Annotated in this window: 50 protein-coding genes and 1 riboswitch (2 of these 51 only partly in view); of the genes, 24 read left to right on the plus strand and 26 right to left on the minus strand. The window is 40.6% G+C overall.

All coding sequences use genetic code 11. The features are described from left to right. Both PSH48_RS03755 and PSH48_RS03760 read left to right on the plus strand, forming a co-directional pair. Positions 1–674: the 3' portion of a glycoside-pentoside-hexuronide (GPH):cation symporter gene (locus PSH48_RS03755; protein ID WP_273610926.1), read on the plus strand. The gene continues 655 nt to the left of window position 1, outside the view; 674 of the gene's 1,329 nt are visible here — the last part of the coding sequence; its start codon lies off the left edge, out of view; the stop codon is at positions 672–674. 63 nt (positions 675–737) lie between these two features. Beyond that, complete coding sequence (locus PSH48_RS03760; RefSeq protein WP_096739481.1) at positions 738–1,742, plus strand: LacI family DNA-binding transcriptional regulator; 1,005 nt, start codon at positions 738–740, stop codon at positions 1,740–1,742. 52 nt (positions 1,743–1,794) lie between these two features. On the opposite strand, the gene PSH48_RS03765 is transcribed toward PSH48_RS03760, so the two are convergent. Further along, a complete protein-coding gene (locus PSH48_RS03765) occupies positions 1,795–2,460 on the minus strand; it encodes a DUF2987 domain-containing protein (protein WP_031289865.1) in 666 nt (221 codons plus the stop codon). Further along, complete coding sequence (locus PSH48_RS03770; protein WP_029772709.1) at positions 2,453–3,262, minus strand: glucosaminidase domain-containing protein; 810 nt, start codon at positions 3,260–3,262, stop codon at positions 2,453–2,455. The genes PSH48_RS03765 and PSH48_RS03770 overlap by 8 nt, the downstream gene beginning before the upstream one ends. Before the next feature lie 265 nt (positions 3,263–3,527). Here PSH48_RS03770 and PSH48_RS03775 point away from each other — a divergent pair, with 265 nt between their 5' ends. From PSH48_RS03775 to PSH48_RS03785, 3 genes are all read left to right on the plus strand, one after another. Then, positions 3,528–4,820: an anti-phage deoxyguanosine triphosphatase gene (locus tag PSH48_RS03775; RefSeq protein ID WP_273610927.1), complete on the plus strand. Its 1,293-nt coding sequence runs from the start codon at positions 3,528–3,530 to the stop codon at positions 4,818–4,820. Between the two features lie 217 nt (positions 4,821–5,037). Next, positions 5,038–5,349 (plus strand): Mpo1-like protein, encoded by a 312-nt coding sequence (locus PSH48_RS03780; protein WP_138725016.1) that lies wholly within the window; start codon positions 5,038–5,040, stop codon positions 5,347–5,349. A gap of 445 nt (positions 5,350–5,794) precedes the next feature. Then, on the plus strand, positions 5,795–8,362 hold the full coding sequence (locus tag PSH48_RS03785; RefSeq protein ID WP_273610928.1) for a TonB-dependent receptor plug domain-containing protein: 2,568 nt from the start codon (positions 5,795–5,797) through the stop codon (positions 8,360–8,362). Positions 8,363–8,442: 80 nt separating this feature from the next. Here the strand turns inward: PSH48_RS03785 and PSH48_RS03790 are convergent, their stop codons facing one another. The 3 genes from PSH48_RS03790 to PSH48_RS03800 form a co-directional block, all read right to left on the minus strand. Next, positions 8,443–9,486, minus strand: coding sequence for a branched-chain amino acid aminotransferase (locus PSH48_RS03790; protein ID WP_083901793.1), 1,044 nt, complete (start codon positions 9,484–9,486; stop codon positions 8,443–8,445). Between the two features lie 150 nt (positions 9,487–9,636). Beyond that, entirely contained in the window at positions 9,637–10,689 is a 1,053-nt protein-coding gene (locus PSH48_RS03795; RefSeq protein WP_273610929.1) for a fatty acid desaturase family protein, read from the minus strand. Continuing rightward, complete coding sequence (locus tag PSH48_RS03800) at positions 10,686–11,729, minus strand: flavin reductase family protein (protein ID WP_273610930.1); 1,044 nt, start codon at positions 11,727–11,729, stop codon at positions 10,686–10,688. Before PSH48_RS03800 ends, PSH48_RS03795 begins: the two co-directional genes overlap by 4 nt. A 400-nt stretch (positions 11,730–12,129) precedes the next feature. Between PSH48_RS03800 and PSH48_RS03805 the strand changes: the two genes are divergently transcribed. The 5 genes from PSH48_RS03805 (at position 12,130) to PSH48_RS03825 (ending at position 16,078) form a co-directional block, all read left to right on the plus strand. Next, the gene (locus PSH48_RS03805) at positions 12,130–13,230 is read left to right on the plus strand and encodes a PQQ-dependent sugar dehydrogenase (protein ID WP_273610988.1); all 1,101 of its coding nucleotides are present in this window, start codon (positions 12,130–12,132) and stop codon (positions 13,228–13,230) included. Between the two features lie 501 nt (positions 13,231–13,731). Further along, positions 13,732–13,929: a DUF6435 family protein gene (locus PSH48_RS03810; protein WP_024033426.1), complete on the plus strand. Its 198-nt coding sequence runs from the start codon at positions 13,732–13,734 to the stop codon at positions 13,927–13,929. 582 nt (positions 13,930–14,511) lie between these two features. After that, entirely contained in the window at positions 14,512–14,829 is a 318-nt protein-coding gene (locus tag PSH48_RS03815) for a hypothetical protein (RefSeq protein ID WP_273605049.1), read from the plus strand. A 129-nt stretch (positions 14,830–14,958) separates the two neighbouring features. Continuing rightward, positions 14,959–15,579 carry a hypothetical protein gene (locus PSH48_RS03820; protein ID WP_096042554.1) on the plus strand — a complete coding sequence of 207 codons (621 nt, stop codon included), beginning with the start codon at positions 14,959–14,961 and terminating at the stop codon, positions 15,577–15,579. A 55-nt stretch (positions 15,580–15,634) separates the two neighbouring features. After that, positions 15,635–16,078 carry a hypothetical protein gene (locus PSH48_RS03825; RefSeq protein ID WP_248442105.1) on the plus strand — a complete coding sequence of 148 codons (444 nt, stop codon included), beginning with the start codon at positions 15,635–15,637 and terminating at the stop codon, positions 16,076–16,078. A 29-nt stretch (positions 16,079–16,107) separates the two neighbouring features. Here PSH48_RS03825 and PSH48_RS03830 read toward each other — a convergent pair whose 3' ends face one another. From PSH48_RS03830 to PSH48_RS03865, 8 genes are all read right to left on the minus strand, one after another. Next, complete coding sequence (locus tag PSH48_RS03830) at positions 16,108–16,560, minus strand: GNAT family N-acetyltransferase (RefSeq protein WP_096041545.1); 453 nt, start codon at positions 16,558–16,560, stop codon at positions 16,108–16,110. Between the two features lie 31 nt (positions 16,561–16,591). Beyond that, positions 16,592–17,182 (minus strand): DUF2238 domain-containing protein, encoded by a 591-nt coding sequence (locus PSH48_RS03835; RefSeq protein ID WP_054983966.1) that lies wholly within the window; start codon positions 17,180–17,182, stop codon positions 16,592–16,594. 61 nt (positions 17,183–17,243) lie between these two features. Beyond that, positions 17,244–18,035, minus strand: a complete 792-nt coding sequence (locus tag PSH48_RS03840) for an SDR family oxidoreductase (protein WP_273610931.1) — start codon at positions 18,033–18,035, stop codon at positions 17,244–17,246. A gap of 145 nt (positions 18,036–18,180) precedes the next feature. Then, positions 18,181–18,684: an Mpo1 family 2-hydroxy fatty acid dioxygenase gene (locus tag PSH48_RS03845; protein WP_064384970.1), complete on the minus strand. Its 504-nt coding sequence runs from the start codon at positions 18,682–18,684 to the stop codon at positions 18,181–18,183. Between the two features lie 73 nt (positions 18,685–18,757). After that, the gene (locus tag PSH48_RS03850; RefSeq protein WP_054983963.1) at positions 18,758–19,444 is read right to left on the minus strand and encodes a Crp/Fnr family transcriptional regulator; all 687 of its coding nucleotides are present in this window, start codon (positions 19,442–19,444) and stop codon (positions 18,758–18,760) included. Next, positions 19,441–20,097, minus strand: a complete 657-nt coding sequence (locus PSH48_RS03855) for a hypothetical protein (protein ID WP_029772248.1) — start codon at positions 20,095–20,097, stop codon at positions 19,441–19,443. Before PSH48_RS03855 ends, PSH48_RS03850 begins: the two co-directional genes overlap by 4 nt. Positions 20,098–20,595: 498 nt before the next feature. Next, complete coding sequence (locus PSH48_RS03860; protein WP_273610932.1) at positions 20,596–23,742, minus strand: pilus assembly protein; 3,147 nt, start codon at positions 23,740–23,742, stop codon at positions 20,596–20,598. Positions 23,743–24,219: 477 nt separating this feature from the next. Beyond that, positions 24,220–24,630, minus strand: coding sequence for a hypothetical protein (locus PSH48_RS03865; RefSeq protein ID WP_004587208.1), 411 nt, complete (start codon positions 24,628–24,630; stop codon positions 24,220–24,222). 272 nt (positions 24,631–24,902) lie between these two features. Here PSH48_RS03865 and PSH48_RS03870 point away from each other — a divergent pair, with 272 nt between their 5' ends. After that, on the plus strand, positions 24,903–26,216 hold the full coding sequence (locus PSH48_RS03870; protein WP_273610933.1) for a S41 family peptidase: 1,314 nt from the start codon (positions 24,903–24,905) through the stop codon (positions 26,214–26,216). A gap of 77 nt (positions 26,217–26,293) precedes the next feature. Here the strand turns inward: PSH48_RS03870 and PSH48_RS03875 are convergent, their stop codons facing one another. The 8 genes from PSH48_RS03875 to PSH48_RS03910 all read right to left on the minus strand — a co-directional run bounded on the left by PSH48_RS03875 (position 26,294) and on the right by PSH48_RS03910 (position 32,445). Further along, entirely contained in the window at positions 26,294–26,704 is a 411-nt protein-coding gene (locus PSH48_RS03875) for a hypothetical protein (RefSeq protein WP_273607923.1), read from the minus strand. Between the two features lie 238 nt (positions 26,705–26,942). Beyond that, the gene (locus PSH48_RS03880; RefSeq protein WP_443197866.1) at positions 26,943–27,458 is read right to left on the minus strand and encodes a M23 family metallopeptidase; all 516 of its coding nucleotides are present in this window, start codon (positions 27,456–27,458) and stop codon (positions 26,943–26,945) included. A gap of 55 nt (positions 27,459–27,513) precedes the next feature. Next, the gene (locus PSH48_RS03885; RefSeq protein WP_004587206.1) at positions 27,514–27,783 is read right to left on the minus strand and encodes a YrhK family protein; all 270 of its coding nucleotides are present in this window, start codon (positions 27,781–27,783) and stop codon (positions 27,514–27,516) included. Positions 27,784–28,008: 225 nt separating this feature from the next. Then, entirely contained in the window at positions 28,009–29,352 is a 1,344-nt protein-coding gene (locus tag PSH48_RS03890; RefSeq protein WP_004587205.1) for an SPFH domain-containing protein, read from the minus strand. Beyond that, positions 29,345–29,683 carry a hypothetical protein gene (locus PSH48_RS03895; RefSeq protein ID WP_039972209.1) on the minus strand — a complete coding sequence of 113 codons (339 nt, stop codon included), beginning with the start codon at positions 29,681–29,683 and terminating at the stop codon, positions 29,345–29,347. Before PSH48_RS03895 ends, PSH48_RS03890 begins: the two co-directional genes overlap by 8 nt. Before the next feature lie 267 nt (positions 29,684–29,950). After that, on the minus strand, positions 29,951–30,358 hold the full coding sequence (locus PSH48_RS03900; protein WP_004587203.1) for a hypothetical protein: 408 nt from the start codon (positions 30,356–30,358) through the stop codon (positions 29,951–29,953). A gap of 270 nt (positions 30,359–30,628) precedes the next feature. After that, complete coding sequence (locus tag PSH48_RS03905; protein ID WP_273610934.1) at positions 30,629–31,885, minus strand: cation:proton antiporter; 1,257 nt, start codon at positions 31,883–31,885, stop codon at positions 30,629–30,631. A gap of 152 nt (positions 31,886–32,037) precedes the next feature. After that, on the minus strand, positions 32,038–32,445 hold the full coding sequence (locus PSH48_RS03910; protein WP_004587201.1) for a hypothetical protein: 408 nt from the start codon (positions 32,443–32,445) through the stop codon (positions 32,038–32,040). Positions 32,446–33,020: 575 nt separating this feature from the next. On the opposite strand from PSH48_RS03910, the gene sbcB reads away from it, so the two are divergent. Beyond that, positions 33,021–34,466 carry an exodeoxyribonuclease I gene (gene sbcB, locus PSH48_RS03915; protein ID WP_273610935.1) on the plus strand — a complete coding sequence of 482 codons (1,446 nt, stop codon included), beginning with the start codon at positions 33,021–33,023 and terminating at the stop codon, positions 34,464–34,466. Positions 34,467–34,605: 139 nt separating this feature from the next. Here the strand turns inward: sbcB and PSH48_RS03920 are convergent, their stop codons facing one another. Next, complete coding sequence (locus PSH48_RS03920) at positions 34,606–35,487, minus strand: NAD(P)-dependent oxidoreductase (RefSeq protein ID WP_273610936.1); 882 nt, start codon at positions 35,485–35,487, stop codon at positions 34,606–34,608. Positions 35,488–35,603: 116 nt separating this feature from the next. Between PSH48_RS03920 and PSH48_RS03925 the strand changes: the two genes are divergently transcribed. Next, entirely contained in the window at positions 35,604–36,155 is a 552-nt protein-coding gene (locus PSH48_RS03925; protein ID WP_273610937.1) for a glutathione peroxidase, read from the plus strand. Positions 36,156–36,458: 303 nt separating this feature from the next. Then, positions 36,459–37,439, plus strand: a complete 981-nt coding sequence (locus PSH48_RS03930; protein ID WP_273610938.1) for a 2-hydroxyacid dehydrogenase — start codon at positions 36,459–36,461, stop codon at positions 37,437–37,439. A 67-nt stretch (positions 37,440–37,506) separates the two neighbouring features. Here PSH48_RS03930 and PSH48_RS03935 read toward each other — a convergent pair whose 3' ends face one another. After that, the gene (locus tag PSH48_RS03935) at positions 37,507–38,829 is read right to left on the minus strand and encodes a sodium-dependent transporter (protein WP_273604288.1); all 1,323 of its coding nucleotides are present in this window, start codon (positions 38,827–38,829) and stop codon (positions 37,507–37,509) included. 138 nt (positions 38,830–38,967) lie between these two features. On the opposite strand from PSH48_RS03935, the gene PSH48_RS03940 reads away from it, so the two are divergent. Beyond that, positions 38,968–39,711, plus strand: coding sequence for a 4'-phosphopantetheinyl transferase family protein (locus PSH48_RS03940; RefSeq protein WP_273610939.1), 744 nt, complete (start codon positions 38,968–38,970; stop codon positions 39,709–39,711). A gap of 18 nt (positions 39,712–39,729) precedes the next feature. On the opposite strand, the gene lysC is transcribed toward PSH48_RS03940, so the two are convergent. After that, complete coding sequence (gene lysC / locus PSH48_RS03945; RefSeq protein ID WP_055255752.1) at positions 39,730–41,115, minus strand: lysine-sensitive aspartokinase 3; 1,386 nt, start codon at positions 41,113–41,115, stop codon at positions 39,730–39,732. A 76-nt stretch (positions 41,116–41,191) separates the two neighbouring features. Then, positions 41,192–41,364: riboswitch (Lysine riboswitch) on the minus strand. Between the two features lie 290 nt (positions 41,365–41,654). On the opposite strand from lysC, the gene PSH48_RS03950 reads away from it, so the two are divergent. The 5 genes from PSH48_RS03950 to PSH48_RS03970 all read left to right on the plus strand — a co-directional run bounded on the left by PSH48_RS03950 (position 41,655) and on the right by PSH48_RS03970 (position 47,781). Then, on the plus strand, positions 41,655–42,926 hold the full coding sequence (locus PSH48_RS03950) for a hypothetical protein (protein WP_096739460.1): 1,272 nt from the start codon (positions 41,655–41,657) through the stop codon (positions 42,924–42,926). Between the two features lie 3 nt (positions 42,927–42,929). Next, positions 42,930–43,478, plus strand: coding sequence for a condensin complex protein MksE (locus PSH48_RS03955; RefSeq protein ID WP_024033404.1), 549 nt, complete (start codon positions 42,930–42,932; stop codon positions 43,476–43,478). Beyond that, entirely contained in the window at positions 43,475–46,252 is a 2,778-nt protein-coding gene (locus PSH48_RS03960; RefSeq protein WP_273610940.1) for an ATPase, read from the plus strand. The genes PSH48_RS03955 and PSH48_RS03960 overlap by 4 nt, the downstream gene beginning before the upstream one ends. Before the next feature lie 108 nt (positions 46,253–46,360). Continuing rightward, positions 46,361–46,912 carry a DUF4136 domain-containing protein gene (locus tag PSH48_RS03965; RefSeq protein WP_273610941.1) on the plus strand — a complete coding sequence of 184 codons (552 nt, stop codon included), beginning with the start codon at positions 46,361–46,363 and terminating at the stop codon, positions 46,910–46,912. 65 nt (positions 46,913–46,977) lie between these two features. After that, entirely contained in the window at positions 46,978–47,781 is an 804-nt protein-coding gene (locus PSH48_RS03970; RefSeq protein ID WP_273610942.1) for a methionine sulfoxide reductase, read from the plus strand. A 20-nt stretch (positions 47,782–47,801) separates the two neighbouring features. Here PSH48_RS03970 and PSH48_RS03975 read toward each other — a convergent pair whose 3' ends face one another. Continuing rightward, positions 47,802–48,293, minus strand: a complete 492-nt coding sequence (locus tag PSH48_RS03975) for a peptide-methionine (S)-S-oxide reductase (RefSeq protein WP_273610943.1) — start codon at positions 48,291–48,293, stop codon at positions 47,802–47,804. Between the two features lie 176 nt (positions 48,294–48,469). Between PSH48_RS03975 and PSH48_RS03980 the strand changes: the two genes are divergently transcribed. After that, positions 48,470–50,323, plus strand: a complete 1,854-nt coding sequence (locus PSH48_RS03980) for a TonB-dependent receptor plug domain-containing protein (protein WP_273610944.1) — start codon at positions 48,470–48,472, stop codon at positions 50,321–50,323. Positions 50,324–50,698: 375 nt separating this feature from the next. On the opposite strand, the gene PSH48_RS03985 is transcribed toward PSH48_RS03980, so the two are convergent. Next, on the minus strand, positions 50,699–50,962 hold the full coding sequence (locus tag PSH48_RS03985) for a YkgJ family cysteine cluster protein (RefSeq protein WP_029774574.1): 264 nt from the start codon (positions 50,960–50,962) through the stop codon (positions 50,699–50,701). A gap of 169 nt (positions 50,963–51,131) precedes the next feature. Between PSH48_RS03985 and PSH48_RS03990 the strand changes: the two genes are divergently transcribed. The 3 genes from PSH48_RS03990 to PSH48_RS04000 form a co-directional block, all read left to right on the plus strand. Then, the gene (locus PSH48_RS03990) at positions 51,132–52,313 is read left to right on the plus strand and encodes an efflux RND transporter periplasmic adaptor subunit (RefSeq protein ID WP_004588902.1); all 1,182 of its coding nucleotides are present in this window, start codon (positions 51,132–51,134) and stop codon (positions 52,311–52,313) included. Further along, positions 52,310–55,459: an efflux RND transporter permease subunit gene (locus PSH48_RS03995; protein WP_273588391.1), complete on the plus strand. Its 3,150-nt coding sequence runs from the start codon at positions 52,310–52,312 to the stop codon at positions 55,457–55,459. The genes PSH48_RS03990 and PSH48_RS03995 overlap by 4 nt, the downstream gene beginning before the upstream one ends. 712 nt (positions 55,460–56,171) lie before the next feature. Further along, a protein-coding gene (locus tag PSH48_RS04000; protein ID WP_273610945.1) for a SulP family inorganic anion transporter crosses the window boundary here: on the plus strand, positions 56,172–57,671 show its 5' portion. 294 nt of this gene lie beyond the right edge of the window; 1,500 of the gene's 1,794 nt are visible here — the first part of the coding sequence; its start codon is at positions 56,172–56,174; the stop codon falls past the right edge of the window.

Raw genomic sequence — 57,671 nt, forward strand, 5'->3', positions numbered from 1 at the left:
AAACCTTAATTAAAAACGATCAATGGCGAGTCCTGTGCGCTGCCGCGCTATTTTTACTCACTGGCCAAGTATTACGTTTAACCTTAGGGGTTTATTACGTTAAATACTATTTAGGGCAAGAAGATTTAATTACCTCCTTTATGACCCTAGGAGTGGTTGCCAGTATGGTTGGGTGTGCGTGTGCTCAGCCGTTGGCTAAGCGATTTTGTAAAATAAAAGCCTATATTAGTTTGCAGTTAATCGCTGCGGGCATATGTATTGTGAGCTATTTTATCTCCCCTGATAACATTACCTTGGCATTTGCTGCCTTTATTTTGTGGAAATTTTTTTTAGATATGGCCACCCCGCTACTATGGGCAAAAATGGCCGACACCATAGACTACGGGCACCACAAAACTGGGGTAAGAATTACTGGCCTTGTGTATTCGGGCATTATATTTTTTATAAAAATGGGTGTGGCGTTAGGCGGTGCAATTGCAGGCTGGCTGCTGTCTTTTTATAATTATCAGGCGCAAACAATGCAGAGCCTTGATACGCAGCAGGGTATTTTATTATCGTTTACTATTATACCGGCGTTTGGTTCTTTGTTTGTTGCATTTATCATGCGTAAATACACGCTCAATAACGCACAGTTAGCCTCTATACAGGCATCGCTAAAAACTAGTGCTAGTTAACATTTGGTGGGTACGGTATTATTTGCCCGCCAAAATAAAGGATATAAGTGAGTTAACAATAACATGGCCACAATTTATGAAGTGTCGGAGCTTGCTGGCGTATCGTTAGCTACAGTGTCACGGGTAATGAATAAAAACACCCGCGTAAGTGAAAAAACCACTAAAAAAGTACTCGATGCAATGCAGCAGCTGGGCTATAAGCCCAACTCTATTGCGCAATCGCTTGCCTCAAACAGAACCAACAGCGTGGGTATTTTGGTCTCAGAGCTTCATGGTCCTTTCTTTGCTCAAATGATGGCAGGCATAGAGTCAGCCCTGCGCGCCGCGGGTAAGCACGTTATTATTACCACCGGTCACAGTGAAGACGACAAAGAAAAAGACGGCATTGAATTTTTAATTAGCCGCAAATGCGATGCGCTAATTTTACATGTAGAGTCAGTCAGTGATGACTACCTAATTGAGCTAAGTAAAGGTAAAACCCCTATTTACCTTATTAACCGATACGTACATTCACTTGAAAGTAACTGCATTAGCCTAGATAACGAACTCGGCGGCTACTTAGCCAGTAAATCTATTGTTGAACAAGGCCACACAAATATAGCTTATATCGCGGGGCCGCAAGTTAAAGCCGATGCCAGAAACCGCTTAAAAGGCCATAAAAAAGCACTGCACGAAAAAAACATCCCTTTTAATGAGGCGCTGTTTTACGAAGGTGATTTTAACGAAATTGGCGGCAGTAAAGGCCTTGAAAAACTACTCAACACGCGTATTCCGTTTAGTGCTTTAGTGTGTGCCAACGATGAAATGGCATCAGGTGCTATGAAATACGCCCGTGAGCATGGCTTTAATTTACCAAACGATTTGTCGGTTATTGGCTTTGATAACGTTATATTTGCCAATTATCTTTACCCTACACTTACCACCATAGATAACCCCGTAGAAGAAATGGGTGAAATGGCTGCAAAAATGGTGCTACAAGATGTGTATCAGTATAAAAACTTACACATAAACCGCGTGTTTGAACCCACCCTTATAAAACGTGATTCAACACAAGCACTGCCAAAATAACGCATAAAAAAACGGCGCTATATTAAGCGCCGTTTTTATTAAACCCTGCAACTTATTTTGCTATCCAGGGAGTTACTTTAACTACGTTTTCTATATCACCAAGCAGATTTACGTCGTCTTCCCAGTTATCCTGTACTGCAAAGTAGCAGATTGATTTTTCGCACTGTATATGTGGGTTATTAAAGGTCACAGGCTCTTTAAATGTTACAGCAACGCCTTTTTGCTCAGGCAATAAAAACCACATGAGTTTACTAACAAAAAAGCCCGATAAATCTGTTAAAAGTTCATCTAACTCGTTATTAATTGTGTACAACGAATCTTTAGTTAAGCTAAGCCCTTCAAACTCGCTGGCCTCAATTTGCAATTTTAACTGACAATCGTGATCAGGATTTTGTGGCTCTACAACAATAACGGCTTTATCCGTATCGAGCTGCTTATCAAACGGTAAAAGTAACTGTGCTTTATCGGTAAAGTTGAGCGGGTATTCGTTATTTTCAGTTAAAATTGTACCGCTTTTAATAGCACATGCCTCGTTTGTGGCAATATCGCTAATGTAAAAGTTAACCCTTGCATACTGAAAGTCGCCCTTGTTAACCACTTTTAATCTATCGTAAAAGCCATCGTACGACATAACAAACTCTTTGGCATTGACGGTACTTGCCGCCAAACTTAATAAAATGAGTATGGCGTTAATATTTATGAGTCGTTTTTTATTCATCAAAGTAAGCTCTGTTTTGGTTAATCATGGTGTTTAGCTCTTCTATGTAGGCCTCGCCTCGCTCTGAGTACGACATTAAACCATGCGTTAGTGCCGTTGCCGCAATGGGCTTTTGCTGTTGTCGTAAATCTTCGCGTATCAGGCGTAAATCTTTGTAGGCATTATGCGTGTTTATATTTCTAAAATACGAGCTTACTGCCGCGCGTACCGACTTAAATGCAGCAACTTCGTGCGCCGCTCCACTATTGCGGCGTCTTGGCACCATACCGCAGCCTTTTGAATAGCACCATTGGCCAAAAAAGTTAAGCCCTATGCGTGCAAAGCGCGATGTACCCCACGCCGACTCATTCGCCGCTTGCATTAGCGCAAGCTCTTTAGGAATAATATCAACACGGCGCAGCGCTTGGCTTAAAATTAGAGTGTTTACTGTTTCAGGTAAGCCATAGGCTTTTAAAATATTAACGATGTCGCGCTGTTGTTTTTTCTCGAGCGGTTCGTTGTATTCAAGCATCATACGCGCAATTTCTAACTTAGCGCGTTGCTGTAATATTTTTTTATTTTCAGCCTCAACATGTGGGCGAATAAAATCAAAAAATGCCTGTTTTTTCTCTTTTACATCAGCAAATTCAGAAAATTTAGGTAAGGTAACATTGTGCAGGGGTTTTTCTTTTTTCTTTACTTTTTTAGGTTGTTCACCTGTGGTTTGTTCTTCAACCTCTTGCTCATTACTTTGCATAAACGGATATGCAAGCGCCCATAAAAAAAATACGCTTAGTAACAGCTTTAAAATGGTTTTTAGCATGTAGTCTCTCTTTCAAACAACAATTATGCATGGTTAATACACACACATACGAAACCCCATTATACCTAAGCCACTATATAAACGCGAATAACACCCAGTGTGTAACCATTTAAGGGCCACGCTTTGCTAAAAAATGCTAAAGTGGCTGCTTGCGATAAATATATTATCCACCAGCTAAGGTTATGTACTTGTTCATTCGCAATTTATTAGGGCATGGGTATACTGAGCTTATACCGTGTATAACAACGTTTTGTGAGTAAGCAGTATGGATAAGCAATGGCAAAGCCGAATAATAAAACAGTATAAAAATCGCCCTAACGATAATCGCTCCCCTTGGCAGGTAGACCGCTCTCGTATAATTCATGCCGCAGCTTTTAGGCGCTTACAAGCAAAAACCCAAATTATGGGAATAGGCTTAAACGACTTTTATCGCACTCGCTTAACGCATTCTTTGGAGGTATCGCAAATTGGTACCGGCATATTGCGGCATTTAAAAGCACAGCACAGCGATTTTGAACACTTCCCCTCTACCGGTTTATTAGAAACCTTATGTTTAGCCCACGATATAGGTCATCCCCCGTTTGGCCATGGCGGCGAAATTGCCTTAAATTATATGATGCGTGAGCACGGTGGATTTGAAGGCAACGCACAAACATTGCGTATAGTCGCTAAACTTGAGCCTTACTCTAACGGCCACGGCATGAACCTAACGCGCCGCACGTTGCTTGGCTTTATTAAATATCCCGCATTTATAGACGATTTATGGCACACCATTCCGAAAGTAAATAACACACGCTCATTTATAAAAGCAGGTGATTGGCGCCCCGCTAAAGGCTTATACAAAGACGATGCACAAATATTTAAATGGATCATTGCCCCTTTAAGCGACAACGACAAAGCGCTATTAACTAGCCATGCACCAATAGATCAGTACCGTGCAAAAACCCGTTATAAATCGTTAGATAGCGCCATAATGGAACATGCCGATGATATAGCATATGCAGTGCACGACCTAGAAGATGCCATAGCCACTAAAGTGCTCACACTAGATGATTGGCAAACACATGCATTACCCCACTTAAACGCGCTTAATTACGATTGGTTAAACACTAAATTAGACTCGCTTACCCAACGCTTATTTTCAAAAAACGATTTTGAGCGTAAAGACGCCATAGGCGAGCTGGTAAATATATTTATTATTCATATTCATTTAGATGTTCAGCATGGTGATTTTGAGTGCCCTATTTTAAAGTACACTGCAAAGCTAGACCCACAGTACGAGCGCGTTTTACAAATACTCAAACATTTTGTATTTAATCGCTTAATACGCGACCCTGAAATGCAGCAAATAGAGTTTAAAGGTCAAAACTTACTGATTGAATTATTTACCGCTTTTGCCAGTGACCCTCTGCGTTTATTACCCGAAACAACGCAAGCGCTTTATCTAGACGCTGAAAAACAAAACCAAGGGATGCGCATAATATGCGACTACCTAAGCGGCATGAGCGATGAGTACGCCTATAAAACCTATCAGCGTTTATTCTCACCAGTACAATAAAAAGCCAAGAGCACATCCTGCTAAGCGTTTGGTTAAACTAAGAGCCTGTGTAAGGGGTTATTGCAAATAAATAGGCGTGAGCAAAAGCCGTTATCGAGCCCACTCGGTTACAAACTTAGCGCCGCAGTTAAATAACCTCTTGTTTGCAACAATTTTTCCTGCAAAATCTAGCAGGCCCTTGTATATTTAATAAACTATAAAAATAAGAGCATTGACTATGAACACACCACACACTTTTAACTCCTTTAAAGCGTTTTATCCGTATTACTTAAAAGAGCACCGCAATGTAACCTGCAGAAGGCTTCACTTTATTGGCAGCACGCTGGTACTTGCTGTCATCTTTATTGCATTAATCAAGCAGCAATATAGCTTGCTGTGGTTATTACCGATTATTGGCTACGGATTTGCTTGGATTGGGCATTTCTTTTTTGAAAAAAACCGCCCCGCCACTTTTAAGCACCCCCTTTATAGCTTATGGGGAGATTGGGTCATGTTTAAAGATATACTTATCGGTAAAATAAAATTTTAATTTTTATATTATTTTATTATAAAAATCACTCGCAACCTTTTTAAACGCTATACAAATTTCAGCTTAAATAACCTGCTCTTTATATGTTAATTTATTTAACATATAAAAGGTGGATTATACACTTAATTTAAAAAAACACTGAGTAACAGCCATTATTAAAGGTGTGCGCACTGCTCTTACCTGTTAATTAAAAGTAAACGCCATATTTACCAATTATTTCAAGCTCCATCAAATACTTACAAACCCTAGCCTATTTATAGCTTTTACCTCATTTAGTCTTGTTAATTAAACCTTGTAACTATATACCCTTTAATTTTAATTGAATGTTATTCAATTGACTCATTTTGTTAATGCGGTTTATGTTCTCAAAGCAGCTCCATTAAAAAGTAGCAGCTATAAAAACAAAAATTTTAAATCAATGGGTGATCAAATGAGGATTAACAACATGAATAAAAGCCTACCGTTTAGGTTAAATAACTTAAAAGTGAGTACAGCAGTGGCTGTGGGCGCATCGCTTTCGCTATTTGGTGCGTTTACTGCCCACGCGGCACAGCAAACACCTCAAGCACAAGAAGATATAGAGCAAATAAGCGTTATTGGCTCACGCCGTTTAGGGCGCACAGTTGAAGACAGCGCCGTACCTATTGATATTATTGGCGCTGAGGCGCTTACCAGTTCAGGCCTTACGGAAACAAACGCGCTACTGAGCAATTTGTTACCTAGTTTTAACTTTCCACAGGCATCGCTTACCGATGGCAGTGATCATGTACGCCCTGCACAACTTCGTGGTTTAGCACCCGATCATACCTTAGTGCTGGTTAATGGGAAGCGTCGTCATAGTAGCGCACTGCTTAATTTAAATGGTTCAACGGGGCGTGGCTCATCTTCTGTAGATTTAAATGCAATACCAGCTAATGCTATTGAACGCATTGAAGTTTTACGCGATGGCGCTGCGGCGCAATACGGCTCTGATGCTATAGCGGGTGTGATTAATATTGTACTTAAAAGCGCAAGCAGTGGCGGCTCCCTTGCGGCTATTTATGGGGCTAATATCACCGAAATGGATGGTGTGCCTCAGCTTGAATCGGTATCTGAGGGTAGCGATGGCAACCTAGCATTTACCGAAGGCGGCGATCGCTCTTTAACCGATGGGCAAACGCTTACTTTGCAAGGTAATATTGGTTTAGAGCTTGGTGATAATGGCTTTTTAAACATTTCGACTGAATACCGCGACCGCCACTCAACTAACCGTGCCGATTACGATCAACGCGAAAACTACGACCGACTAGAAGATGGCTCACTCGACCCTCGCGAGTTTACAGTTAACCGCTATAACCATAACTTTGGTAATGGGGATGTAGAAGACCTATCGGTTTTTTATAATGCAGGTTATCAATTAACAAACGATATCGATTTATATTCGTTTGGCTCTTACAGCAAACGTGAAGGTGAAGGCGCTGGTTTTTATAGACGCGCAAGCGATAGCCGTAATATAGAAGAAATATACCCCGACGGATTTTTACCTGTGATCACCTCAGATATAAACGACTACTCACTCGCGTTAGGTGTTAAAGGCTTTATAAGTGATTGGAACTACGATGTATCGGCTGTGTATGGTGAAGATGCGTTCGAATTTGGTGTAACCAATAGTTTAAATACGTCATACGGCCCCACTAGCCAAACACGCTTTGATGCCGGTACGCTGACATACGATCAACTTACTTTAAATGTTGATTTAAGCCGCGAAGTTGACGTCAGCTTTTTAGAAAGCGCAGTAAGTGTTGCCATTGGGGCTGAGTACCGTACAGAAGGCTATCAAATAGAAGCTGGCGAAGAAGCCTCATACGCACAAGGCTCATTTGGCCCAGGTGGCGTAGTCACAGGCGAAGATGGCCCATTTGGTGCAGCAGGTGCGCAGGTATTTCCAGGCTTTACACCTGAATCAGAAGGTGACAACAGCCGCCACAATGTAAGCTTTTACATAGACTTAGAAACCTACCTGACAGATGATTGGAATATTGCTGTGGCAGCCCGTTATGAGGATTACTCAGATTTTGGCGATACACTTAACGGCAAAATTGCAACGCGCTATTCGTTAACCGAAGATTTAGCCATACGCGCTTCAGCCTCAACAGGGTTTAGAGCGCCTTCATTACAACAGCAATATTTTACTTCGGTTGCTACCGTATTTGTTGATAGCGTTCCGACCGAAACCGGCACCTTTGCACCAAGCAGCGATGTAGCCAAAGCGCTTGGATCACCGGGCCTTGATGCCGAAGAAGCCACTAACTACGGGGTTGGCTTTACTTGGTCTACCGACTTTAATTTCAGCTTATCGGTTGATTACTATCAAATACTAATTGATGACCGTATTGTTTTATCTAACAATTTATCGGGCGCAGCAATAGAAGAGTTGCTAGCAGGCACGGGCGCTAACCAAGGCCGCTTTTTCTTAAACGCTATAGATAGTAAAACGCGCGGTGTTGATGTGGTTGCCTCGTACAACTTAATCACCGATGGCTATGGCGATATTGCCTTTAACTTAGGCTATAACTACGGCAAAAATGAAGTCACTGATATTATTGACCCGCCCGCTGAACTGCAAGGTGCTGGGTTTGATCAAGACAACTTGTTCTCAGGTACAGAGCTGCGCCGCTTTGAAGTAAGCACCCCGCGCAATAAATACAATTTAAGTGCTACATGGACCCATGATGCGCTGCGTACCACACTTAGAACTACGCGTTATGGTGAAACCCAAGACCCTTCATCAACGCCTGGACTAAACGAGGTATTAAAACCTAAGTGGATCACTGATTTAGATGTGGCTTATGCCGCTACTGATAACCTAACGCTTAGTTTAGGTGCCAATAACATTTTTGATGTATACCCAGATCCTACCCGCGAAAATGTAGAAGAAGTCTCTACTTTTTCTCGCTTGTTTGCTTATTCGAGCTTTTCGCCCTACGGATTTAATGGCCGTTACGTGTACGGCAAAATAGAAATGAAGTTTTAAGCGCTAAACATTTCAGAATGTACTCAAAAACACAAAAGCCACCTAGTCGGTGGCTTTTTACTGCGAACTGCTAAAATCAATTAGATTTTAGTTAACCAGCCGTGTTTGTCTTCACTTTTACCCCATTGAATATCGTTCAATGCTTGGCGTAATCGCGCTGTTGTAGGACCTGGCTCGCCACTGCCTACTTTGTATTCTTTATCGTTATGAATAAACGTGCCTACCGGCGTTAACACCGCAGCAGTGCCTGAAAGTGCAGCTTCTGTACCTGGCTTTGCAGCACGCTCTAAAAGCTCGGTAACGCTAAAGTTACGCTCGCTTACCGTCATGCCTAAATCTTTTGCAATGGTTAAAATGCTATTACGGGTTACGCCATGTAAAAACGTGCTATCAAGCGCTTTGGTAATAATTTCGTTACCATCAATCAGAATAAAGTTAGCTGCACCTGTTTCTTGTACGTCGCCGCCAGGGCAAAACAAGATTTGATCGGCTTGGTATTTTTCGCGTGCTGCGCTAATTGGTGCAAGTGCACTGGCGTAGTTACCGCCACTTTTTACCATGCCCATGTGCGGGGCACAGCGCATGCCATCTTCTTCAAGTAATACACGCAGTGCAGTAGCGCCGCCGGTAAAGTAATCGCCAACTGGCGACAAAAGTGTATATAACAACGAGCTCATTGACGGTGCAGCCGCTTTACCAATGGCAGCCTCTGTCCCTATGTGAGTTGGGCGAATGTACATAGAGCCCGGTGGTAATGGCGTTTCATCAGCATACTCTTTAACAATCTCGATAATCATGTCTTTTAGCATTTGACCGTCAAAACTTGGTAAGCTTAATAACGCTGAGCTTTGCTGCATACGCGCAATGTTTGCATCTATTCTAAAAATATAAATAGAGCCATCTTCATGGCGAAAAGCTTTTAAGCCTTCAAAACACGTGCTTGAATAATGAAGGACGTGCGCGCCCGCATGAAGTTCAAGTTTATCGGAAGGGACGATTGAGCTTTCGCTCCATTGGTTATCAGAAAAACGAGCTTGAATCATCTGCGGCATAAACACGGTACCGAATGCGGCCATTTTAATCTCTCTTGTGTGGTCTATTTTTCTCCATTGTATGACATTCATGCATCATTTAACCATAGCAAAACTGAGGCTTTTTTAATTATCAAAAAGAATTTTTTGCAACTGCTGTTTATAAATTGGCCATATTGCTAAGCACATACAAAAAAGCCGATTAATGCATCTTCATTAATCGGCTTTTTAAAGGCACATTATTTATTTAAACGAGTACCTAATAATACGTTTTAATACCGAGCTATACTGTTTAAAAAAACCACCTGTATGATAATCAATACCGTGTTTTTGCATAACGGCTTGCACTTGCGGGGCCACTTCTTGATAGCGAGAGGACGGCATATCAGGAAATAAGTGATGCTCAATTTGGCAACTTAAATGCCCAGTTAAAACATGAAACCAATGCGGGCCTTTAATATTTGATGAGCCTAAAACTTGGCGATAGTACCACTGCCCTTGCGTTTCGTTTATGCAGTCTTCTTGTTTAAAGGTCTCTGTGTCCTCGGTAAAGTGGCCACAAAAAATAATGGTTGAGGTCCATAAATTACGGATCAAATTTGCCAGTAAGTTGCCTGCTAATACCCATAAAAACAAAGGGCCCGCCAGTAAAGGAAATATCACATAATCTTTTATTAATTGGCGCGCACCTTTACTAAAAAAGCGCTGCTTTAGAGTAGAATGCGATACACCCCCTTCGCGGTTTTCTTTCTTTTTACCTATAAACACACGTTCCGCTGCCAGTTCGTGATACGACACCCCCCACTGAAACAGCACACTTAAATTAATATACGTAATAAACTGCCACACATTTTTTAAACGCCATTTAAAATCATTGCTTAAACGCAATAAACCATAACCAAAGTCGCGGTCTTTACCAATAATATTAGTGTAGGTGTGGTGCTCAAAGTTATGAACGCGAAGCCAACTTTGCCCATCGCAAGCAATATCCCATTCGTAGTGTTGCGAGTTAAGCTGCTTATCGTTCATCCAATCGTATTGGCCGTGCATAACATTGTGGCCAATTTCCATGTTGTCTAAAATTTTTGCCAGCGCCAATAACAGTACACCCGCAACCCATAAAAGTGGCTGAATAAAGCCCAGCATAAGTAAAATACGGCCACTCCACTCACATAGCCGCTGCTTTTTAACAACCGAGCGAATGTAGTTTGCATCTTGTTGCCCTACTTTGCCTAGCGTATCCATTTTTATGCTATCTAAATCGTGGGCTAACTGATCAAAGTTTATGTTTTTCATAGCTGTAACTCCAAGTCGCTAACAGGTTGACTTACACACAGTTGAATTAACTGCTCGCCGTTATCACTCAACTCACCAGTTTTTAAATTACGCACCACGCCTGACTTTTTAATGCACTGGCACTGGTGGCAAATACCAATGCCACACCCGCGTTTAACCGGTAATTGTTTTGCCTCAAACTGTGCTAACAATGCATTGTTAGCATTTACGATATGAGCGCTGCTATCAATCTGTACGTTAAACAGGCTGTCGTCATTTTGGCTTGGCAGCGTTAAACCAAATGCCTCCTGGTAGTAATTTAAATGGTGTTTTTTAGCAAAGTCACACACCGTTTTCATAAAGTTTGCAGGCCCACAGCAGTATATGTCTGGGTTTTCCCATACATTTACATGGCGAGTAATATCACCTGATTGCTCGCGTGTGAGCAGTAAAAACGAAAAATGCGAAAACTGGTTTGCTAATGCGCTTAGCTCGTCTACACATTGGTGCGCTGCGGCTTTGGCATAATAAATCAGCGATACTTTTTGTGTTGTATGTTTTAAATGCTCACTAATCATGGCAAGCATAGGTGTAATACCCGAGCCGCCCGCTATAAACGTTGCATTGTTTTGGGTGTTTTTATAAACAAAGTCGCCACTAGGCGCTGAAATATTGCACCACTCACCGACTCGTAAAGCACTGCTTAAAAGGCTTGTAAAACGCCCTTGCTCATTAGTTTTAATTAATAAACGCACCAAGCCCGTAGTTTTAAATTGCTCAGGGCTTGAGGCAACCGTAAAAACACGAGTTAATAAACGCCCGTTTATTTCTACCGTTAAACTAATATGTTGGCCAGCATTGTGTGCCTGCCAGTGCTGAGTAGGCTTTAAGGTAATACTTAAAAAATCACCATTGTGCTGCGTCAGCTCTTCTATTTTTGCTCTATAAAGACCAGCACGCCACGCAGGCTTAACCATTTGCATAATGGGCTCAATGTAGCCTGCAAAGCTTTGATGGTGTAAAAACCACTTCGAAAATTGGTCTAATACTTTAGTAATCATCACTATTAATCTCTTGGATATTAAATATTGAATTTGAACTTACATGTGTACGCTCAAACTTCAGCGCACAAGTGTACGCCCAAAAAAATTAATTTCAATAGTATTAGAGTAAATATTCAGTTTTTTAGCACGATTTTTACGCAGCGTCCTAATTTAAAGCGCTGTACTAAAGCCTCAATTAAGGTGTAATAAATAGCTGTTTAAAATATTAAAAACAGCCATACAGCACTGCGGGTAAACTCTTTATTATTGAAATATATATAGTTTTTATTAAAGCACTACATTTAGCAAAATCATCAACAGCATGCTAATGTAGGTATTACTTGCTTATTTATTGGACAGGACAACAACTGTGTTTTTACCTATAAAAACGATTGCTAAAACATTATCAACGGCGTTTATAGCTGTACTCGTTTCAACGCCGGTGGCAGCTGTAGATTACAAAACCCTTGATGTATTACCGCTCAATGTAAAGGCCGTCAGTGTGGCTAAAGGGGTAACTATCCCCTGGGCTATTGAGCCGTTAAGTAATGGTGATTTACTTATAAGCGAGCGAAGCGGCACACTTTATTTACTGCCTAAAAACTCATCTAACTTAACTAAGCTCTCGGGTTTGCCAAAAATTGATGCCAACGTGCAAGGCGGTTTACTAGATTTAGCCCTACATAGCGACGCAAACGATAGTCAATGGCTTTACATAACTTACTCAAGTACCCAAGGCGCTAAAAGTGGCAGTAATACAGCCCTAATGCGCGCCAAGCTTAGTGACGATCGCACTGAGCTTTTAAGCACACAATTACTATACAAAGGTGAGCATAACAGCACAAAAGGCCAGCACTACGGAAGCCGTATTGTGTTTGATAACAAAGGGTATGTTTACTTTTCGATTGGCGATCGCGGCGCGCGCGATAAAAATCCGCAAGACTTAACCCGTGATGGCGGTAAAATTTATCGCTTACACACTGATGGCCGTATTCCAAGTGATAACCCGTTTGTAAATCAAAAAAGCGCTAAACCCGCTATTTGGTCATACGGACACCGTAACCCGCAAGGCATGTGGTTTGATAAAACAACACAAACGTTATGGTCTCATGAGCACGGCCCACGCGGCGGCGATGAGCTAAACATAATTAAAGCGGGCGCTAATTATGGCTGGCCGGTGGTTAGCTATGGGGTTAATTACAGCGGTACGTCGTTTACCGACATACAAGAAAAAGACGGCATGCAATCGCCCGTACTGCATTGGACCCCCTCCATTGCCCCTTCTGACATGTTATTGGTTAGCAGCGATAAGTACCCGCAATTAAAAGGCAAGCTTTTGCTATCGTCTATGAAGTTTTCGTTTTTAAGTGCACTGGAAATATCTAACAAAGGTGTTTCAAAGCAATATAAAATTTTAGAAGGAATAGGCCGCGTCCGCAGCTTAGCACAAGGCAGTGATGGCTATATTTACTTAGGCATTGACGGACAAGGAATTAAACGCCTTGAGCCTGAGCAATAAAACCGTTAGTAACCGCAGCATAGCAAATAATGCGTTTACCTTGTTTTTATATAACAAGGTAAACGCCCTTCAGCTAAAAGAACTATTTAGCTCTTTGTAGCGTATGGTAATGCTAGGGCGTGTTGTTCTTTGATGGTTGAATTTGCAACAGTATGTTTGGTTTTTAGGCAAGGCAGAGCCTATGAAGTGTGGTTACTCCCCATAAATAGGCGATAACGCAGCATAAATGCCAAACATGCGCTGCCCTTCGGGTTCTGCCTAGGGGGATAAACTCTTTGTTGCCTACATGGATGTAGGTAAGGGGCGTGAGCAGGACGCGGAAGCTTTGCTCGGTTTCTACTTATTCTTACATGGAAGTAAGTCATTAGAATAACGCAGGAGCAGTTATCGAGCCCACTAGGTTACAAACCTCGCGCCGCGATTTAATCGCCCCTAGATTGAACAAATTTCAATCCGCAAAGATCAACACGCCCTAATACTTTTATAAAACTAAGGAGCCCCATGTTTTCACTATTTAAATCAGACCCGACAAAAAAACTACGTAAAGAGTACGATGCAAAGCTTGAGCAAGGCATGCAAGCACAGCGTAAAGGCGACATTAAAAGCTACGCCATGTTAAGCGCAGAAGCCGAAAAAATCTGGAGTGAAATAGAAGCGCTTGAAGCAAAAAAGCCAGATAATACCAATCGTGTTAAGTAATTAGACATTTATAGCGACGGATAAATAGAGTGATAACAAGGCATAAATTTCGACATGTAGTTTTTCTACATGAGAAATTTATAACGCAGTTAACGCTTTATTTAGCACGCGAGAAAGGCTAAATATTTAAGTCGATTGGTATAAATATCGTGTCTGTACTGTTTTAAAAGCAGCAAGACGCGTTTAGTAAATAATTCATCACCTCGTTTTATAGCCTCCACCAGCCAAAAACCACCTTTTATAATAGGCTTGCATAAACAAATGTACTTAAAGCGGTTACTTATATTTTCGATGCAGTTTTTAGTGGCGATTAAATGATTTAAAAAAGGGGTTTGGATGTCATTTTAAATCTTTAACTGCTGTATTTACTTACTGCGCTGGCGTTTTTCCTCCTAAGTCAGAAAATGAGGACAATTTCCTCTTTTCTACCTGCCATAAAAAGAACACCCCGCCTTAAAGTTTAATGCTCGCAATGTGTTACAGGATTTGCTATTAATATTAAAAATAATTAAGAGGACATACTTTGCTCATAAAAAAAAGGAAAGTGTCCTCTGATAAAATTGTTAGGTGTACATTCAAATTATGACGGAAGCTGATAAAGAAGTAATCCAGATAATTAAGGAGTTATTTCGTAATAAAAATAAAGAACTTACGGATCCTGATGACACCCTTCAAGATTATATTGTTAAAAGTACAATTTATTTAGCTATTATTTGTATTGTCATTTTAACCCCAATACAAATATTGAGTGATGCTTCTCATATCAAAGGAATTTTGCCAAGTGTTGTTAGTTTAGCGTTCACATTTTTATTTTTACATTTAAATATAAAGTCAAAAAATCCAAGTTTAATATTATATCTTTTAACTTGGTCATCATTAATGTTGAGTATATGGCTATAGGCTAAGTACACCTAACAAGGGTTTTCAAGTCGGACAAATTACCGTTGGCTTTATGTTCGTGCCTCACTTATTTTAGCCAACTGCAATTTGCCGCTTAAAACGGCGTTATATTTCTTAAGAGAGAACTATTTGAATCAATATTTATCCACACTACTTAGTTCCATCGGTATCGATCTCGAACACTTAAAATATAAATATCTTAGTCCCCAGGAACTTACATATATCGATAAGCTGTTGGCATCTAAGAAAGATTTCGAAGGAACTTTTTATACTAATGAACATGGCGATAAATTGGAGGTGTTGCTAATGTTTCTGAATGCCCATAAGGAGGGCATAATCAATATTATGGAAGGCAAAGAGAAAAAAGATACACTAAACGAGCTATATACCTCAAGTGTAATATCAGGAAGTTATGATTGTTTTCGCTTTGATTTGTCAAAGTTTCCTCAAAGCTACACGCCTTTGAATCAAGCTTTAACCTTATATCGAATAGGTAGAGATGGTGAGTCTAAACAGGATTTAGGTTGCTCGTGGGCAAGGGAAATTGAAGGGCTTAATGCTTTTTACCATGCATCTGGAATGTCCGAATCCATGCTCAAAGCTAGGCCAGTATTCCTTATGGAAATAGATGATTCACAGGTGCTGTTCGAAGGTAATGCAAGAGAGCATGAATTAGTATTAAAGCCTAATTTTACACTCAATACATTAAAAAAGCTTGATGAAGAAAGACGAAACCGAATTAGCAGCTAAATGATCCAACGAAATATAACAAGGCGTTATGTGCCAGTACAATATGGAGTAAGCATTGATTTTTAGTGTTCAATCAAAATTATTAATTAGTGCAGGTGTTATAGCTTCCGCTTCTGCGATCTGGCACCTACTCTGTATTTTTGGTGGTCCTAGTTGGTTTGCATTTGCTCGGGCACCTCAACAAATAATCGACTCTTCGATTCAAGGAACTTTACTTGCTCCAATTGGCACAATAATCGTTGCAAGCTTAATGTTTGCTTGTACTATTTTTGCTTTTTCAGCAGTTGGTTTAATTCGCAAAGTTCCTCTGCTCAAATCAGCTTTAATTACCATTGCAATGATCTGCTTATTGCGGGGATTAATTGCTGTTCCTACATTTGTAACGTCCTCAGGTTTAGATACTTGGCAAATTGTAGCGAGTACTGTTTGGCTTTATGTTGGTATTTGTTTTTCCGCTGGTAGTATAGAACAATATAGTCTTGGTAAATTAGGCACATAGAAAACTTCTTAAACTCTTCGCCCCATTTATTAGGTCTCACTATTATTTCCCTCATACACATTTGCAGGATTTATTTGCATTAGCAGTGCTGGGTTGTCTATCGGTTTAAACCCGTATTGCGCATACAGGCCATGGGCATCAGAAGTGGCTAATAAAAAGCGCCTTAGCCCTTGCAGCTCAGGGTGCTCTACTATCGTTTTAACCAGTAACTTGCTCAGACCATTACCTTGCAAATCTGGGGTAATAAATACATCAGCCAAATAGGCAAAGGTGGCGTTGTCGGTTACTACGCGGGCAAAACCAACTTGCTCGTTATCAGCGCTGTAAACACCAAAGCACATTGAGTTATCAATCGCTTTTTGCATAACGCTTTTAGGTATTCCTTTAGCCCAATAGCTATTAACAATAAAGTTATAAATAACGTTAAAGTTAAGCTTGCTTTTATCTGTGCTTATCGTGAAATTGTGGGTATTTACAGTCATAATTTATTGTCTTTTAGTAACAAAATTTGAATCAATAATCTTTAACATTTTTTAACTGTTTATCGTGTACTTTTGAAAGCAGCAATATCGAGCAAATAGCCCCAAGTAATGCAATTCCCATATCAGATTGAGTATCCCATACGTACCCTTGCGTACCTAAAAATGCTTCTGCGTTTTCACCGCTTAACACTGCAACCCACCACTCTATTAGTTCGTAAAAAGCACTAAACGCTAAACATATCGATACAACAAACACATTTAGCCAGCCTTTACCATTTACTACGTTTTTACGTAGTAATATTTCACGCGCTAATAATGCAGGCACAAACCCTTGAAAAAAGTGCCCTACTTTATCGTAGTTGTTACGCTCACTGCCAAATAAATTATCAAACCAAGGGACTTCGGCGTAGGTGTAATGCCCGCCAACCATTAGCACAATACAATGCGCTAATATAAAGCCATATAAAATGGGGGTGAGTTTAAAATGCTTATAGCTGCTTGCCAGAAGCACTAAACCAATGATTGCGGGGATAACTTCAAGCAGCCAAGTAAACTGATCTTTTGGGTTAATTCCGGACCAAATTAATACAATAAAAAACAGGCCAAGCCATAAATACTTCATTTAGAATCCTTGTCTAAATTGATTGAATTTACAGCATTTTATATCTCTAAATCGCCCGATGCTACCGATAGTTTGTTTTAGCGGTTAATCGATTAAATACACGAGGAAAAAACCGTTTAATGGTCGGTGCCCAGCCACTTAGGCCTTTGCCAACAATCACTTCGTCTTTTTTATTATGAATTGCGAGGATCATTTTTTTAGCGGCTAGGCTTACATCCATGCCATTTTCTATTGAGTGCTCTGGCTTGTTTTGCGCTATGCCTTGCTCGTTTAACGAATTATGTGCAATGGCGGTTTTAATAGAGCCAGGGCAAATAGTTAAGCAATGAATGTTATACTCTGCAAGCTCAGCACGCAGGCAATCCATAAAGCCCACTACCGCATATTTAGAGCCTGAATAGCCCGTTCTAAATTTAGAGCCTACTTTACCCGCAACGCTACTAATAGAGACGATTGAACCGCTTTGTCTTGCTACCATACTAGGCGCCACCGCTTTAGTAAGTGCAATTAGGCCAAAATAGTTAACTTCCATCAACTGGCGGTAAACATTAAATTCGTTTTCTAAAAATAGGCTGCGCTGCGATACCCCACCGTTATTAATTAAAATATCGATAGCAGGTAATGTACTAATTAAATCAGTAACTTGAGCTAAAACAGCTTCAGGCGATGACAAATCAAGAGGCACAATAATGTGGCCATCGCCATGTAAGCTTTGTTTTAGTTCGTTAAGTTTATCAACGCTTCTGGCTGATAAAATAACCTTGGCACCCAGTGCTGCAAACTGTATTGCGAGCTCCTTGCCAATACCTGATGATGCGCCAGTGATCCACACGGTTTTATTGTTGTATTGCATGGGTTATTTGCCTTTATTATTTTATCCGCTGCTAATAGCAATCGTGTTAAGTTTTAAACGTTTATAGCGACAGATAAATGATTTATAACGTGGTTAACGCTTTATTTAGCACGCTAAAATAACTAAATATTTAAGCCGCTTAGCATTATGCCTTGGTGGGGCCTGCTATGGCGTTAACTTCATGCTCTAGCGATTTATAAAAACCCATTAAAAATAAAAACTCAACGGTTACATACAACGGGCCAATAATTAAGCCAATTAAATCATCTACAAACGCAGGCTTTTTACCCTCATAATAATGGCCAATAAACTGCAGCACCCAGCCAAATACAAACACGCCCACGCCAATACTTAACCAAGGCCAAAAAGCCATAGCAGCGATTGGCTGGGCTGCTAAAAGCAATAAGGTAAACAGTACACCCATTATTAAGCCAAGCGACACGCTCAGCATTAAGTAATACACTACGCTTGCAAAAACAAAAAGCTGCGCGCCATCAATAAGCAGGCTGCCAATGGGTATTTGAATACGCGCTAACAAGCACAGCACCGCAAATACAATAAGCGGAATGCCAAAAAAATGAGTTAAAACATTGCGTTTAGAGCGATGGTACAAACCGTATGTGCCAAGCTGTTGCTGTAGAGTTTTCATGTGTGTGCCTTTTATTGTGTTTTTTTACACTATATCAGGCTTTTAAAATATCACTCTGTCGGGGAGCCGACATTTACTGATTACAAAGTAGCTCTAAAGCAGATTGGTTTAAAATGGTCACTTTGTTATAACCGACCTCAATGAGTTGCTGCTTTGCTAATTTTTGTAGAATTTGATTGGCGGTTTGGCGTGTAAGGTAAGTCATATCAGCCAATTGCTGCTGAGACAAAGTAAACGTATGGCCATTACTATGCGCTAAATGCGCACACAATATAAGCAAGCGTTTTGCAACGCGCTGCTCGGCACTTAATAGTGCGTGATCTTCCATGCTAGTAAACATAACTCGCAATTTTTGGGCAAGGAGTAACCCAAAGTCTTGCCAATAATGCGGGTATTGTTTTAACAGTTGCTCTAGTGCACGTTGCCCAATAAAACACAGTGTTACATCGGTTTGCGCATAAACATCGTGCGTGCGCATTCCGCGGTCAAATAAAGTGACTTCGCCAAACCACAGCGAGGCGTCAACAAAGCTTAAAACAGCTTCTTTACCATTATTACTTACCCCACTAATACGCACCACACCACTTAATACAGCATAAATACCGTCGTGTTTATCACCTCGTAAAAAAAGAGATTGGTGCGCGCTAAGGCTTAAAGTTTTTGCGTGGCTTAGTAAAAACTGTTTTAAGTGTGCATCACGCTTAGAAAACCACTGCCCTTGTTCAATAATGTTACAATGTGCTTTACTTAATCCATTCATTGCATTGTGTTTATATGTGGTTGAAGCTCTATTGCCAACGACTTAGGCAAGTCTAAATTACTGGCAATAACAAAGTCGTTATACGCCTCATTACCAGAGAAAAACTCCGCAATAAGCGTTTTATTTTTATATACGTTCACTGAAACACCACTGCCCATACCACCAGCATTAATAATGTAGTAATAGTAATTGCCTTTGTTAAAAAACAAAATACTTTCGCCTACTTTCCCTATTTGACGATAGTAGCTACCAAATGGCTGCGCGGCAGTGGCCGTATACTCAAGGCCAATTTTTTGCTCAGTGCCATAACGATAAGTAATAGCTGAGTTATCATTGGCCACACACACAGACAAAATATTATCAGTGGGCTTTAGTGTATAAGTCACTTTTGCAGTTGGGTTGCGTATAACCTTTTGCATTTTTGCATTTATATACGCTGTTTCACCACGTTTACAGTGACTTGGTACAATTCCCTCTATTAGGCCTTCTACAACAAGGTGCTTTTGCTTAATAGCAGTAGCCGGTAAATTAGCGTTTTCGTTTTTAGCCACTAACGGCGTTTTACTGCTACTAAATAAACTCACTTCCTCATCGCAACCATTTAAAAAGAGTACGGGAATACAATAGCAAAAAGAGATCAATTTGAAACTCATACTAATTCCATCTAATACAACTTAACCTTAAAATAGCGGCAAAATTAAGCACTAGCAACCATTAAAAATGGTAAGTTTTATAAATCTTTTTTTTAACCATGTTATGCAAATATTGCTTTACTATTTAGTGACTTATTTAATATTTATTTACACATTAATTGGTTTATTTACGAACAATTCATAAACCAATTAATACCCGTATGTCTATTTTCAATATAGGGACAATAAACCCTCTTTTTATAATACTTAAACACAATAATTGCGGATAAATGTTGGCTTTTATTAATACAAATTCGCTTGGTTAGGTAATCTATTTTAGGTAGGAGGCGTGTTGAATTTTAGGCAAAAATTACATTGTTGAGCTTTCTTTAGCAGAACACTTTAACGTAGCAAGGTTTGCTTTGGGCTCTTTAGTATTAGCTAGAAAAGTTAGCGCATGCCTTTTAAAGGCATGCGCGGTAAATAATAAAGCGCTGTGACGCCTGAGCTAAGGCTAACCTAATCAGATGAAGAATCGTTTTCTTCACGCTTATATATGTAGGTTTGCTGCGTTTTAAAGCCAAAGCCTAATGTATCACTGTCATTTACAAGTTTAACTTTACCATCAACAACAGTTAGCCCTGGTCCGTTAATTTCAGGCGGTTTGATTGGGTTTACTGCGCCTTCACCAGTAAGGCTCGGGCCGATTAAATAAAACTGGCTTACTTGGCTAACAGGTATTGTTTCTTCGTACTCGTAGCCACCACCTGGGGTACCGTCATCTGGGTCACCATCATCAGGTGTTGGCACATCACATAATCCATTATTATTAGCATCTATACATGAGTCGCCTTCACCAAAATACAACTGAGCGGTGTCGGGTACATCGTAGCTGGTAGTAAATTTAAGTTGGTCGTACACTTTTGTGCCATAGTGCAAATGAAAAGCGTACATTGCACCACCGCCCCCTGTTAAAGAGCACTGATTTTTATCAGACTCTAGTGCAGGTGTAAACGATGTATAATAAGCTACGCCTCCTACTACGGTGGCTGCAGCCAATGATTTTTCACCATTACTTAGCTCATATCGCCACCCTTTAAAGCCTGCTAAATCAGCTTCAAGTTCTACAAACTCATCTACATTATCTAGTGCATTGCCAAATGGGTCGTCATTCATAAGCATTAATTCACTTGGCACTATGGGCTCTGGCGTATTTTGTGAATCGAAGGTTTTAGTTACGGTTTGTTCATCGCGAATCATGTAAAGATGATCTTGCTCATTGGTTGCAAGCGGATTTGAGCGATTACCACTGCCTATCACGATTGCATCGTAAGGCGTATCTAATCGTGTGGTTATTTCTTCACCGCCATAGCTCGTTTTGCTTACTTTACTAAACATAGTACGTGCCACTAGTGGCTTGTAAAAAAAGCGTCGGTCTTGCGTTGCTAATGAACTGCCAAGCTCTGCTAATTTGTAATGAGAAAAACTATTTTTGTCAGAGCCTGGCATATCCACACGCCAAATATTACCCCCCGTATCGGTGGCATATAAACGGTCAATGTAACCATCATAATCTGAGTCAAGCGTTGCTATATCAGCAGCTATACTGTGCTTACCTTGGAAATTGTTATCCTCGGGCGTTAACGCCCATACTCTTTCGCCAGTTTTAGCCTTAACAATGTAAATTCCCGTGCCTGATCCATCCTCGCTACGAATCGCGTTGTCTTTGTTTGTATCGTATCCGCCACCAAATACCAGTAAAGGCTCATCTCCAAACGCTTTAATATAGGCTATTTGTGGTTTTGACCAGGTTTGAGCTAGGTATTCAAACCCATCTGAGCCGCCTACAATAGGCTTACTCCAAAGCTGTTTTGGCTTATCTGGTGAGCTAATATCAAGTGCATAATAGTTTTTACCCCCGCGGCGCATGCCAGCAAATGCCCATACTTCATCACCTTTAGTGGCATCTATTACTCCGTCATTTAAGCCGTCACTGTTTAAACTTTTATTGTTAAAAAACACACTAATAGGCCCATCCATACCATACACTTTAGTATTGGCTTGATTTGTACGAAGCGCAGGTATGTTTTTTAACAGCTCAGCAGGCATAAACGCCCACTCCTCTTCAATGCTGTTACCTTTATCGTTAAACATGTGTAAAAAGCCAGCATTAGTGCCCACTAAAATACGTATGTTGCCATCACCATAATCAATAGATACCGGCTTAGAATGCAAAGGATCACCAAAAATATTGGCACGCTGATCTACTGATGAGCTATCGCTATCTTCGTTATCTACATCCATGCCTCTTGCCCAATTAATATCATTGCGCGAGATAGCAATATCAGTACCCGGTATGATGCCACCTATGGCGTCTGACACTATATTTAAAATTTCTTTAACTCTATCAAAGGTAAAATCAACAATACTACCGTCCGAATCTATATACAGTTTGCGGCTTTGTGAGTCTAAGCTTGAAAGTAAGTAGTTTACGCCGCCTTGTGCGACTAAATTACCATCGGCCGGTTTATTTGAAGGTAGCCAAAACGTGCGAGCGTCTTCTTTAATTAAGCCGTCATCACCTATTGCCTCACGGCCTGTGGAGTCAACTATGTTAGAGCCCGACATAACTAATTTTTTTAAATTGCCGCCCCAACGAGCCCCGGTCTCAGGATAGAACATAGCAAAATAGATTGCTTCTCGGCTGCGGGTTTGGTCAACGTTATTACTGGCAACCGTAGGCGATGAAAAGCTATCGTTTACTTCGCGTATTCTAGAAATAGTATTATTTAATGCTTCAGAGAGCTCTGCTGAGGTATCTGCGTGAAGGTACTCGCCACCACCTAGTTCAGCAGTTTTTTCAAGAAGCGTTTTACCTTTGCTACTCATGCCACTACCAAAACCAATAGTAAATACGCGGCCTGTGTCTGCCACTTCCGGTGTGTCTTCGTAAAGATCTATTTCAACATCTTGTGTACCATGAATTATTTGCGCTAATACCGCTAAATAACTGTTACTTGTTTTACTTGGGTTATAACCAAATTTTTGCTTGTATAAATCTTTAATATCGTCATTGCGGTTATTATCCTGAGTAGGGTCGCCGTCGGTCATTAATATTAAATTTATAGAATTATCACAGCGCTCTTGCGAACCATATGCCTGTCTAAACGGCGATATATAATCAGGGGGCGTTAAAGGGTTGTCATTGTTCTCTACACTAAAGTCACGTTGATTGGTATTTTGTCCATACCAAACGGTTTGGCCTGTCATATAAAGGTAGGCTTCCCATAAGGTTTCTGTAACGGGGGTGTTACCGCTAGCAGGTAGCTTTTCAATTTGGCCTAAAATAGTGTCATGTGATGAGCCTAAACCAGCCATAATATAACCACCGTTGTTACCATTAAAACGCATTAAACCAAAGTCAATGGCGCTATTATCATTAACCAGTTGGGTCATGGCATCTTTAGCTGCATCTATTTTTTTAGGTCCGTTGTAAGGAAGCTTACTTCCCATACTTCCGGAGGTATCAAAAATAATCACAACACGGGGGTTTTCATCGGTTTCTACGTTATGGTTTACGTATAGCTCTATATCTTCGGCGATTACAGAGAGGCTAACAGTTGCTGCAAAAAAAGATGCAACAATGCGATTGAAGGTAAGTTTCATTTTAAATCCTTTTATCTGCGCTAAAATCACGCAGTTCCATTAAAAGTGCAGTTACTTATTTATTTTTAGTTTTAATTAGAAAAATGCACAAAACAGCTAAATGCCATTAAACATAAACTTATTTACAAAGATTAATATTAACTGAATTTGCTATATGTTAAGTACTTTAATGAAAATAGGCGTAAATATAAAGAAATTTAATACCCTTAGAGCATTTTATATACGCATCGCCATTAGCAAAATATCCTGCTTTTAAAAACAATTAACTCTGTGATTCTGGGTTAACCTTACTTGCAATGGTGTTATTACCATATTTTAAGTTTAAAACCCCCTATTAAAATAGGTATTTAAGTGAGGATACACGTTAAACCCGCTTAAAAATTAACAACTCACATTGGTTAATTTCAAAAATAAAAACTAAAAAGCCCCCGCGAGTTTATAAACTCGCAGGGGCTTTTTAAGTGCTAAGTAATAAATTTATAACGATAAATCTTCTTTAGCACGCGTTAAATTATGAGATACCAGTGAGTTTTTAGAGATTTGATACGCTTCGTATAAATCTGAAAGGCCTGCGGTGTCTTTTTTGGCCATCATGCGGGCTACACCACGGTTACTTAATGCAAACGATGTAAGTTCGCGTACTTTTAAACGTGGGCCACGGCTTTCTTTTAATAAGGCAATTGCTTGTGTACAAATGGCTTCAGCTTCTGTGTAGTTTTTAGATTCTACATTAAGTGCACAGCTATTAAATGGCTGTTCAAACTCCGGCGCTGCTGTTACAGAATCTTCAATAACCATTAATTTGTAGTCACTTTGATCAGCCATTGCAGCAGCTGAGCAAGTTAATAATGAGCCAAGAGCGATGGTTTTTAAAAGTGTACGTTTCATGATTATCTTCCTGTTTGGTTAGTCGTACTTATTGGCGACAACTTAACTTTAGATAATTCTGAGCGCAGCGACAAACGATAAAAACAAACTCAATAAATGAGAAATACTAACTTATAGACTTAGCTTACCCTTCTTCTACAGCAGAAGATTGGCCGACTAAAAGCTATAAATAAACCTAAACAAACTCAACAATTTACACAATGGTTACCTATTGCCAAAAAAGCATTAGTGTTGTAACTTTGTTAATTGACCCAATATTTACAAGGATTGTCATGATTAAAAAAACAAAAAATATAGTTTTATCTAGCTCATTTTTATTATTATGTGCATGTGGGGGCTCCTCAGAAAACGAAGGCGATATTATAAGTTCCGACCCTGCAGTATGTGCTAGTCAAACAGCACAAAACGAAGCCCTTTGGGACTACCTTCAAACAGATTACCTTTGGAGTGAACAGCTAAATACCTCAACAAACCCATCTACATTTGACTCATTAAGCGATTTAATGACCGAAGTTAAATCGCAAGTAGAATTAGATAAATACAGTTATGTAGTCACTGCGCAAGAATATGAAGACCGATACCTTAACGCGAGTTATTTTGGTTATGGTTTAGCAAACAAAATAGAATCTAACGGTCTTCTTGTAAAGTATGTATTTGACGATGGTAATGCAGCAGCTATGGGGTTAACCAGAGGCTCATTAATCACCAAAATGAATGGCGTAAATATTGAAGAAGCAATAACCAACAATACGTTTGACTACGATGCCTTATTGGGGCCTGAAGAAGAAGGCTATACAGTAGACGTAACATGGATAGATTTAAACGGTGAAGAACAAACCGGCACTATGGCACGCGCAACGGTTAGCACAAACACTATTCTAGACGCCCGCATATTAGAATCTAATACAGGTAAGGTTGGCTACCTGGCCTTTAATAGCTTTATTGAACGCAGTGCCCCAGACTTAGATGACGCATTTTCGTTATTCGAGCAAGAGGGCGTTTCAGAGCTAGTACTTGATTTACGCTATAACGGCGGCGGTTACCTTAATGTAGCTAAACAACTAGCAAGCCAAATTGCTGCTGAGAACGTGCTTGGCAAGCCTATGTTTAATTACGAATATAATAAAAACCGTGAAACTAACAGCGTAGATTTCGAGTTAAATAATAATCAACCACGCCTAAATTTACCTCGTGTAGTAATACTTACCACTGAACAAACATTGTCTGCCAGCGAAGTGGTAATAAATGCGCTAGAACCTTACATTGATGTTCAAGTAGTTGGCACAAGCACAGGAGGAAAGCCTGTTGGCATGGATATTAATCAACTTTGTGACCACGTTGTGTTTGCCATAAACTTTAAAATGACTAACTCAGCTGGCTATGGTGATTACTTTGATGGTTTACCTGCAGATTGTTACGCCGAAGATACCATTAATTCTGATTGGGGCGATACCAAAGATCCTCTTCTAAGCGAGGCTCTATACTTGTTAACTAATAATAGTTGCTCAACAACTCAAACAAGCCAGTTACATAAACAAAAATCGCTTTATAACAATTTTGGTCTATTCGATAAAAACACGATATAACCCTTTTAATTGCATACAAAAAAAGCCGATGCAGGGTTATCCCTTCATCGGCTTTTTTATCGCGTTATAAAACGTTTTTATAAAGATAAATCTTCTTTAGCACGCGTTAAATTATGAGATACCAATGAGTTTTTAGAGATTTGATACGCTTCGTATAAATCTGAAAGGCCTGCGGTGTCTTTTTTGGCCATCATGCGGGCTACACCACGGTTACTTAATGCAAACGATGTAAGTTCGCGTACTTTTAAACGTGGGCCACGGCTTTCTTTTAATAAGGCAATTGCTTGTGTACAAATGGCTTCAGCTTCTGTGTAATTTTTAGATTCTACATTAAGTGCACAGCTATTAAATGGCTGTTCAAACTCTGGTGCGGCTGTTACAGAATCTTCAATAACCATTAATTTGTAGTCACTTTGAGCAGCCATTGCAGCAGCTGAGCAAGTTAATAATGAGCCAAGAGCGATGGTTTTTAAAAGTGTACGTTTCATGATTATCTTCCTGTTTGGTTAGTCGTGCTTGTTGCCGACAACTTAACTTTAGATAAATCCTCTTGCCCCGACAAACGATAAAAACAAACCTAATAAGTGAGAAAATCTAACTTATAGACTTTAGTCTAATGCCTGCTTTAAATAGCGTTTCTTTCACTTTCAAAAAATACAGCAAAAACAAGTGAGTTAACAACGTTGGCAGCTAATCAGTAAAGACCCATCCATACATAAAACTGAGTTAGTTAGCAGTTAACTTTTTATGTGGGTTTAAAAAAAACATTTTTTTCCACCCTTGGCTTTGCGTTGTAAAAAGCCACGGCATAGGCATAAGCGATAATATAGAATAATGCACATGAGGTTGCTTTCCTGCGGCATTACCGGTATCGCCCAGTAAGCCAATTTGACTGTTTATGCTAACTACATCCCCTGCACTTACATGGTAGTCATTTAAATGTGCAAAATAATGCACGCGCCATTTTGCACCAAGTACCGCAACCACTTTGCCACCTCGGTTTAGTTCACCTGAAAAAATAACAATACCGCTTGTTGCAGCAACCACAGGCGTGTTTTTAGCGCCAAAAATATCAACTCCTTTATGCACACCCGAGCGCCCCCACGGCTCATACCAAAACGTATTGTGGTTCCAATCCTTACTTGTAGCGCCTTGCACAGGAACTACTAGCTTCTCAGGAATGAGTAAACCCACTATTAATAAAATTATAACTGCGCCCAAAGTCCACTTTAGTAGTTTCAATGCATTACCTTTGCTGTGAATAGTCATTAAATTATTAATTACAATACCTGAACGCCTAGTGAGTATTGTTAGAACGAAACACTTTTTTTACGTGAACTAAACTCATTAATTTTAATACAGGTTTTATTATTAATTGCGCACTGCCAGCTATAAAAAGCCAGGTACCGCTTTCAACTAATGACTCATTTAAAAAGAAAAAGCTACCAATTAAAAACCACACCGCAATTAAAAAATCGTTAACTGCGCCTAATGCTTCATAACGGCGTTGGATAGTAATATGCTCTTGTCCTAAGTCTAAATTAAGCTGATTTTTGCTGGAGCCCATCAATACTACTCACTCTTTTTTACTGTGTAATTGAAAAACTGTTTTCACTAGCATCTAATACCAATTCGCTTAATTAAGTATTATTACGCATTGGTATAGGCTTATTTGCATAATACAATAGCAAAAAACACACAATAAAAAACGCTGCCTGATATATCAGCCAGCGTTTTTATTGGTGTAGAGTCTTTATAGCTAAAACTCACTATTACTTGTATATTTAATTGTTTATTTTTGGTCTTTTTCTAAACGTTTTTTAAGACTTAAAGCCGCATCTGCCGCTAATAATCGCATAAATTCAGAACCATTGCTTTGCTCGCCCTGCCCTGCACCTATTACAATTTCAGGCACTAAGCGACTTTTTCCTAAACTATTGAATAAAGCAGTTTGAATTTTCACCTCAGCTTTTAATGTTTCATCAAACACATATTTAGGATCAAGCGCTGCTGATTTAGCACGTAAGCGTGCCTCAGCTAACACATCCATACCTAGTGCTTCTAAACGCTGTTGCTTTAATATCTCTTCTTGCTCTTTAGCCAACTCAGCTTTTACAGCTACACGTTGCTGAGCAGAAATAATAGCATTCGCTTTAATACGCTCGGCATCGATTTGCTCTTTAATTTTAAGCTTTTCAGACTCTGCCCGCTGCTTTGCTATAGCTTGTTCGCCTAAGGCAACTTCTGTACGCGCTTGTTGCTCTGCTTTTTTAAGATTTTGACGTGCCAAGGCTTCATCTGCAGCCGCTTGCTTTTGCGCTTCTAAGCGCGCGTTTACTTTACTTTCGTAGTCAATATCAATAATACTTGCATCTACAACAGTAATACCATACGCACCTAAAATCGGCGCATTACGCAGCGGTTTACCCTCTTTATCAGATTTAATATTTACCGTTACACGCTGCTGTTTACTTAAGCTACCTAGTTCATCGCTTTTATCCCGCTCACCGCTGCTGATTATTTGCTCAGTAACAAAAATACCATTAGTAAGTTGATCAGAGAAGTCTTGGCTAAGTTGCCCGTTTCCACCAGAATAATGCTGCTCAACCGACATCATACGCGCCGACGCTTTAACGTTTTCTGTAGTAGCACGCATAAGTAAATTAGATATAAGCGTATCTTGCGAACCAAACTCTTCGTGTATTTTTAGTAATCCACGTAATTCACCTTTTTCAGTGGCTGGTACATTGCCTGGCAACCTAAAGCGCGATACACCACGTGCACCACCGGTTGTTGTATCCAAAAAGCGTATTGGAATAAGAGGTACAATTGCACTCGCAGTCGCGTTTTCGTCACCCGTAAAGTTAATCGATATAACCTTTTTATAAGCAGATGTAGTGCCAAATGCTTTTAAGTATGGGCCAGCTTGGTTAATAACCGTTAACTTTCCGGTAAACGCCGATTGATGAACTAAACGCTCGTCAGCTTCGTTCCAAGAAATAACTTGTGAAGTAAGCGTTGCTATAACAGCCAACACAACCACTATTGATGTTACTAAAATGACATTTCGGCGGCCAAAACGACCTATAAATGATTGTGACTTTTCTTCTGGAACCGCTTTTTTATCGCTATCCATTTTCATTACTCTCCATGTTTAGTTTTTTCTTAACAAAGTAAATAATTTCTTGCTCGCTTAAATGCGCACAAAAACTACCTGAGCGATGCAATTCTATAAATGTTGCAAGGATCTCTTCTTTGCCTTTTATTTTTTTATGTTTATCTGCTTGGGCTTGGTTTTTATCCGTAAGTTGAGTAATAAGCTCATCTACAATGGTGTCTTTATCAAACAGCACATTGTATTCCTTAGTTTTTCTTACTCGGTTTTTGCGTATATTGCTATAAATAACATAAATAGCTAAACACAAAATAATAACCAATGTACTCAACCCAACAATATAGAAAATCATATAACCTGCTTATATTTAGTTGAATGATTACGTCAATAACAGGTGTTATAAATCAATAACAAATGTTAACTCATTAATTTTACAGAAACCTCGTATAAAAAACAGGTAAAAGTAATAATTCCAAAAATAAAGCTTTCTAAAACGGGCTTTCTCGCTTTTAAATTTACATGTGAGTTTTATAAAAAAATTTTATTACACGCACAAAAAAGCCCCTACCTAATATAAATCGGTAGGGGCTTTTTTGTGACTCTCGCTAATTAAATTGCTTTATAAGGCAAGCTCTTCTTTAGCGCGAGTTAAGTTATGAGACACTAATGTGTTTTCAGAGATTTGTACTGCTTCGTATAAATCAGCTAATGCTGCTGTATCGTTATGCGCTTTTAAACGTGCAACGCCACGGTTGCTTAACGCGTACGATGTAAGCTGGCGTACTTTAAATTTAGGGCCTTGTGCATCTTTTAATAGTGCAATGGCTTTAGTACAAATTTCTTCAGCTTGAGCGTAATTTTTAGATTTAACGTTAAGTGCACAGCTATTGAATGACTCTTCAAGTGGCAATGGTGCAGTAGCGGTTTTGATAACCATTAGTTTGTAGTCACTTGAATCAGCCATTACAGCTGCTGAGCAAGTTAGTAATGAGCCAAGAGCGATGGTTTTTAAAAGTGTACGTTTCATGGTTTGCCTTTCCTAATTAAGTTAGTCGTGCTTGTTGCCGACAACTGAACTTTAGAGTAATAGCTCAGCGCCGACAAACGAGAAAAACAAACTCAATAAGTGAAGAAAATTAACCTATAGACTTTAGTCTAATATACGTACAAATTTAAATGTTTAACAGCGTGTAAACCAGCGTAATTACTGCTTGTTTTGAAAAAGGTTTTAAAACGAGTGTTATGGAGTAGCTACACAAACAAGCCAGTGCTCTGTACAAAAATCAGTCTTTAAAATTTATTTTGTTTTTATGCTTTTCGCGACTTTTCCTACGCTCAAGCCCTGCACTAAAATTGAAAAAACCACCACCGCATAAGTTAAAGCCAATAATATATTACGCTGCGATCCATCAGGTAACTGCAACACCAGTGCCACCGAAATACCGCCACGTAACCCTCCCCAGGTTAACACTTTCCATGCACCGCTGGGCAGCTCGAGCTGTTTATTAAAAATAGTTGTTGTTAGGCCAACCACAATAAGACGTGCGCATAGCGCAATTAAAATGGTTAAAACGCCCGCCACCAGCAAATTAGCTGAGTACACAATCATTACCACTTCAAGGCCAATTAGCACAAATAAAATGGCATTTAAAATTTCATCAATTAGCTCCCAAAACAAATCAACATAGTGGCGTGTTTTATCACTCATAGCTAAATTACGGCCATGATTACCCACCATTAATCCCACCATAACCATCGCAAGTGGCCCCGATAAGTGCCAGTGACTCGCCAATGCATAACCGCCTATAACACCCGCTAGCGTAAGTAATACTTCTTCTTGGTAGCTATCTATTGCTTTTAATAAATAATTTAAAGCACCGCCTAATATTAAACCAAATATTATACCGCCCCCCGCTTCAACAGCGAGTGTATGAGCCACTGAGTATGTAGTTGGCATATCACCACTGGTTAAAATTCCTAATAAAAGCGCAAATACCACCACGCCTATACCATCATTAAATAGCGACTCCCCCGCTATTACGGTTTCAATACTTTTAGGCGCACCAGCAGAGCGTAAAATACCCATCACCGCTATCGGATCGGTTGGCGAAATCAACGCACCAAATAATAAACACCATATAAACGATAAATTAAATCCCAATAAAGGCACTACTACATATAACGCTGTAGCAATAATCACTGTTGAAACTAGCGTACCCACACACGCTAAAATACCTATGGGTAATTTATAACGTCTTAAGTCACTTACATTAACGTGCAGCGCCCCAGCAAAAAGCAGCATTGAGAGCATGCCGTCGAGCAATACATGAGTAAAATTGAGTTGATCAAGTAGGCTTACTTCGTAATCAATAAGTTCATCAAACCCTAAAAAGCCCAAAAATATGGCCGCAATAGACACTAAAAGCGAAATAACCATCACCCCAATGGTGGTTGGTAGGCCAATAAACCGATGATTTATATAAGCAAGTAATGCGGTTATAGATAAAAAAATCGCGCTAACTTCAAATATACTCAACGTACTCGTGACATCCATAATCTAGCTCTCTTAAATTTAAAGCCTAATAGGTAGTTTCCACTTTTATGATTTGCACTTTTTAACCGTGCAACGCAAAAAGCCCATGTTAAGAATAAACCTAACATGGGCTTTTTATACACTGGCTTAATTAAAGCATGTTTAGTGCTTTTTTATAGCGCAAGCTCTTCTTTAGCAAGTGTTAAATTATGCGATACCATTGTACTGTTAGACATTTGCGCTGCCTCGTACAAATCAGCAATGGCTGCTGTGTCATTATTTGATTTTAAGCGCGCAACACCTCGGTTACTTAACGCGAATGACGTAAGTTGGCGTACTTTAAATTTAGGGCCGTCTGCATCTTTTAAAAGTGCAATTGCTTTTGTACAAATTGCTTCAGCCTCTGCATAGTTTTTTGACTTAACATTCAGTGCGCAACTATTAAATGACTGCTCAATTGGCTGCGGTGCAGTCGCTTGTTCGATAACCATTAATTTGTAGTCACTTGTATCAGCCATTACAGCAGCTGAGCAAGTTAATAAAGAGCCAAGAGCGATGGTTTTGATAAGTGAGCTTTTCATGATTATATTCCTGTTGAGTTAGTCGTGCTTGTTGCCGACAATTCAACTTTAGAGAATTAACACAAAACCGACAAACGATTAAAACAAAACCAATAAGTGAAGAAAATTAACTTATAGACTTTAGTCTAATGCCAAATTACTAATTTAGGGCAATTAGTATTTATACAATCAGTAACCGAACCCGCTCTTTACTTAGTCCGTTCAAGTAGCTTAACTTTTCCATAACAGCTTCAAACTTAAAGCCTATGTCTGCAGCATCATTTATCCACCAAACCAGCTGTTAAAGCACCAAGTGCTTAGCAAATTTGCGTTTGATTTACTTTGGACCGGTAATAACTATTTGCAAAAAGGTTAGCAAGCCATGGGCTATAACGGCGCGCCCCCTTACTTTTAATTCGTGATTGTGGATTGGAACAAAACTCAAACTTGAGGTATTACTACAAAGTTCCATAACATCATTTATCACCCAAACCTATAAACTCCCTCGCCCATATGCCATAATCTAAATAATTCATTATTTTAGTAACTTGGCGCATATTTAGGCGTTTTTAAGTTAACTACTCAGGGTTTTCAGCATGGCATATCAAGAGCAAAATCAAGCAACAATCTATTGGCACGATTATGAGACCTGGGGGGCGAGCCCTCAAAAAGATAAGCCGAGCCAGTTTGCGGGAATTCGTACCGATCTTGATTTAAATATAATTGGCGAGCCGCTTATTGAATATTGTAAGCCGCAAGCGGATTACTTGCCTCACCCTGAGGCATGTTTAATTACGGGTATTACGCCACAAGTGGCGATGCAAAAAGGTTTGGTTGAGGCTGAGTTTATAGCCAAAATTCACGCTGAATTTAGTGCGCCAAACACCTGTGTGGCTGGTTATAACAGTATTCGCTTTGATGACGAAGTAAGCCGTTATAGCTTTTATCGTAACTTTTACGACCCGTACGAGCGCGAATATAAAAACAATAACAGCCGCTGGGATATTATTGATTTAGTACGTGCGTGTTATGCGCTGCGCCCTGAGGGGATTGAATGGCCGTTAAAAGAAGACGGCAGCCCGAGCTTTAAGCTTGAACATTTAACGGTAGCTAATGGCATTGAACACGCCGCTGCTCACGATGCGCTAAGCGATGTAACTGCCACTATTGCACTGGCTAAACTTATAAAAGAAAAACAACCAAAGCTTTATAACTTCTTTTTTGGGCTACGAAATAAAAAAGCGCTTGGCGAGTTAGTTGATGTATTTAACATGACGCCGCTAGTGCATACATCATCGCGTATTCCTGCAACGCAAGGTTGTACAACGTGGGTGGCGCCTATGAGCTTTCATCCGGTCAATAAAAACGCGGTTATTTGTTTTGATTTAACCCAAAACCCGCAAGTACTCATTGATTTAAACGTAGAAGAGTTACGTAAACGCTTATACACCAAACGCGTTGATTTAGCCGAGGGTGATTTACCTGTTGGTTTAAAATTGGTGCATTTAAACAAGTGCCCTATTTTAGCGCCTGCTAAAACGTTATTGCCTGAAAACGCAGCCCGTTTAGGCATTGACCGCGAGCAATGCCTCGCTAATTTAGCTATTTTAAAAACCAATACCGAGCTTCGCGATAAAGTAACCGAAGTGTTTAACGAAAAAGGCGATTACAGCGCAACCACTAACGTTGATTACTTACTTTACGATGGCTTTACAAGCCATGCCGACAAAGCTAAATTTGCGATTATTCGCGATGCTAAACCAGACGAGCTAGCGGGCTTAAATTTAGATTTTGAAGATAAAAAGTTCAATACATTACTGTTTAGATACCGCGCGCGAAACTGGCCAGAAACGCTCAACCAGCAAGAGCTTGACCAATGGCGTCAGTATTGCCAAAACAAGTTAATGCACGGAGAAGATCAACCCTCAATTAGCGCACAAGATTTTATGATCACCCTTGAAAACTTGGCCCATGAGCACGACGACAGCGAAAAAAACCTAACCATTTTAAAGGCTTTATATAACTACGCGCAAAGCATGTAATTTTCTTTTAGTTTATTTGTATAGCGCATATAAAAACGCGACGCTTTAATTACTAAAGCGTCGCGTTTTTGTTTAAATTATTATGGGCTTTGCCCATCACGCCAGCAAGCTTCGCATTTAACTAGGCATACTCAAAACGTTATTTTTTATGTAGTGCTTCAATGCGTGCTAGTAAGCTTGATGTATCGTATCGGCCGCCACCTAGCGCTTGTACGTCGGCGTAATATTGATCAACCGTTGCAGTCATCGGTAACGTAGCGCCGTTGTTTTTAGCTTCATCAAGCGCGATGCCTAAATCTTTGCGCATCCAATCTACGGCAAAACCAAACTCGTACTCACCTGCCCACATTGTTTTGTAGCGGTTTTCCATTTGCCACGAACCCGCAGCCCCTTTTGAAATGGTTTCAATTACTTTTTCACCATCAAGCCCTGCTTGTTTGGCAAAATGTAAGCCCTCGGCTAAGCCTTGCACTACGCCGGCTATACAAATTTGATTAACCATTTTACATAACTGCCCTGCGCCCACATCGCCTAATAACTGGCTAAAACGGCTATATGCTGCCATTACGGGTTGCACTTTAGTGAAAACAGCTTCGTTACCGCCAGCCATGACTGTAAGCACGCCGTTTTCAGCACCTGCTTGTCCGCCTGATACGGGCGCGTCTATAAAATCGATATTTTGCAAGGCTGCTTTTTCTGCTACTTCACGGGCTACTTCGGCCGATGTAGTAGTATGGTCAACCAAAATGCTATTAACGGCCATCCCCGCTAAAACACCATTTTCGCCGTAAACAACCGCACGTAAGTCATCATCATTACCTACACACATAAATACAATATCAGCATTATTAGTAGCTTCTCGCGGCGTGGTAGCAAAGCTTCCTGCATACTCATCTACCCAGCTTTGCGCCTTTGCTTGAGTGCGGTTATATACACACACATTAAAGCCCGCTTTTGCTAAATGCCCTGCCATTGGGTAACCCATTACCCCTAAACCTATAAATGCAACATTGATTGACATAAAAGTGCCTTATTTTCCTGCTAACTTAGAAACTATGCCCGATTATGTCAATCGGCTGCTTAAAAAGCGAATTAAGTCTTTATAAATTTCCAACGTAAGGAAATAAGTAGGTAACCATGGATAGTATTTATCAATTTAGTGCCCCTTTGTACAACAGCGAAAGCTTTGCGCTTAGCCAGCTAAAAGGCAAAACAGTACTTATTGTTAATACAGCAAGTAAGTGTAATTTTTCGGTGCAATTAAGTTCGCTAGAAAAGCTCTATCAAGAATATAAAAACAGCGGTTTCACTATTTTAGCGTTTCCGTGTCATCAATTTGGCCAAAACGAGCCGCTTGATAACCTCGCAATTAAAGACTTTTATCAAAGACAATTTGACGTGTCGTTCAAAGTGTTTGGTAAGGTAATGGTAAATGGGCCCGAGGCGCATCCGCTGTTTAATTACTTAAAGTCGCATACCCGTGGTATTTCGCAAAACCGCGCAGTAAAGTGGAACTTCACCAAGTTTTTAATTAACCCGCAAGGTCAGCTCGTTGCACGTTATGCGCCGCGCACCAAGCCCGAAACGCTTAAACAGGTCATTGAGGCAAACTTACCTAGCGCACTAAACGCTAATAACTTAAATAACGCAAAAATAATACCCAACTTTAATGCATTAAAAGGCGCTTAATTATTCTAAATCAATAAACGGGTGGTTACTCAAGCATGCTTTATTAAACTAGTTTAAGGTTACGTATAATACCAATCAGCAATAATACTTAATCATTTTTAGGGGCTAAACGTGTCGCTATCTGCGTTAAAAAACTCTCATTTACGACTGCATGGATGCAGAAGGTAGAGCAATGCAGGAGCAATTGCCGAGAACAACTAAATAGCGAATTTTTTGCCTTGCTATAAACACGTTTTTCCATCCTCAAAATGGATCACTTGATTATGCGCATTGGTATAACAGCTAGGCTTTGGAGTAAATAACATGAACATTGCTTTTTTTAGTACGCAAAAATACGAGCAGCCTTTTTTTGAGCGCAGTATTAACAAACACCCTCAAATAGAGATTTGTTACTTTGAGCAAGCACTGAACGAGCAAACAGCCCTGCTTGCTAAAGGGTTTGATGCTGTGTGTGTATTTGTAAACGACACGGTTAACGCCCTCGTTATTGAGCACCTTGCTGAGCATGGAATTAATACTATTTTACTTCGCTGCGCTGGGTTTAATAATGTTGATTTAGTGGCCGCCAAAGCACACAACATTAAGGTATTACGAGTGCCCGCATACAGCCCAGAAGCCGTAGCTGAGCACTGTGTTGCACTTATGCTTACCCTTAGCCGTAAAACACATAAAGCCTATAACCGCGTACGCGAAGACAACTTTGATTTAAACGGTTTATTAGGCTTTAACTTACACGGCAAAACAGTTGGAATTATAGGCTGTGGCAAAATTGGCCTTGCCCTTTGTAATATTTTAAATGGCTTTGGCGCGCATGTTTTAGTGTGCGACCCTTATGCAACACCTGGCAATTACACCATTACCGATTTAGATTCGCTGCTTACTCAAAGCGATATAATTTCACTGCACTGCCCCCTGAATGAGCAAACACACCATTTAATAAACGACGATGCATTTAATAAAATGAAACCTGGGGTAATGCTAATTAACACTTCGCGTGGTGCGCTACTTAATAGCAAAGCGTGTATAAATGCGCTTAAAACTAAAAAGCTAGGGTATTTAGGGCTTGATGTGTACGAGCAGGAGTCGGAGCTATTTTTTAAAAACCATAGCGACGAGATAAACCAAGACGATATATTCTCGCGCTTAGTTAGTTTTAAAAACGTATTAATAACTGGCCACCAAGGCTTTTTTACTCAAGAAGCCCTGAGCGAAATTGCCAATACCACCATACAAAACGCTATGGAAATTAATGAACAAAGACCTTTAACCAATGAGGTTTTATAAAGCCGCGGCCCATTAATTTAGCTTTACCCGTTTTGCTATTTACATAACGGGTAAAGCTTAAAATACTTTAGCCAAACGCAACGTTTGCAAAAACAAGAGTCATTAATACTGGGCACACAAAACGAATGTATTGAGCAAACCAGTAATGCGTGCCGGTGCTGGCTTTATGAAGCTTATTACCGCGTTTCCACATCCAACCTGCGGTTATAAAATAAAATAGCCCCATAAGTGGTAGTTGGTACTGAGTAAATAGCATGATTACTAAACCAAATAGCCACTCAAAGTTTAATATTATTGCACTAGCGCATATTAACACCACTAGGCTAACGGCCCACGTTGCTTTAGTACGATCTACGCGGTGGTTTTCTACTAAAAACGCTACCGGTATTTCTGTGGTAGAAATAGTCGATGTAACCGATGCAATCGACATAAGTACAAAAAACAGTAACCCAATTAGTAAACCAATTTCGCCCATGGTACTAAAAAGCTCAGGTAAAATAGCAAATATAAGCTGCCCTTCACCTATAAGTTTTCCGCCGCTAAACACCTCTACCCCGTTATGTTGCGCTACATAAATTGCAGGCACTATCAGTAAACCTGCTAAAAATGCCACGCTGGTATCAAGCAGTGCAACGCTTGCAGTTAGTTTTGGCAGGTTTGCATCTGGCTGCAGGTACGAGCCATAAATCATCATGCAGCCAACCCCTAATGAGAGCGAGAAAAACGCCTGCCCCATTGCAGCAATAATTAAATTTGGGTCAAGCACTTGGCTAAAATTAGGAATTAAATAAGCAGCAAACCCTTCGCTGGCGCCTTCTAAACTGGCTATATAAAAAATTAAGCCTATTAGTAGCACCAATAACAACGGCATTAATCGACGTGACCAAGTTTCAATCCCAGATTTAACCCCTTTTAAAATAATACTGGCGGTTAAAATAAGCATAAGCGGCGTAAATATAAAATTACGCACCATAGAGTCGCTGTGTAAAAACTCGCTTACGGCGGTAAAACCAAAGAATGTAGTAATAGGCTCTATGGCGTAAGAGAGCATCCAACCAGCTACAATAGAATAAAAGCTAAGCATAATCACAGCGCCCGCAAGGCCAATATATCCTGCGGCAGCCCCTACTTTTTTGTTGGTATTTTGCCACGCATTACCCAATGCTTTTACTGGGTTTGCTTGCGCTTGGTGGCCTAAATAAAGTTCGGTATAAAGCGCAGGTAGCGCAAGTAAAAATATAACTACAAAGTAAACCAATAAAAATGCACCGCCACCATGGTTGGCCGCCTGCGTAGGAAAACCCCAAATATTACCTAAACCCACTGCTGCGCCTGCAGCGGCTAAAACAAAACCAAAACGGCTTTGAAATCCATCACGCACTTGTGCCATACATCTACAAATTCTGTTATTCTTTGATTATTGTGAATTAAACCATATTTAATGCCAACTGAGTAATAAAATTGCTTTTGGCATAAATAAGCGCTGTTAACCGCTCATAATTACAGCACTCACTTATTTTAAGCGCGTATGACTAACCACTTTTTTAAAAACACCCTAAGTATTGCTCCCTCTTTTTATAGCGATTTATCCCCTAGCAACAATACTATTTTAGTGTTTAATGCCAACACACTTAATGTAGAACACCTTGATTTAACCCAGTACCTAAGCCCATTTGAGCTAAGCGTTATAAATCGCCGTAAACGCATGCAAGCAAAGCAAGAATATCTAGCATCGCGTATATTACTAAAGCAACTTGCAAAGCATATTCAGCCCCAATACGCACACATACCGCTTAATAAAATGAGCACCCACTTTAATGAAGAATGCTCAAAACTACAGCTCCATATAAACCACACCGTTATAAATACCTGTATTTCGCACTCGCATGGCTTAGTTGGCGTAGCACTGAATGTTACTAAGGCGGAGTTTGGCTTTGATATTGAAAAAATAAACTTAAAACGCCGATTCGAAAAGCTCGCTAAGCATTTTTATCATAAGGCTGAAATTGCCTTAATTACCGCGCCTTTGGCTATAAAAGAGCAAGCCCACCGCTTTTTTAGAATTTGGACCTTAAAAGAGGCACTCGCTAAAGCAACTAGCCGCCCAATAGCGCAATTGCTTAGCCCAAATGTATTTGATGAATTTTCTTTGTTAAACCTAACAGCATCGAGTAACACCATAACGGTTGCCAATGAGGAGTTTGATATAAGCGTGGCGCATAAAAAAAGCACCGACTGGCGGTGCTTTATACTTAATAACTTGGATACTTAATAACTTGGCTTTAAAAGCTTAAGCAGCGCTTTCTAATAATCGGCTGTGTATTGCTTGTACCACGGTATCTGACTCACTTTGCTCTACTAAAAAGCATAAGTTGTGCTTACTTGCACCATGACAAATTAATCGAATATTAAACTCTTTTAATACGTTCATTAGGTTCATTTCGTGCTGGCGTAGCTGTATTTCAGAGCCTATAAGCGCCACTAAGGTTAAGTTGTTTTCAACCGATACATGACAAAATTCGGCCAATTTATCTAAACACGCTTGCTCAAGCTCAGGTCGCGAGGCATTAGGTGCGTTATCTAGGGTTATGGCAACACTAATTTCTGAGGTAGTAACTAAGTCTACCGATATATTAAACTCACTTAAAATGGTAAATACACGGGCCAAAAAGCCACTTGCTAATAACATTTCTGGGCTTTTAAGCGTTAGCAATATTTGGTTTTTACGCTGCGTAACGGCACGAATACCTGGCTGCTGCGATTTTTCACGCTCAATCCACGTCCCCCCGCGCTCTGGCTCGCGGCTAGAGCCTACAAATACATTAATATGGCTACGGCTTGCTGGTAAAATAGTTGCAGGGTGCAATACTTTTGCGCCAAATGTCGCCATTTCTGCGGCTTCATCAAAGCTTAAACGGGCAATTGGCGTTGCCTTAGCGCATAAACGCGGGTCGGTGCTAAAAATACCCACTACATCGGTCCAAATGTGTACACTTTTAGCGTTAATAGCCTCTGCTAATAACGCCGCACTGTAGTCAGAGCCACCACGACCAAGCGTTGTGGTTTGGCCAAATTCATCACTACCAATAAACCCTTGTGTAACTATTACTTGCTCATCTAATAACGGAATTAACAGATCTTTAGCGGCTTGTGCAGTGGCCGCAACATCGGGCGTTGCTTTACCAAATTGGCTGTCTGTTTTAAGCACTTTGCGTACATCAAACCTATCTGCATTTAAGCCTTTTAAGCGCAGCACTTGAGCAAATAAATAAGACGATAAACGCTCGCCAAAGCTAAGCAGCTCATCGTGTTGTTGATCAGTGGTGAGTGTTTCAAGGGCTAACATTTGAAATGCTTTTAACGTTTCGTTAAAACCCACCGCTAAATCGGCATCAAGCGACAGCTCATCTAAAATAGCCTGTTGAATAGCCAATACGCCATCTATGTGTGCTTGGCGCTGCTCTTTACTAAGGTCGGGTTTGCACAGTGCAACTAAGTGGTTAGTTACGCCGGCACTGGCGCTCACAGCTACAATACGTACGCTTTTATCTGCAACAATAATTTCGCTACAGCGACTCATCGCTTCAAAGTTTGCAACACTGGTTCCGCCAAATTTGGCAACGATGTAATCTGATTTTGCGCCTGATACTGTTTGTGGCACTGATTGGGTAGTCATTTCGTCTCCTTTCGCGGTATCCAAACCGCTAAAAAACAAGAAGAACTTGGCAAAGGAATGCAAATAAGATGTGTCCACTGCCAGAAGCTCTCCACCTAAGTTGGTGACAGTTTTGGGGATTCAGCCCCATAAACCGAAAAACATGGTTGACGTAACCTTGTTTTCCTCGGCGAGTACTTCCCTCTTTAATGGTTATGGGCGTTCGTCACCTACCATTAAATACCTAAGTATCGCACCTCTTCTGAATGTTGTATTAACCTGTGGCTAATAAAACAAAACCCCACTGTGTAGCGGGGCTTTGAAAGTTATCGTTTAGACGTCTAGCTGTCAAGGTGTTTTAGTTAATATAACGCGAATAATTTAGCCAAGGTTTACATTTCTGGCTACTTTTACAGCGCTTAATGTAACTCGCCTGTACGCCAGCTAAAAAAATGTGTAAATTAAGCCAGTTAATAACGAGTACTTTTTATTATAAAAATATAAAAACTACGCTCTGCTTTAAGCGTAGTTAACTCAATACTAGGATGTATCACCGCATTATGATCCCAGCTAAAAAGCTGCTTAATACCCTTAGCGAACATTGGGGTGTTTTAGAGCTATTATTTAAACGTTTTAAAATGGCCGACTTTAGCCTCAAAGACGTGCAAAACGCCATTAAGCAAAAACAGCCCACATGGACAAACGAGCGCATTTACAAAGAGACAAATCGTTTGCTCAATCAAGATATACTTATTCCATTGGCTAAATCATCCCAGCTTGAAATAAACCGCGCCATTGCCGATTTTGCGACCTTTTTATTACAAGAAGAACACCTAGGTTTAGCACAAGAAATTAGCGTTTTGGTTGATGATTTAGCACGCCTAGGAAACCGATTAGATAATGCCGGCGAAATAGAAGACTTTGACGATTTACGCCGCTATAGCCGCATTATGGATGATCGGGTGCGTAAAATAATGAAGCTTTACGCGCACAACGAAAACGCTATTTTAAACATTGTTGAGCAAGCTAAATCTGATCACGCGGTGCAATCTTTGCAAAAGCGCTACAAAGCGGTAATAGAAGCCTTTGACGAATACATAGAACCGATGCTTGAAATGGTCGATATTCGCGGTGACTTTCATGCCTGTTTTACACTTATTGAGCAGCAAATAAGTAAGCAAATAGAGCACATTGAACGCTCAGGCAAAGCCTACAACGACAAACGTATGCTTGAGCAATTGCGTACTCGGATACTCGAAATGCATTTAGTTGGCCGAGAAAGCTTACGCAAAAGTGCCGATATGCTCATGCCACTGCGCGAAGAGCTACGCCGTAATAACCTAATTACCCGCCAGGCAGCAAAAGTGCTTGGCCTTGTGCGTAAAAATGGCGTAGACAACATGCTAAGCGCGGTACAACCAAATTTTGTAAGCGATGCGCAGCGTTATTCGCTTGGCCAGCAGCGTCATATAGTTGCCTATATGGCAAGCTTGGTAGAATTTGAACACGAAGAATACCAGCTCCCAGAGCAACAAGACGTGCCGGCATTTGTTACACCAAACATTCCTGATTACCACGATGTTAAAACAAGCTTTGCAAAACGCTTTAATAAAAAACGTAAAAAGCCCCAGCCATTACTGCAATTTTTAGATGAAAGCTACCCAGAATTAGACGCCGACGAAATGCTATTTTTATATCAAAAACTAGTCAGCGACAGTGAAATTCACATTAGCCAAAGCGATGAAAAAACACGCGTAAAAATTGCCGGCCAACACTTTTCGTTATACCCATTTAATTCTGCGCCTCAGCCAGATACACAGGCAGACGAGTAACACATGACACATATAAACTTAGACGAGCTTACGCACCTACAAGCCATTAATAAAAAATTAGGTGCGGGTTACCATATTTGCGAACAAGACAACGTAATGTGGCAAGAGCTTGACCAGCACATAGAGTCTTATAGCGCCTTATTTAGCGCCCTTGGCCACGATTTAAAACACGACAGCCGCGGCTTTTACTACTTTGCCAGCGACGAAAGCACGCCAAACATGGGGAAAATATCTCGTGCTATTGCACTGACTATTTACATTTTAATTGAGCACTTTGCCAATACGGGTAAAGACCCAATGCGTGCCCTATTTGATGAAGTAAACGATTTAGAACTGATGCAAACCTTAGTGCAAATTAATAAACACTTGTTTGATCAGCTTGAGATATTTTCGGGGTCAGATTTACGTAAAGACGTATACCTGCGCATGGTACGTTTAGGCCTTGCCCGCGAAGTAGAAGGCGGCTTTATGCTACAAGCGCCTATTCACCGCTATATTGATGCACTTATGGAAGTAAACGAAGAAACCTACATTACAGAGGACGAGCAATGAAAAACTTATACGGACTAAGTAAACTCGCCCTACTTAATACCGCAGGCTATGCAAAGTGTGTTATTCCGCTTGATAAAAGTAGCTCTATTTGTGCACCAAACAATACCGGTAAAAGCTCGGTTATTAACGCCCTGCAATTTCCGCTAATAAACGATTTGCGCCTAACCGAATGGGACGGGCACGATTTAGATGAAACCCGTAAATTTTATTTTTCATCGGATCAGTCGTACATTTTGCTCGAAGCCAACCTCCCCCATGGCTCGGTGGTTATTGGTGTAGCAGGCCTTGGTAAAATAGCCGGTTACGCGCACCAGTACTTTTGTTATCAAGGCAAACTTGATTTAGCGCAGTACACGCAAGGTAATACCATTATTAAGTTTACCAAGCTGTTTAATCATTTAAAAACGCAAGGTTACAACCCTATAGAGCTTAAAGCACAAGAGCTAAACGCCCTGCTTACCGGCGGCGCAACCCCTTTTGACGGCGACATTAATTTAAAAATGATCCCGCTTAATAACGTGCAAGACTCCGCCATTTATAAAGAAATTTTTAGGCGTATTCTTAACTTACACAAATTGGGTGCAAGCGATGTTAAACGCTTTATGCTGCGTGTGTTTGAACGCCATATGTCTAACTCTAAAGTGGACTTTTACGAAGTATGGCGTCGCTCGTTTGATAAAGTAAATCGTGCTAAACGCGAATTAAAAGCGCTTGAATCAATGCAAGAGCCAATAACAGCGCTTGAATCAATGCTTGAGAACCAAACGGTGCTTAAAGGTAAGTTAGCAGCCTACGCGCCTAAAATTGATCAAGCATTAATAGACTTTGATACCTACCAAGAAGAGCAACTAAGCGAACTAGCCATTGCCCTTGAAGACATAGAGCACGAAAAACACGAGTTTGAGCTAAAGCAAAGCTTATACGTACAGCAATCGCGCGATATAGAGCGCAGGCAAACCCAAATAGAGCAATGGTTTTTAGATTACAGCGCTCTTAAAAGCGAATTTGAACTGGTAAATAAAGCCACCCTTAAAACCAACCTTGGCCAACTTAAGCAAGACTACGAGTCGCTTTCGCACTCTATTACCAGCGCACAAGGGCAAAGCCTACACACGCTTGATTACCGCATTAGCGAAACTCAAAAGCAAATTAAAAGCTTAAAACTGCAGCTTAAAAACCTTGAGTTTAATTTGTTTACCCGAATGCGCGAAGACCTATCACTTAAAGAGGTAGAAGAAATATCGCGGATTTTAAACCCCGATATTCTCTCGTTTGCCACCACCAGCAATGGCGATATAACCATTGATGATGAAGACGCCTTTGGGGAATTTTTATCGCTATTAAGCGAAAACGTTAAAGGCGGTGTACTAACCCTACCAGGGGCAAGCATTAAACTTAAAAAACTGTCCCCAGTGCAAATGCAAAGCGGCGAAAACAAAGCCCAACTTAGCGCTCAGCTAGACGCGCTGGAACGCTCGTTAAAAGAGTTTAAACAACAGCGCGAAGTAGCCGCTAACGTGGCCGATAAACAAAAAGAAAAAGATGCGCTTTACGATGAGTTAATGAGCGCAGAGAGCGCCCTAAAACGCTTAGAGCAATTCGAGGTAATGCAGCAGTCGGTAGAAGCGCAATCCATGCTAAAAGAGCAGTTATTAGCAGAGCGCGAACAAGTTGACGACTACCTGCAAGACATTCAAAAAAATAGTGGCTCAATTGCTGACAGGCGCTCGTTAATTAAATCTAAGCAAGAGCAAATTAATCGCCAAACCGAGCGCCTACGCCAAGTTAAAAGCGAGCGAATCGACCACACGCTTGATTTATACAGCGGTAAAGTAACCCCGTATATGATTGATATAGCAGTCGACTTTGATAACTTAAGCGACTTAGTTCATCACTTTAATAAAGACTGCCAAGAGCTGCGCAACTTTGACATAAACGTGCGTAATACCTATTTGCATGTATATAACGCAGGCATTACTAAGTTCGATAACGAAAATGACGAATTTACTAAATACCAAAAGTTGATTAGCGCATTTCATAACCTTGATAACGAACGCGATGCCGTTGAGCGCCAAGGCCGCGTAGCCCTAACCGAAGTAGCCGCCACAATTAAAGGCTTGCGTGAAGACTTAGACCGCCTTCGCCGCGAGATGAACAGCTTTAATAAAGGGATAAGCCAGCACCGTATTTCTAACCTTCAAGCGTTTAAAATTAACGTAATACCGCGCAAAATGCTGGTTGATAGTATTGATACCATTATCAGCACGTCGCATCAGTTTGAACAAGGTGACACCCTTGATTTATTAAGCCAAGAACCTTACAGCGAAAGCGCGGTAAATGAAGCAAAAGATCACCTAATAAAACTTGCCTCCGACAAAGCAGGCCTTACATTAACTGATTTATTTGATATTCGTTTTGAAGTGGTTAACCGCGCTGGCGAAACCGAACACTTTGAAAAAATCGATTCAGCTGGCTCAAACGGCACTCGTATTACTATTAAGTTATTATGTGGCATGTTGTTTATTCGTTACTTATTAAGCGATCAGGAACAAAACCTTTACCGTATACCTATTTATATTGATGAAGCGGCCGACATTGATCCGCAAAACCAAAAAGCAATCATAGAAACGGCACTGAGCTTTGGCTTTGTGCCAATTTTTGCCTCGGTTAAGCCGCAGGTAAGCTGTGATTACATTATACCTATTCGTTCAGTAAAAGATGGCGCCCAAAACTGGGTAGACGAAAAAGACTGGATTGAAGTTGAACACAATTAATTGGCCGTTAAGGCAAACCAACTAAACTAAAATATAGGACGTTAAACTAATACACATTTAAACGATGTGTGTTATTTTAAATTAACGCATTTTATTGGAGCAAAGGTAATGAAAAATATACTTATTGTTGCAGCGCTGACATTACTTACAGCCTGTACGCAAACCCCAGACTGGGATTACGACAAATCAGCCAACTTTAGTAATTTTAAAACATTTGCTTGGGTAGAAAACGCGAGCTTAACCAAAGACACCACAAACTACCAAATTAACGGCTTAATGGAAAAACGTGTACGTACTGCCGTTAATAAAGAGCTTAGCCAAACATTAGGTATGAGCTTAGTAGACCCTGCCCAAGCTGACGTACTAGTTAACTATCATGCATCGGTAGATAAAGAACTAGAAGTAGACAGCTTTAACGTAGGTTACGGCGCACGTTGGGGATACTGGGGTACAGGCTTTCAACGCGACATTAGCGCCCGCGAATACGAAGTGGGTACGTTAGTGATTGATATTATTGACCGCGAATCAAACCAACTTGTATGGCGCGGCGCAAAAGAAGGCCGTTTAAAGAAAAAACAATCGCCTCAGCAACGCGAAGCATCAATTAAAGAAACAGTCGCTAATATTTTAAGCAACTTCCCGCCGCAAAAGCAGCAGTAAGTTTAAAGTTAGTTTTTAAAAAGCTCACAAAATGTGAGCTTTTTTGTTAATAAAGGACTCATACCTTGGCATTTTTAAAATATTTTACAGTCACTCTGTTCGTCTTTTTTGCTTCGCTCCCCGCACATGCGGAAAATTTAAAATTAACACCGGGTTTATGGCAAGGCATTTACAAAGATAATTTCGAATACAATGTACTGGAAATAAAAGAAAACGGAGAACACCGTTTAATCATTGCAAATATCGCCAGTGCATTTTATAGAAATAAATCAATTGCGTTTAATGATAACGATATTAAATGCAATCGCATTAATTGCACTATCAAACTCATTAGCCCTAATAAAGAGCATCTGCAATTTACATTAATTTTAAGCCGTTATTTAGATAATTCATTTGAGGTGTTAGAAATTTATTCTAATGCAGACGATGATTTTGTCATGTCAAAAACTTACCGGTTGGAAAAACAAGAAAGGCAATCTACCGTCCATACATTTATAGATAAATACCGCTCTAGAATAGATGAATTAGCAGCTATAGAAAAGTCAGGTTTATATGGTTTTTGGGTAGGATTATTAAATTTAGACGGCAATCAAAAACTCGTAAGTATTGAATTTCACCCAAATAAAGAGTCATATTTCACCTATTTTGCAAGTGGAACCAATGACATAATCAGCACCACTTTTATGCCACAAGATATTCAAGAAATAGACAACGTACTGAAAATCACTACTAGCAATCCACTCTTCGCAAATAAGCTAATTATTCATAAAGACAACCGAGAACTCAAAGGCTATATGTATTCAAACCACAAAGGTACAACTCTTCAAACTGGCTCGTTTAAATTGTATCGCTTTGAAAGGCCTGAGTAACCTGTAATCTAAGTATAACTCTATGACAACTTATACTTATACAATAACTCAAAAGGTATATGACAATAGTCATCTGGGTGGTTAGTTAAACGGTCTTGATGCTCAGGATCGCTTGGTACGTAATTAGTTAGCCGCTCAACGCCGACTACAACTTTTTCTGCATCACTGCGCTTATTTATATAATTGTTTGCTGCCTCTAAATGGCCTTGGTGTTTGCTGTAAATAGCAGTGCGGTATTTAGGGCCTACGTCATCCCCTTGTTTATTAATGCTGTATGGGTCAATAATTTCAAAAAAGTAGTCAAACAGCTTATTTAGGCTAACGGCGTTTAGGTCAAAAATTACCTTTACGCATTCTGCGTAACCATCGTATTCGCCATCTGTAGTTTTACTTGTACCATTAGCGCGCCCTGCCTGTGTGCTAACAACACCTGGTAAGTGTTTCATAAACTCTTGTACGCCCCATAGGCACCCACCAGCAAAGTAAATAGTATTGTGTTCTTTAATATCCATTATAAATGTTACCTAATGAGAAAAGTGTGAATGGTTATCAAATGCAGATATTAACAAATTAATGTACAATCGCGCACAAAATGACTGCTGTTACATTTGGCTATTTTATCATGCTCAAATATAAGCTTTGAAATTTATTGTAACCGCAGCTTCAAATAAAAAACGACGAGAAGCACATGAACCGCACACCACACATTATATTGCCTGCACTTTTATGCAGTGTTACCCCATTTGTTTATGCTAATACGTTATCTGATGAGTCTTCAATCGAGCAAATAACAGTGGAGGCTTCGCCTACTGCGAATAAACTGCCTGTAGGTACATTTGACTCGCCTATTTCTAATTTAGAGTACGACCCACGTGTAGATCTCCAATCACGAAATATGGCTGAGGCACAAGCTGATGTAACTATTCGTGGCGGTATTTTTGAAAACACCGGCTTTAGAGTAGGCAGTGCTACCCTGCTTGATCCGCAATCTGGTCATTATTTTGCTGAAATTCCCATTGCACCGCAAATGCTAAGCGGCGCAGCCGTTTTAACCGGTGCCGATAACGCACTGTACGGTATGAACAGCTCTGTAGGTACGGTTTCGTTTGGTTGGAAACCGATTATTACTGGCGGTAGTGTATCGCTTGGTACTGGTACGAACGACTTTAATCTTCAAAGTATTCACGCTGCTAAAAACACACAACTTGATAGCTTAGCTAACTATACCTTAGGTTTTGAAGGTGAATATTCTCACTCGCAAAGTGATGGCACTATTGATAATGGCGATCATGACTTTTCGCGCGCCTCAACACGCGTGCAATTGGCAAGTGAGAATAGCCAAACCGATTTATTTTATGGCTCGCAAGATAAGTTTTTTGGCTGGCCCAATTTATACACTCCCTTTGGCGTTAACGAAACTGAAGATTTAGAGACTCGCCTTTGGATGCTTAATCACAAGCAAAACTACGCTAAAAACAGTAATTTTGAAGTATCGGCATATTACCGCACCCATGACGATCACTATATTTACTCGCGCGAAAACCCAAGTGCATTCGAAGCGTTTCATAAAAGTGAAGTTAAATCGCTTGCTCTTTCGGGCCGCCATGCACAAAGCAATGCGTTTGCAATTAATTACTCAGCACAATTTATTGATGACTCGATTGAATCAACTACACTTGAAAATAATTTTACCTCACGAAAATATTATAAGCTGAGCGTATTGCCCCAATACACTATGGCGCTAAAGGCTCACCAACAGCTTATATTTCGTTTAGGGGCTGCGTATGACGATACAAACCGTGATGATGCTGAAGTATCAGCCATTGGTGATATAACCTTAAATACCCAAAATAATGACGGCACAGCGCAAAGCCTTTATTTATCGTACGCGCAGGCGAGTCAAGTTGCAGGCTATACAGCTATTGGCGGCAGCGATTCTGGCGGATTATTTAGGAGTAACTACAACCTTGAGCGCGAAACCACTTCAAACTTAGAGCTAGGTTTATTACTTGAAGAGCAAAGCTGGCAGTTAAACTCGGCTATTTTTTATCGAAAAGATAGTAACTTAACCGACTGGACCTTTAATTTTGATTCTACCTCAGCGCGCTTTGCTAACCCCGTTGATATTGATACTGCAGGGGTTGAATTTTTAGCGACTAAGCACTTTGATACAGCAAAACTTATTGCTAGCTACACCTATTTACATAAATCAGAGAACTACGGCGCAGCCGATATTGATGCCAGTTTTTACGCGTTAAACTTCCCCGATCACCGTTTAACACTTGGCGCTGTGTATAACCCAACTGATATTTTAGAATTTAGAATAGATAACGAATGGCGTACACAACACAAAAACGCCCTTAGAAACGGCGACGACAACGCGCTTTTTACCCAACTCACGCTTAAAATAACCCCGCCTCAGTTAAGCAATTTATTTATTACTTTAGCGGCAGATAACTTATGGGATGAGTCGTTTGAAGAAATACCTGGTACACCAGGGCGCGGTGAACAATATACGCTAAGCGCAACGTATAGTTGGTAAAACTAAAGCGGCGTTTACAAACTCAATTTATACTTTGGTTTGTAGACGCTGTGTTTTTTATAAAAGCTCTATATTAAGCAAAAAAGTTGCACAAAAAGAAACGAATGAGCAGTAAATGAGAAAACAAAAGCCAACTATTGCTTAAAGTTAATCTCTTCCTCTAAAAGCCCCGCGCCTCTTCCCCTCTTTGTAAATAATCCACTTTTACAGGCTTTGCCTGTCACGTAAGCAAGCTTCACGTCTACAAAACAACCATATATCTACACATTTGCGGTAGACGCAGAGCTTGCTCGCGTGAAAAGCGCAGCTTTTAATTACTTAAAAAAATTACTCAGTAATAGATAAATGTAAATATATGTGTATTAACTTCGTAAGCTAGGTTAACTGCTCAAGTTCGGTAATAAGCGCTAGAGCCTCTGCATTAGTTGACCCACATACATCGCGCGTGGCGCTAAAATCGCTACATACTTTAGGGCGGCTTTCATCGCCAAATAGTTTACATAAATTGTTCTCATCAAGCTGAATACAACGCTCTCCGGCTTTTTTACCGTTTGGCATACCAGGTATTGGGGAGCTAATACTTGGGGCAATGCAACATGCGCCGCAGCCTAAGCGACATGCCATAGGCTCTGTTTTCATAAATACCTCTGTTAGTTAAAACTAGGCCTTTGTATTTAAATTAACACCCTGCCTAGCCCATTATTTATTTGTAATACACATATGTAATGCTTTGTTACATCTTAAAACGCCTTGTAAACACTTTATTGCGTATTATTGCCTTGTCACCAAATATATGAAGGAATGCCTTGTGGCTACTAAAAAACAAATTTTATTACCAGTCGCGGTTTTAGCAGCCGGGATTGCACTCGCTTTTGGCCTTTCAGCCATGAAAACGCCACCAGAAGAAAAACCAGAGCAAGACACTCGCCCACTTGTTGCTGCGCAAAACGTAAACATTGATGCAATAACGCTCGATGTTAAATCGTACGGCGTAGTAAAACCTAAAGACCGTACAGAGCTGGTTGCACAAGTAAGCGGGCAAGTTATTTCAGTAGCCGAACAATTTGTTGAAGGCGCGTTTGTAAAGCAAGGCGATATTTTAGCACGAATTGATCCAAATGATTACGAGGCTGATTTAATTGAGGCCGAAGCAGGCCTTGCCCAAGCAAGTTCAGCACTTGAAATAGAACGCGCGCAAGCTCACGTAGCTAAAGCCGAATGGGAACGTATTAAATCAGACTCAAGCGATGCAATTGCTTCGGAGCTTTATTTACGTAAACCACAACTTGCAGAAAAAATGGCAAACTTTCGCTCTGCCCAAGCCCGTGTAAAACGCACTAAACGTAATTTAGAACGCACGTACATTAAAGCTCCTTACGACGCTATAATAAACCAACGCACCATTAGCTTAGGCTCAGTGGTTAGTGCGGGTAGCAAGTTTGGCGAGCTAAGCGCTACCTCTGTTGCAGAGGTGCGTTTACCGGTTGCAGATAAAGAGCTGCAATACCTAGATAACGGCGGTATTGGCGCATTGGTTACGCTTAACGCTGAATTTGCCGGCAAGCAAACAACCTGGCAAGCCAAGGTTGTACGAAGTGAAGGTGTGGTAGATCAAACCAGCCGTATGAGCTATTTAGTTGCTCAGTTACCAACTCCGTACGCTGATAACACCAAACCACTGCGCTTTGGCTCTTATATAAATGCCACCATAAAAGGCCGCGCGCTTGATAACGCGATTATAGTGCCTCACCATTTAGTTAAAAATAATAAAATTGCTATTTTAAACGACGATCACACCCTGAGTTTTAAAACGCTTAATATTGTACGTGAACAAAACGGTATGGTGATTGCAGACCAAGGCTTAAACAGTGGTGAGCAACTTATTACCTCTGCCCTTGAATACCCAACAGAAGGCATGGCGGTTAAGCTAGAAGGCACTGAGCCTAAAAGCGATGTTACTCAATTAGCACTTAAAGAGGATACACCATGAGTACCTCAGAAAAAGGCTTAATTGCTTGGTTTGCACGTAATCCAGTGGCGGCAAACCTCATCATGATTTTTATACTTATTGGCGGGCTATTAACGGCGCTGACAATTCGTAAACAGGCATTCCCTCAGTTTGAAAGTAACTGGGTGAGTATTCAAGCGGTATACCCAGGCGCAGCCCCACAAGAGGTTGAAGAAGGTATAACCATAAAAATTGAAGAAAACCTTGAGGGTACCGAGGGTATAAAACGTTTAATCACTTACTCTAACCGAGGTTATGCGCAAGCGTGGGTAGAAATAGAAGAAAAATACGACCTACAAGAAGCCCTAGACGAAATAAAAGCACAAGTTGATTCTATCAATACCTTTCCGGCAGGAATGGAGCGCCCCGTTATTCAACGTGAAAAATTTCAGCAAGAGGTGATGATCCTCGCGCTTTATGGCGACATGAGTTACTACCAGCTTAAAGAGCTAGGTAACGACATAAAAGATGAACTACTCGCCTTGCCTGGCGTTAATTTAGTCGACTTTTACAGTGGCCTAGATTACGAAATAGGCATAGAGATAAGCCCCGACAAACTACGTGAATATGGCCTAACTTTTAGAGATGTTTCAAGTGCAGTGCAAAATTTTTCTACCAATATGTCGGCAGGGCAAATTCGCTCTGACACTGGCTATATTTCAATGCGTGTTGAAAAACAAGCCTACCGTGGTGGTGAATTTGCAAAGCTTCCGCTTATAACGCTTGCCGATGGCGCACAGATTAACTTAGGCGATGTAGCAACGATTAATGATGGCTTTGAAGAAGGCTTACTTTACTCTAAATATAACGGTAAAAACTCACTCACGTTTGAAGTAGATGCCTCAAAAGATCAAGACATTACCGATGTAGCTAAAATTCTTAAAGGCTACATGGCAGAAACACAATCGAAGCTTCCACAAGGCGTAAAGCTCTCCCCTATTGTTGATTTAACTTACTACCTTGAAGGTCGACTCGATATGATGATCGACAACATGGTATGGGGCGGTATTTTAGTAATGATAGTGCTGGCACTGTTTTTACCGCTGCGTTTAGCTTTTTGGGTAATGATGGGCTTACCGGTGTCTTTTCTAGGTGCCTTTTTGTTTATGCCAATTGGCTTTTTAGACATCACCATAAACATGGTGTCGTTATTTGCCTTTATTATTGTTCTCGGCATTGTGGTCGACGATGCCATAGTTGTGGGTGAGTCTGCCAGTGCCGAAATAGAAAAACACGGCCATAGCCTTGATAATGTTATTCGCGGAGTTAAGCGCGTTGCAATGCCTGCCACTTTTGGGGTTTTAACCACTATCGCGGCGTTTTTACCGCAAGCTATGGCATCGGGCCCAGGCGCTGCGTTTTCTAAAGCCATTGGTGTGGTTATTATATTGTGTTTGATTTTCTCGCTGATTGAATCAAAGCTAATATTACCTGCGCATATTGCAGCCATGAACCCACGTAAACCTAACCCTAAAAACCCATTACATAAACTGCGTAATGTGGTTGATAGTGGCTTAAAACATTTTGTACAAAACTATTACACGCCTTTTATAGGCCATTGTATACATTATCGTTATACCGTAATTATTGGCTTTTTATGTATATTAATAGTCAGTGCAGGTATGTTTGCAGGCGGCTTAGTTAAGTTTGTGCCTAACCCTAAAATACCGCATGATTTTCCGCGTATTACGCTTGAAATGAACCTGGCCTCTTCGGAGCAAGCCACCCTTGAAACGGCCCGTAAAATAGAAGATGTATTACTCAAAGTAGATAAAGAGCTTGAAGAGCAATACGGCCAAAGCATGATCCGCGATTTATCGGTAAGCTTACGTGGGCGTACTCAAGCAAACATTATGGCTATTTTAGTAGAGCCACACTTGCGCCCTATCGACACCTTTGCATTAAGCACCCTGTGGCGCGAACAAATGCCCCCGCTTCCAGGTGTTAAAACGCTTAATATTCAAGATAATATTTTTAGCGGCGGACGTGATGACGGCGACGTAAGCTTTAGGCTACAAGGCAAAGATGCCGATGAGCTAAAAGAAGTAGCCGGTAAATTAAAAGCTAAACTACAAAGCATGGAAGGTGTAGGCGATGTAAACGACTCACTGCAAAGTGCCACCGACGAAGTACAGCTAGATTTAAAACCACTAGCCTACAGTATGGGACTTACACTTGCCGACGTTGCATCGCAAGTAAGCTTTAGTTACTACGGGTTAGAAGCACAGCGTATTTTACGCGAAGGCGAAGAAATTAAAGTAATGATACGCTACCCAGAAAGTGAGCGTAACTCAATTAGCAACATTCAAAATGCGCGTATTATTACGCCAACCGGCGCAGAAGTACCGTTAAGCGAAGTAGCCGAAGTTAGGCTAGTAGATGGTGTAAACCGTATTCGCCGTGAAAATTCAAACCGTACTGTTAATGTGTGGGCAGCAGTAAATACTGACCAAGTTGAGCCGTTTGCTATTGCACAAGAAATTCGCGATACCTATTTACCTTCACTGCTTAAAAGCTACCCAGGCGTTAAAAGTAATGTGGCTGGGCGCGTACAAGAAGAAATGGACAGCGCCGATGAGCAGTTACGCGACTTTGCTATATCGCTGATGATTATATTTGCCTTATTGGCCATTCCGCTTCGCTCTTACTCGCAGCCGCTTATTATTATGTCGGTTATTCCATTTGGTGTAGTAGGTGCAATGTTTGGTCACGTAATATTAGGTATGACCATGAGCGGGCTGTCTATGTTTGGCATTATTGCGGTAGCGGGCATAGTCGTAAACGACTCACTCGTAATGGTTGATTTTGTAAATAAAGCACGCGCAGAAGGCATGGCCGTAAAACAAGCCGTTATGCAAGCCGGTGCAAAGCGCTTTAGAGCTATATTGCTTACCTCAATCACTACATTTATTGGGGTAATGCCAATTATTATGGAAACCAGCTTACAGGCTAAAATAGTTATTCCTATGGCGGTATCGCTGGCCTTTGGTGTGCTATTTGCCACAGTAATTACTTTAATACTTATACCTTGCCAATACGTAGCATTAGAAGACGCTAAGCGCCTTACCCGTAAGCTACTTGGTAAATCGCAACCTATAAGTATTCAACCGGCCCCCACTGCCAAATAATTAAAGTTTCTCTCCCAACCATTAAAGCTCGGCCTAATACGCCGAGCTTTTTATTGCCTAAATATTGCGCTGCATTATTAATAGTTTTTATAAAGTGTTTCAAATAAATTATGGGTAATTATTTTAATTATATCAGCGTATTATGCGCCCTCAATTTAAAGCATCGCTAACGCATTATAATTTTATTGCTTAGCATTAAGCTCACACCGCAATGGTTTTGAGCCGCTTGTCAGTTAAGTGCCCTCCACTTAGCTCTAATAACGAGGGCGTGTTGACCTTTGGCGTTTGAATTTGCAGCAGTATGTTTGGTTTTTAGGCAAGGCAGAGCCTATGAAGTGTGGTTACTCCCCATAAATGGGCGATAACGTAGCATAAATGCCAAACATACGCTGCCCTTTGGGTTCTGCCTAGGGGCGATAAACTCTTTGTTGCCTACATGGATGTAGGTAAGGGGCGTGAGCAGGACGCGGAAGCTTTGCTCGGTTTTTACTTATTCTTACAGGGATGTAAGTCATTAGAATAACGCAGGAGCAGTTATCGAGCCCACTAGGTTACAAACCTCGCGCCGCGATTTGATCGCCCCTAGATTGAACAAATCTCAATCCGCAAAGATCAACACGCCCTATACACGTAAATTTAAAACACCTAAACATACTGCTATCCGCTTAAAGCGCTATGGCATCTAGTTTATTTATGCACCCTAAGGAACCCTATGTTTGATTTAATAAGCAAACGCAGCGCTAATTTAAAAAATGATGTATTAGCCGGCTTAACCGCTATGCTTACGCTCATTCCCGAAGCCGTTGCGTTTACCTTTGTAGCGGGAATTGACCCAATGATGGGGCTTTATGGCTCGTTTTTTGTTGGCTTTATTACCGCCGTGTTTGGCGGCCGCCCTGGTATGATTTCGGGTGCTGCTGGCTCTATGGCTGTAGTCACCACCGCCTTTATTATGTTTGGGCTAGAGTACTTGCTGGCCGCCGTGGTATTAACCGGTGTGCTGCAAGTTGTGTTTGGCGCTTTTAAAATGGGCAAATTTATTAGGCTGTTACCTCACCCTGTAATGCTTGGCTTTGTAAATGGCTTAGCTATTGTGATTGGTATGGCGCAATTTGGCCAATTTAAAGAAAACGTTCGCGTAGTTTACGATAAGCAACACGATATGTTTACCTACGCAGGCGATTGGATGCAACTAACCAGCCCAGCTATGCTTACCATGATGGGGCTAATTGCGTTAACCATGGCAATTGTGTATTTTTTACCGCGCTATACTAAAGCAATTCCTGCCCCTCTTGCTGCAATAGCAGTATGTACAGCGCTGGTCACCTTAACGCCACTTGAGTCAAAACTTGTTAGCGATGTTGTGCACACGCAGCGTACTTCAATGATTGAAAAAGAGATCATTACTGAAAACTTTGCAGCTATAAAAAATCAAGTACCTCATGGGCAATACAGCGAAGTGGCGCAAAATATTGCGCTTGAGCGCCCAACCGATGCGCAAATTACGGCTAAATGGCAAGAAAACGAAGCGCAAAAAGTAGCTGAGGGCTTAAAAGAAACCATCGACCCACTTGATGGCAGTTTAAAAGGTGCATTACCGAGTTTTCACTTTCCGCAAATTAGTTGGGATTTAACCAATAGCGACTCGCTTGATGCACTTATTACCGTGCTCATGCTTGCGCTTATTTTGTCATCTGTGGGGCTAATAGAAACCCTTATGACGCTTTCGCTTATTGATGAAATAACACAAACCCGCGGCCAAGGTAATCGTGAGTCGGTAGCGCAAGGTTCGGGCAATATTTTAAGCGGTTTATTTGGTGGCATGTGTGGCTGCGCCATGATTGGCCAAAGCATGGTCTGTTTAAACTCAGGCGGCCGAGGGCGTGCAGCAGGTATTGCTACCGCTTTATTTATGCTGGTATTTATTTTGTTTTTTCCAAGCTTAATTGAAATGATACCGGTGGCATCTTTAATTGGCGTTATGTTTATGGTGGTTATTGCTACGTTTGAGTGGTCATCTTTGCGCTTATTTGGCCGTGTTCCAAAGTCTGAAATATTTATCATTATTGTGGTATCTACCGTTACCGTATTGCTCGATTTAGCCGTAGCCGTAGGCATAGGTATTGTTATTTCTGCCTTGGTTTATGCATGGAACTCTGCAAAAGAAATCCGTATTAAATGCAGTGATGAATCGCAAAGCAAAGAAACCTAC

The organism is Pseudoalteromonas sp. Angola-4 (assembly GCF_028599265.1).
GTDB lineage: Bacteria > Pseudomonadota > Gammaproteobacteria > Enterobacterales > Alteromonadaceae > Pseudoalteromonas > Pseudoalteromonas atlantica.

Coding starts and splice junctions, on each gene's coding strand:
- PSH48_RS03760 (WP_096739481.1), top strand. CDS start 738: ATGGCCACAATTTATGAAGTGTCGGAGCTTGCTGGCGTATCGTTAGCT.
- PSH48_RS03765 (WP_031289865.1), bottom strand. CDS start 2,460: ATGAATAAAAAACGACTCATAAATATTAACGCCATACTCATTTTATTA.
- PSH48_RS03770 (WP_029772709.1), bottom strand. CDS start 3,262: ATGCTAAAAACCATTTTAAAGCTGTTACTAAGCGTATTTTTTTTATGG.
- PSH48_RS03775 (WP_273610927.1), top strand. CDS start 3,528: ATGGATAAGCAATGGCAAAGCCGAATAATAAAACAGTATAAAAATCGC.
- PSH48_RS03780 (WP_138725016.1), top strand. CDS start 5,038: ATGAACACACCACACACTTTTAACTCCTTTAAAGCGTTTTATCCGTAT.
- PSH48_RS03785 (WP_273610928.1), top strand. CDS start 5,795: ATGAATAAAAGCCTACCGTTTAGGTTAAATAACTTAAAAGTGAGTACA.
- PSH48_RS03790 (WP_083901793.1), bottom strand. CDS start 9,486: ATGAATGTCATACAATGGAGAAAAATAGACCACACAAGAGAGATTAAA.
- PSH48_RS03795 (WP_273610929.1), bottom strand. CDS start 10,689: ATGAAAAACATAAACTTTGATCAGTTAGCCCACGATTTAGATAGCATA.
- PSH48_RS03800 (WP_273610930.1), bottom strand. CDS start 11,729: ATGATTACTAAAGTATTAGACCAATTTTCGAAGTGGTTTTTACACCAT.
- PSH48_RS03810 (WP_024033426.1), top strand. CDS start 13,732: ATGTTTTCACTATTTAAATCAGACCCGACAAAAAAACTACGTAAAGAG.
- PSH48_RS03815 (WP_273605049.1), top strand. CDS start 14,512: ATGACGGAAGCTGATAAAGAAGTAATCCAGATAATTAAGGAGTTATTT.
- PSH48_RS03830 (WP_096041545.1), bottom strand. CDS start 16,560: ATGACTGTAAATACCCACAATTTCACGATAAGCACAGATAAAAGCAAG.
- PSH48_RS03835 (WP_054983966.1), bottom strand. CDS start 17,182: ATGAAGTATTTATGGCTTGGCCTGTTTTTTATTGTATTAATTTGGTCC.
- PSH48_RS03840 (WP_273610931.1), bottom strand. CDS start 18,035: ATGCAATACAACAATAAAACCGTGTGGATCACTGGCGCATCATCAGGT.
- PSH48_RS03845 (WP_064384970.1), bottom strand. CDS start 18,684: ATGAAAACTCTACAGCAACAGCTTGGCACATACGGTTTGTACCATCGC.
- PSH48_RS03850 (WP_054983963.1), bottom strand. CDS start 19,444: ATGAATGGATTAAGTAAAGCACATTGTAACATTATTGAACAAGGGCAG.
- PSH48_RS03855 (WP_029772248.1), bottom strand. CDS start 20,097: ATGAGTTTCAAATTGATCTCTTTTTGCTATTGTATTCCCGTACTCTTT.
- PSH48_RS03860 (WP_273610932.1), bottom strand. CDS start 23,742: ATGAAACTTACCTTCAATCGCATTGTTGCATCTTTTTTTGCAGCAACT.
- PSH48_RS03865 (WP_004587208.1), bottom strand. CDS start 24,630: ATGAAACGTACACTTTTAAAAACCATCGCTCTTGGCTCATTATTAACT.
- PSH48_RS03870 (WP_273610933.1), top strand. CDS start 24,903: ATGATTAAAAAAACAAAAAATATAGTTTTATCTAGCTCATTTTTATTA.
- PSH48_RS03875 (WP_273607923.1), bottom strand. CDS start 26,704: ATGAAACGTACACTTTTAAAAACCATCGCTCTTGGCTCATTATTAACT.
- PSH48_RS03885 (WP_004587206.1), bottom strand. CDS start 27,783: ATGGGCTCCAGCAAAAATCAGCTTAATTTAGACTTAGGACAAGAGCAT.
- PSH48_RS03890 (WP_004587205.1), bottom strand. CDS start 29,352: ATGGATAGCGATAAAAAAGCGGTTCCAGAAGAAAAGTCACAATCATTT.
- PSH48_RS03895 (WP_039972209.1), bottom strand. CDS start 29,683: ATGATTTTCTATATTGTTGGGTTGAGTACATTGGTTATTATTTTGTGT.
- PSH48_RS03900 (WP_004587203.1), bottom strand. CDS start 30,358: ATGAAACGTACACTTTTAAAAACCATCGCTCTTGGCTCATTACTAACT.
- PSH48_RS03905 (WP_273610934.1), bottom strand. CDS start 31,885: ATGGATGTCACGAGTACGTTGAGTATATTTGAAGTTAGCGCGATTTTT.
- PSH48_RS03910 (WP_004587201.1), bottom strand. CDS start 32,445: ATGAAAAGCTCACTTATCAAAACCATCGCTCTTGGCTCTTTATTAACT.
- sbcB (WP_273610935.1), top strand. CDS start 33,021: ATGGCATATCAAGAGCAAAATCAAGCAACAATCTATTGGCACGATTAT.
- PSH48_RS03920 (WP_273610936.1), bottom strand. CDS start 35,487: ATGTCAATCAATGTTGCATTTATAGGTTTAGGGGTAATGGGTTACCCA.
- PSH48_RS03925 (WP_273610937.1), top strand. CDS start 35,604: ATGGATAGTATTTATCAATTTAGTGCCCCTTTGTACAACAGCGAAAGC.
- PSH48_RS03930 (WP_273610938.1), top strand. CDS start 36,459: ATGAACATTGCTTTTTTTAGTACGCAAAAATACGAGCAGCCTTTTTTT.
- PSH48_RS03935 (WP_273604288.1), bottom strand. CDS start 38,829: ATGGCACAAGTGCGTGATGGATTTCAAAGCCGTTTTGGTTTTGTTTTA.
- PSH48_RS03940 (WP_273610939.1), top strand. CDS start 38,968: ATGACTAACCACTTTTTTAAAAACACCCTAAGTATTGCTCCCTCTTTT.
- lysC (WP_055255752.1), bottom strand. CDS start 41,115: ATGACTACCCAATCAGTGCCACAAACAGTATCAGGCGCAAAATCAGAT.
- PSH48_RS03950 (WP_096739460.1), top strand. CDS start 41,655: ATGATCCCAGCTAAAAAGCTGCTTAATACCCTTAGCGAACATTGGGGT.
- PSH48_RS03955 (WP_024033404.1), top strand. CDS start 42,930: ATGACACATATAAACTTAGACGAGCTTACGCACCTACAAGCCATTAAT.
- PSH48_RS03960 (WP_273610940.1), top strand. CDS start 43,475: ATGAAAAACTTATACGGACTAAGTAAACTCGCCCTACTTAATACCGCA.
- PSH48_RS03965 (WP_273610941.1), top strand. CDS start 46,361: ATGAAAAATATACTTATTGTTGCAGCGCTGACATTACTTACAGCCTGT.
- PSH48_RS03975 (WP_273610943.1), bottom strand. CDS start 48,293: ATGGATATTAAAGAACACAATACTATTTACTTTGCTGGTGGGTGCCTA.
- PSH48_RS03980 (WP_273610944.1), top strand. CDS start 48,470: ATGAACCGCACACCACACATTATATTGCCTGCACTTTTATGCAGTGTT.
- PSH48_RS03985 (WP_029774574.1), bottom strand. CDS start 50,962: ATGAAAACAGAGCCTATGGCATGTCGCTTAGGCTGCGGCGCATGTTGC.
- PSH48_RS03995 (WP_273588391.1), top strand. CDS start 52,310: ATGAGTACCTCAGAAAAAGGCTTAATTGCTTGGTTTGCACGTAATCCA.